Origin of the sequence: Limosilactobacillus mucosae (assembly GCF_046939755.1) — a bacterium.
Classification (GTDB): domain Bacteria; phylum Bacillota; class Bacilli; order Lactobacillales; family Lactobacillaceae; genus Limosilactobacillus; species Limosilactobacillus mucosae_A.
In genome coordinates this window covers 1-57,671 of sequence record NZ_JBKZAY010000007.1, presented here as the reverse complement: position 1 = coordinate 57,671, position 57,671 = coordinate 1, and the positions used below count along the sequence as shown (strand labels likewise).

Genomic DNA, 57,671 nt, shown 5'->3' with positions numbered 1-57,671 from the left:
CAAGACCAATGGCATTAAGCAGACGCAGGACTCCAAAAAACTCAACGTGGTCAAAGAAATTCTGGAGTTGCAGAGCGAATCGCAGGGGACCGATGAGTTTTTGCAGGGCATTCAAAGCGACGTTTTTGCCGACAAGGTCTACGCGTTTACCCCGAAAGGCGACGTTATTGAAATGCCAAAGGGCGCCGGTCCATTGGATATGGCCTATCAGATTCATACGGAAGTCGGTAATCATACGACTGGTGCCAAGGTTAATGGCCGCATCGTACCTTTGAACTATGAGATTAAAAACGGCGATATCGTCGACATTTTAACCTCATCCAGTTCGGCGGGGCCTAGTCGCGACTGGCTGGATCTGGTCTTTACGCGGCGGGCCCGCAACAAGATTCGCCAGTTCTTCAGAGCCCATGATCACGACAAGAACGTGGAAAGTGGTCGTCAGATTATTGCCAGTCAATTGCGCGATGCTGGTTATGATCCTAATGAGCTGATGACTACGGAAAAGAATAGCCAAATTGCCGATCAGATGCACTACAAGACGGCTGATGACATGTTTGCCGCGGTTGGTTTTGGCGACGTGCCGCCGATTGGAGTCCGCAATCGTTTTACAGCCGATATTCGCAAAAAAGAGGCTGACGACAAACAGCGGGCCGCGCAAAAAGCCGTTTTGGAAGACCATCAGACTTTTGAAAACAAGAACGTTAATAATCAACGCAAGCTTGCCAAGAGTTCAGAAGGCGTGGTCGTTGAAGGCGTTGATAACCTTCTGACCCGGCTCAGTCATTGCTGCAGCCCTGTGCCTGGTGATGAGATCGTTGGCTATATTACCAAGGGTCGTGGGGTTTCCGTCCACCGTGCCGACTGTCCTAACGTCAAGGCAGCCGAAAAGAACGGCGAGCGGCTGGTCTCGGTCTTTTGGGCTAATCCAGCCGGCGATAAGACCAACTACAATGCCGATATTGAAGTTGAGGGCTACAATCGTAATGGCCTATTGAATGACGTTCTGCGCTCGATCAACAACAACACGCGCTTTTTAACGTCGGTCAATGGTAAGGTCGACCACAACAAGATGGCCACGATTTCAGCCACGATTGGCGTGCGCAACAGTCAGCATCTGCAGCTGATCTTGGACAGTCTGAAAAACATTCCAGATGTCTATGTAGTTAAGCGCGTAATTCGTTAAGAGGTGATTAAATGCGTGTCGTATTGCAACGAGTCAATCATGCTGCCGTTAGCATCGATGGTGAAACGGTAGGCCAGATTCAAAAAGGCTACCTGCTGTTGGTCGGCCTGGCACCGGAAGATACTGATGAGCAGTTGGACTGGATGGTACACAAAATCGTCAACCTGCGTGTTTTTGAAGATGAAAACGGCAAGCTGAACCGAGCCCTGGCTGATGTGGATGGGGCGATTTTGTCGATTTCACAGTTTACCCTGTATGCTGACGTCAAACATGGCAATCGGCCTGGTTTTTCAAAAGCTGCCAAGCCCGAAATTGCCGAACCATTGTATGATCGCTTCAATGAAAAGCTGCGCGCGGCCGGCGTGCATGTTGAAACCGGTCGTTTTGGCGCTGATATGAAAGTTGAGTTGGAAAACGACGGTCCGGTTACGATTCTTTATGAAAAATAATTTTTAAAAAGCGAGCAGCGGTTAGACCGTTACTCGCTTTTCATTTGCAATCAAATTCTTTAACGGCAGGTCAACGGCAACTAGAACTAAAGCGGCCTGTCAAAAGACAATGCTGCTTGAATCGATGATTAATAGCGCTCCAAAATGCCGTCAACTGCTGGGCCATAAGTTTCGCCAAACAAGATCAGATGCATGCACAGATAGTAGAACTGATACCATGGCAGTCGCTCATTGACCCCTTTTGCCAATGGATATTCCTGCTGATAGGCTTGATAAAACGCAGGTTCAAAGCCGCCAAAAATCGTAGTCATGGCCAGATCAAACTCACGATCGCCATAGACGGCATCCGGATCAATCAGGACTGGCTGTCCGGTACCATCAAACATATAGTTGCCTGCCCAGAGATCGCCATGTAAAAGACTGGGGATGATCTGGTGGTGAGCATAATAGTCACTAAAGGCCTGGCGCATCTTTTGGTAATGGGTCTCGCGCCAGTCGTTCCAACGGCCGTTTTTCTTTGCAACGGCAATTTCGGGATCCAGTCGCTGCTTGAGATAAAAATCGCGCCAGCTGTCATTCCACGCGTTGTTTTTAACCAGCGCTTTGGTGGTATGATTTTCATAAAAGCCGAACTGTTTGGCGTGCTGGGCGTGCATTTTGGCAACTGCTCGCCCTAGATCAGCCTGCGAGCCGCTGCCGCTTTCCAGCCATTCAAGCACCAGATAGGCATCGCCTTGAATCTGTCCTTGAGCAAGCGGCGCCGGTGTTTTAACGAGCGCGCCAATTTCTTCCAGACCACGTTTTTCGTGATCAAAATAGTTGGCCGGATGATGCGGCTGGACCTTTAAAAAATAGGTTTTTTGATCAGCCTTGATCTGGTAGGCAGCATTGATGTCACCGCCAGCAACCGGCTGACAATCTTCAACCTGGCGAAACGGTAATTGACTAAGCCATTTTTGATTAAGCTGATATGTAGACATGAAACCAACATCCTTTCTGTCTAGTTTTTAAAGTAGTCATTTAATCCCTTGGCGATGTCGCGGGCCACCTTTTGCTGATAATCGGCGTTTTTGATCTGATTAAAGTCTTTGGTTGAATTGATGTAGCCCATTTCACAAAGGACGGCCGGCCGAGTATTGTCACGAATGACCAGAAAGTCGCCAAACTCAATTCCGCGATTGGTCAATGGCAGGTTGTTCATCTGCTGATTCAGTGCCTTGGCCAGTTTTTTGGACGCGCCTTTATGATAGTAGTAGGTCGTAAATCCCGAGGCCTCGTTGCGAGCCGGTGAAGAATCGAAATGGAAACTGATGAAGGCGTCGGCATGCATGCTTTCGGCAAGGGCAGGCCGCGGCTTGAGGCCAACGTAACGATCTGAGTCGCGCGTCATGATGACATGCGCGCCCCGCAGCCGCAATTCTTGAGCAACGCGATTGGCCAGCTGCAGCGTATAGGTTTTTTCCATATAGCGCTTGCTGGTGCTGTTTTTGTATTCGGCACCGGAGTCAGAACCGCCGTGGCCAGGGTCAATTACGATTGTTGCCTCGGAAAGGTTTGAGACGTGTTTGAGATTGCTTTTGGGATGAACCAGCCAGCTGGCGACCCAGCCAAACCGCTGATCGCTTAGCCGAATCTTGTACCACGAGTTGCGCGTTTTGAGAATCGTCACGCGCTGGCCTTTTTTAACGGTACCGATCGTGGCATAATCCAACCCTGGGCCAGTCCGGACGTTGAGGCCGCTGGTTTGAATGGTGGTCGTCCGCGAAAACGTCAGCGCGACCACCATGACAATTGCAATTAATGCCATGCTGATCGCAATCAGGACAGCTTTGGCAGGACGGTGAAACTTCAAAATTTTTTGCTCCTTTATCATGAATCATTAAGATAAGTTTAGAAAGCATCAATTGGAAAATCAAGACTAATTCGGGGCTGGCCTATTGACTAAACAGCTCAAGCCTAGTAGGCTAAGTAGGTAATTAAATTTAGAGATGCCGATGAAAAAGAATGTTCGGTCTGCCATAGCTTTTAGCGAGCGGGGAATTGGTGCAAGCCCTGTCGATTGGCTGCCGAGTGACGCTTTGGAGGCAGGGTCATGACCCCGTCGAAGCTACGTTACCCAAGAGTAAACCCAAGGTGGTACCGTGCATTCAAGCACCCTTGCAGCAGCAGGGGTGCTTTTTTAAATCGACTGACTGATCAATTGGAGGAGAGATACAATGCGCTATCAACGCCCAAAAGGCACGGCTGATATCTTGCCGGGCGAATCCGCTCAGTGGGAAGCCGTTGAGAAACTGGCTCGGGAAATTTTCGCGCGCTACGGTTACCGTGGCATTCGCACGCCGATTTTTGAAAACTACAATATTTTTGCCCGTTCGGCTGGTGAGACTTCTGATGTCGTTACTAAAGAAATGTATGACTTTAAGGACAAGGGCGATCGTCACGTAGCCCTGCGCCCAGAAGGTACGGCTGGCGTGGTTCGAGCCTATGTTGAAAACAAGCTGTACGGTCCTGAATACAACAAGCCTTACAAGGTTTACTACATGGGACCGATGTTTCGTTATGAACGGCCGCAGTCTGGTCGGCAGCGTGAGTTCCACCAGATTGGGGTCGAAGCATTCGGCAGCGATAATCCAGCCGTTGACGTGGAAGTAATAACTATGGCGCTGCGCCTGTTCAAGCAGCTGGGCTTAACGGGTCTGCGCGTGGCCATCAATACGCTGGGTGATCAAGAAACGCGTGATACCTATCGTCAGGCATTGATCGACTACTTAAAGCCGCATTACGATGAACTGAGCGAGGATTCTCAAGAACGTCTGGAAAAGAATCCATTGCGGGTTTTGGACAGCAAGGATCCGCGCGACAAGCAGTTTGTTGACGATGCGCCGTCGATTTTGGACTACCTGACTGATGATGCGCAAAAGCACTTTGATCTAGTTAAGGAAATGCTAAACGAGTTGGACATTGACTACACGGTTGACCCAACCATGGTGCGGGGGTTGGACTACTATAATCACACGATTTTTGAAGTCATGGTTCAGGCCAAGTCGCTTGGTCAGGGCTACACGACGATCTGTGGCGGGGGCCGCTACAGTGGATTAGTTGAAGAGCTTGGCGGTCCGGATACGCCAGGGGTTGGCTTTGGGATCGGTTTAGAACGGCTGATGCTTTTGCTCAACGAGGAAGGCCTGCTTAAAAAAGCGGATCCTGACTTAGATGTTTATGTTGTGGGTATTGGCGAGGCAACCAACACGACCAGCTTTAAACTGGTTGAAGCGGCGCGGGATGCCGGTTTTGTTGCCGAACGCGACTACCTGAACCGTAAGCCAAAAGCGCAGTTTAAGACGGCTGCCAAGGAAAATGCCAAAGTTGTTTTGACGATTGGTCAAAAAGAACTGGAAAGCGGCACGGTTCACTTTAAGGTAATGGCCACCGGTGAAGAGACTACTTTACCGTTGGACCGCGTTTTTGCCGATTTTAAAGCCGTTTATCAAGAACAGACAAAGGGGTAATACAAAATGAAGCGTACCAACTATGCTGGCGAGACCAGCGAACAGCAGATTGGCCAAACAGTCGTCGTTAAAGGCTGGGTTGCCAAGCGACGCAATCTGGGTGGCCTGATCTTTATCGACTTGTGGGATCGCTCTGGCATTGTGCAGCTGGTTTTTGATGAAAAAATCGATCCAGCCGCTTTTGAGATTGCCAACCAGGTGCGGAATCAATACGTTATTGAAGCACATGGTCTGGTGCGGGCACGTAAGGAAGTCAATCCCGACATGAAGACGGGTAAAATTGAAATTGAGGTTAAAGAAGCCAATATTCTGGCCAAGTCTAAGCCAATGCCATTTGAAATCGTGGATGACGTTGATGCTTCCGAAGAACTGCGCTTAAAATACCGCTACCTTGACCTGCGCCGGCCTGAAATGATGAAGCGTTTGATGCTGCGGAGCAAGGTTACGCATGTCGTTCACCGCTACTTTGAAAAGAACGGCTTCTTGGATGTCGAGACGCCAGAACTGACGCGCTCTACTCCAGAAGGGGCGCGTGACTACATTGTGCCTTCACGGGTCTACCCTGGCAGCTTCTACGCTTTGCCGCAATCGCCACAGTTGTTCAAGCAGCTGTTGATGGCGGCCGGGGTCGATAAGTACTATCAGATTGCCAAGTGTTTCCGTGATGAAGACTTGCGGGGCGACCGGCAGCCGGAATTTACGCAGATTGATACTGAAATGAGCTTTGCTACGCCAGAAGAGATTCAAGCGATGACGGAAGGGTTGATCAAAGACGTCATGAAAGAAGTCTTGAACATTGACGTTAAGACGCCTTTCCCACGCATGGAATGGCAAGAGGCAATGGACAAGTACGGTACCGACAAGCCTGACACTCGTTTTGACATGCTGATTCATGACATCAGTGATTTGGTTAAGGACAGCTCCTTTAAAGTGTTTAGCAGTACAGTAGCAGCTGGCAACTATGTCCGAGCCATTGTCGTCCCTGGCGGAGCTGACAAGTACTCCCGCAAAGACATCAGCAAGCAGGAAGACTACATCAAGCGCTACAATGCCAAGGGACTGGCTTGGGTCAAGGTTGGCGCGGACGGCTACAACGGTCCAGTTGCCAAGTTCTTAAACGACCAAGCTGCTGAATTAAATGCGGCGCTTGATGCCAAGGAAGGCGACTTGATCTTAATCGTTGCCGGTTCGTTCCATGTGGTCTGCGATTCACTAGGCTACCTGCGCAACCACTTTGCTGAAGAACTTGGCTTAAAAGACCCTAACCAGTGGAACTACGTCTGGATCGTGAACTGGCCAATGTTTGAATATGATGAAGGCTTTGGCAAGTGGATCGCGGCTCACCACCCATTCACGATGCTTAACCCTGAGGATCTGCACTATCTGGAAGATGGCGAAGACCCACACCAGGCGCACGCGCAAAGTTACGACATCGTTTTGAATGGTCAGGAAATCGGTGGGGGTTCCATCCGTATCCATGACCCTGAAATTCAAGAAAAAGTCTTTAAAGCACTGGGCTACAGCAAGGAAAAGGCTCAAGCACGCTTTGGCTTTTTGATTAAGGCTTTGGAACTGGGAATGCCGCCAGAGGGTGGTCTGGCAATTGGTCTGGATCGTTGGGTAATGTTCCTGTCGCAGGCTGACAGCATTCGTGACGTGATTGCCTTCCCTAAGAATTCGAAGGCCGTTGAACCACTGACGGCGGCACCGGCTCGCGTCAGTGATCAGCAGTTGGAAGAGCTGCGTTTGGAAGTCCCAGCTGAAGACGAGGATAAAGAAGACTAACTGAATAGGCTAATCAAAAAAGGATCCGCTGGCTTGGCGGATCCTTTTTTGAGCAAGTTTTGAGGATTTGACGATAATCAAAAGACTTGATGCATCATAGTTCACGAAATCAGCATTGATATTTTTAATGATGCCACCTTGGCTGATAATCATAATATCTTAATGGTGCTATTATACGAAAATTTCTGCATAAAACATATGACAAAATCATCATTACCTACTTTTCGCAAAAATCAATGTATAAGTAGGTAAAAATTAATGTATATGGACTTGGGCATCCTTAACATTACCTACGATTGATCAAAAATTCCTTAATAGTAGGTAGTTCACAAAGTTGGTTTAGCCCAATCATCCTTAAAATATGCATCTTTACCTACTATTTGGAGAAAAACCATTAAAAGTAGGTAAAGTTAGGTTGATCGAGTATGCAATTACCTACTTCTGGCTAAAAATCAGCGCGAAGTAGGTAAATTCAGAGCCGGTGATCGTTTAGGACCGGATTTTCTTCACTAAGTCAGTGATCTTGCAGCCGTCAAGATGCCGTTGAAAATATATTGACAGAACTGCGACCAGAACTTGGAATTTTGAACTGGTCTTAAAACGATCAGCCTTAATCAGACACGCCTGAAGTTGGCTGTGATCCAATAATTAACAAGAAAGCGGCAGTGGATGTAAGCTTATGAAGCTGGTGCGCGCCTTCCAATAGCGGATCCTAACTGCGGTTATTCAAGCTTGAAGTTTCTAACCACCTTATCGAGATCTTCTTGCTCAATTCCTAGATAATGGCGGGTATTGCGTTCAGAGGAGTGGTTGAACAGCTGCGAGATGATTTCGATATTGACGCCATCTTTATACAGCTGACGGCCAAATGTCTTACGAAACGAGTGCGTTCCCAGCTTGGCTACCAGCTTTTCGTTGCCGGTTTTACGTGCGATCCGCTGCAGCATTTGGTAAAAACCGTGCACGGAGAAGTGACCGTCTTGGCGGCCGGGAAACAGCCAATCATTGTCGTCTTTGAAATCCAGCTCGTTTAAGTAGTTGATGATTTCAGCCAGACAGTTATTCCAGTAAAGCGTCTTGGCCTTACCGGTTTTTTGCTCGATGATCCGCGTTTGGGTCTTGTTTTTAACGTGGCCAACTCGCAGTGTCACGACATCAGAGGCGCGCAGTCCGTTGTTGAGCGCAATCGAGATCAAAAGCAGATTGCGATTGACCAATTCGGGACGTGAATATTGGCGAATGGCTTCTTGCAGTTCGTGGTACTCGGCGGTCGTTAAGAACTTGACGTTTTCCACCCAGATCTTGCGGTCGCCTTTTTTTTCGCCATTGATCTTATTTTTGGGAACGTAGATGCGTTTTTTCGCCATAGAAATTCCTCCTTAACAGCGAACGAGTCAATAATTTTATTGTAGCGATAAAATACGCTAAAATAAAGAGACTCGCTTATAAAGAAAGGATGCGATCAAATGCTGATTGGTTCACACGTCAGCCTTAAAGCGCCCAAAATGCTGCTTGGTTCAGCTCAAGAAGCCGCCAGCTATGGGGCCAATACGTTTATGGTTTATACTGGCGCGCCGCAGAATACCAAGCGCAAGCCGCTCGATGAAATGAGAATTCCAGAAGGCCGAGAGTACATTGAAGAGCACGGCTTCAGTCATCTGGTGGTCCATGCGCCTTATATCGTTAATTTAGGCAATACGCTCAAACCGCAGAACTTTGCTTTTGGCGTTGAGTTTCTCCGCCAAGAAGTTGAACGGGCCACGGCCATTGGTGCCACGCAGATTACGCTGCATCCCGGTGCCCATGTCGGTGCAGGAGCCAAAGCAGCCTTACATCAGATTGCGCAAGGATTAAACGAGATCATCACGCCCGATCAAAAGCCGCAGATTGCGATTGAAACAATGGCCGGTAAGGGAACAGAGGTTGGCACCTCGTTTGAGCAGATTGCCGCGATCATGGATCAAGTTGCCTATAACGAAAAGCTCTCGGTAACGTTTGACACTTGTCATACCAATGATGCCGGTTATGATGTTAAAAACGACTTTGACGGCGTCTTGGAAGAATTTGATCATGTCTTGGGCCTTGAAAAGCTGCAGGTCATTCACTTAAACGATTCTAAAAATCCGCAGGGCAGCCATAAAGACCGCCACGAAAATCTGGGGATGGGAACGATTGGCTTTGAGGCGCTCAGTTATATTGCCCATCATCCGCAATTGGAACAGGTGCCCAAGATTATGGAGACGCCATGGGTTCCACTGGCCGATAATCCTAAAAAGAAAGTCGCTCCTTATGGCGAAGAGATCAAGATGATCACAAACAATCAGTTTGATCCAACGTTTGTGGACCGCCTAAGCCATTCTGAAAATTAGTTGAAATTTTTTCAAAAAAGCAGTTGACGCTCTTTTTTGGATTAAGTATAATATCATTCGTAGTGATAAGATTGAAGCAGTCAATTAGACGCTTTTGATCGCAACAGTACGGAATTCTAAGCTCGGAGGGAGGGAATCAACAATGTCAAAGACTATCGTTCGCAAGAATGAATCGTTAGACGACGCTCTTCGACGCTTTAAGCGTACGGTTTCACGGAACGGAACGCTGCAAGAATACCGCAAGCGTGAATTTTACGAAAAGCCAAGCGTAAAACGTAAGTTGAAATCTGAAGCAGCTCGGAAGCGCAAGAACAAGCGCCGTCACTAAAATGCTGCAGCTCCTGGGCGAATGTCTCATTCACCAGGAGCTTTTTTGTATAATTTAGAAAAACGGGAGGAACTTGAAATGAGTCTATTGGATAAGCTGACTAAAGACATGGTTGCCGCAATGAAGGCTAAGGACAAGGAAACTCTGAGCACGGTCCGGATGCTTAAGGCTTCGGTTCAAAACGAAAAGATCAAGCTGGGTCATGAACTGAGCGAAGAAGAAGAAAATTCGCTGTTGGCGCGTGAATACAAGCAGCGCAAGGAATCTTTGGAAGAATTTGTTGCTGCCAAGCGTCAGGATCTTATTGACAAGACCAAGGCTGAAATGAGCGTTGTTGAAAAGTACATGCCAAAGCAGCTTTCTGATGACGAAATCAAGCAGATCGTTGATGAGGCCGTTCAAGCTACGGGAGCTGACAGCATGAAGGACTTCGGTAAGGTAATGAAGTCGGTTATGCCAAAGGTTAAGGGCAAGGCTGATGGCAAGGTGGTCAACCAAACCGTTAAGGATGCCCTGCAAAAATAAGGTATTAATGCACCGGATTGCTGATCAATCAAGCTATTGATCAAGATGATAGGCACTGTCCGATTTGGGCAGTGCTTTTTTTTGCATGTTGCGGTTTATGCGCATTGCAGCCGGCTATGTTATAATTTTTGATGGTATTGATTAAATCAAAAGCAAAGGGGAAATCTTCGTTTGACAGAAATGACTTTTCGCATTGAAAGCCCTGAAGTTGAATTGGGACTTTTGGGTGCGCAGGACAAATTCGTGGTGCTTTTAGAAGAAGGCATGAACGTAACCATCAATCCGTTTGGTACCGATCTGAAAATCAGCGGTGAAGATGAGGACGTTCATCTGACCTATGACGTTTTAGCGCAGCTGGTAGATCTTTTGCATCATGGCATCAGCTTAAGCAGCACGGATATCGTCAGTGCGATGAAGATGGCTCATCGCGGCACGCTGCAGTACTTTGGCGATTTGTACAGTGAAACGATTATTAAGGATCGCAAAGGCCGGTCGATTCGCGTTAAAAACTTTGGTCAGCGCCAGTACGTGCATGCCATCAAGGATAATGACATTACGTTTGGGATTGGACCCGCCGGAACAGGGAAGACGTATCTGGCAGTTGCCATGGCCGTAGCTGCCTTAAAGCGCGGTGAAGTTGAGCGGATCATCTTAACACGGCCAGCTGTAGAAGCCGGTGAGAGCCTAGGCTTTTTGCCTGGTGACTTGAAGGAAAAGGTTGATCCATATCTGCGGCCAATCTATGACGCGTTAAATGAAATTTTTGGCGCCGACCACGTGGAACGCCTGATCGATCGCGGCACGATTGAAATCGCACCGTTAGCTTACATGCGGGGCCGGACGCTGGATAATGCCTTTGTAATCCTGGATGAGGCGCAAAATACCACCAATGCGCAGATGAAGATGTTTCTGACGCGGCTTGGCTTTGGTTCTAAAATGGTCGTCAATGGTGACGTTTCGCAGATTGACTTGCCAAGGGGGACTCGCAGTGGGCTGATCTCGGCACCACGAATTCTGCACAACGTACCCTCAATCGAATTCGTTCAATTCAGCGCGGCGGATGTGGTTCGGCATCCAGTTGTCGCCCGCATCATTACGGCCTACGAAAATGATGAGCAACAGACTTTGGAGAAAAAATAATGGATATTGAAATCTACGACCAAACCGGTGACCATGCCGTCAGCCAAGACCAATTGCAGCTGGCGCACGATATTTTGGAATATGCGGCCAAGTGCCTTGAATTAAAGGATAATACGGAGGTTTCCCTAACATTTGTTCACAATCCGCAAATCAGAGAACTGAATGCTCAATATCGCGGCGTTGATCGGGCGACTGACGTTTTAAGCTTTGCCTTGGAAGACGACAGTGACGACTCACCGATCTTACTGGATCCAGAACTGGCTGCCCAGATCCCAGAAAACCTCGGCGATCTGTTCATCTCGATTGATAAGGTTGGCGAGCAGGCTAAGTTTTTGGGTCATTCTAATGATCGTGAGCTGGGCTTTTTGATTGTCCATGGCTTTTTGCATTTGAATGGGTATGATCATGAAGAAAAAGCCGATGAAGAAAAAATGTTTAAGCTGCAAGAGGAGATTTTAAATGGCTATGGGCTCCCAAGATAAGCATCAGGTCGAAAAAAATCGTCATTTCATCCAGGCGCTGGGACATGCTTGGGATGGAGTCAAAGATGTGGTTAAAAAAGAACGCAACATGCGATTTCATATCGGCGCGGCTGTTTTGGTGATTATCATGGCCTTTGTGATGCAGGTCAGCGTTTTTGAGTGGCTGTGGCTGCTTTCGGCGATCTTTGTCGTGTTTGCGGCTGAGTTCGCCAATACGATCGTTGAGGAGCTGGTTGATCTGGTTGTACATCATCACTATGATCTTGATGCTAAATACGCTAAAGATATTGCCGCTGGGGTTGTCTTGCTAGCGGCTTTTTACGCGGTTTTGGTCGGGCTGCTGATTTTTTGGCCGCGCTTCAAGAATTTGTTAGGCATTTAGGAAGGAAAATAATATGGACAATCCAAATTTTAAATCCGGTTTCGTTGCTTTGATTGGTCGGCCCAACGTCGGCAAGTCAACGCTTTTAAACTATGTCGTCGGCCAAAAGGTTGCCATCATGAGCAACGTTGCCCAAACGACGCGTAATAAGATTCAAGGGATCTACACGACTGATGAGGCCCAGATCGTCTTCATCGATACGCCGGGGGTCCACAAACCGCAGACCAAGCTGGGCGACTTTATGGAGCGCTCAACGCTTTCGGCTTTGGATGAGGTCGACGCGGTTTTGTACGTGGTGGCTGCTGATGAAAAGCGCGGTCCTGGCGACAACTTCATTATGGAACGGCTCAAACAGGTGCAAAAGCCGATCTACCTGGTTGTCAATAAAATCGATAAGGTGCATCCAAACGAGCTGCCGGCAATCGTCAAGCAGTTTGAGGATGGCACGGTTAAGTTTGCCGATGTCGTTCCGGTTTCGGCATTGAACGGCAACAACGTCAATGCTTTGATCAACAAATTAGTCGATCAGCTGCCAAACGGTCCGCAATATTACCCCAGCGATCAGATCAGTGATCATCCTGAACGTTTCGTTATTGCCGAAATGATTCGTGAAAAGGTCTTTATGCTGACGCGTCAGGAAGTGCCGCATTCCGTTGCCGTCGATGTCATGTCAGTCAAGCGTCAAGATGATGAGACGGTACACATCAATGCCAATATCATCGTTGAGCGGCCGGGACAAAAGGGCATCATCATCGGTAAAAAAGGGCAGATGCTCAAGCAAATCGGGACCATGGCCAGAAAAGACATCGAGCATCTGCTGGGCGATCGGGTCTATCTGCAGCTGTGGGTCAAGGTGGTTCCCGGCTGGCGTGATAAGTCGGCAATGCTCAAAGACTACGGTTACCGCAACAACGACTACTAAAAGGAGCTGAGAGCATGGCGCGGGAAAATACTTCCTTTGCCGGCATCGTAATGTATCGGCGCCCATATAAAGAACGCGATCTGCTGGTCAAGTTTTTGACTGACAAGCGTGGTCCCATGATGTTTTTCGTCCGAGGCGGCAATCGTTCGCATGCCAAGATCACCAGCGATATTCTGCCCTTTACCCATGGACAGTATACCGGCTGGCTGGCTGATGATGGCTCGCTCAGCTATCTGAGTGCCGCGCGTGATACGCGTCAATACGTTCATCTGGGCGAAGATCCCCTGCGCAGTGCCTATGCTACCTATATTCTCGAGTTGGTGGACGCGACGTTTGAAGAGGGCCGATCGATTGGCGGTTGGTTTAAGCAAGTGGCGGCCGCACTCGAACTGATCGATAAAGGGCAGGACCCCCAGATCGTGGCTAACGTCTTAGAAGTGCAGTTTCTGCCTTTGCTAGGAGCCGCGCAGACTTGGGATTGCTGCACGATCTGTGGGTTGAACGATCGCCCGCTGGATTTTTCCGAAGCCAATGGGGGGATGCTGTGCAGTCGGCACTGGAACCTGGATGAGCGTCGGTTTCACTTGGATCGCCGGACGGTTGGCTATCTGCAGCTGTTTGCCTCTTTGAATCTGGCGCAGGTCAATCAGATTCAGGTTGATCAAAGCGTTAAAAATCGGTTGCGCTATACGCTGGATCGCATTTATGACGATGAGCTCGGGCTGCACTTAAAGAGCAAGCGGTTCATCGATCAAATGGCAACCTGGGAAAATCAATTGAAAAATCTTCGCTCTGAAAATTGACAAGTGTAAAGTAGTTGTCTATGATAAAAGAGCAACTAAATTTAAATCTAATCGACAATGACAAAGAATCGCTGCTTACAGTCGAACCAAAGCGATCATGGGATGGTGGAAGCCATGATAACGATCAAGCAGCGTGGCACTTTAACAGTCGCTTAATTAAGCTGTTCTGCATGTCTAAGATGCAGAAAAGCAGGGTGGAACCGCGAATTAACTTCGTCCCTGCAATGACCAGTCCAACTGGCCATTGTAGGGACTTTTTACGTTGAAAGGAGTCAGATTATGTCAAAGAAACTCACCGTTCAAGAGATTATTTTTACTCTTGAAAAGTATTGGGCCGATCAAGGCTGTATGCTGATGCAGGCCTATGACAACGAAAAAGGTGCCGGGACGATGAGCCCATACACTTTCCTGCGGGCGATCGGGCCTGAACCATGGAATGTTGCCTATGTTGAACCTTCTCGGCGGCCTGCTGATGGGCGCTATGGTGAAAACCCCAACCGTCTTTACCAGCACCACCAGTTCCAGGTTTTAATGAAGCCATCACCAGACAATATTCAAGAGCTTTATTTAGGCAGTTTGAAGCAGCTGGGCATTGAGCCATTGGAACATGATATTCGTTTTGTTGAAGACAACTGGGAAAACCCATCAATGGGCTGTGCTGGTGTTGGTTGGGAAATCTGGCTCGATGGGATGGAAGTTACGCAGTTTACCTATTTCCAAGTCGTTGGTGAGCTGCAGATGGATCCGGTAGCTGCCGAGGTTACCTATGGCCTGGAACGATTGGCTGAATACATTCAAAATGTTGACAGTGTCTATGATCTGGAATGGGCAGACGGCGTCAAGTACGGTGATATCTTTAAAGAACCTGAATACGAGCACTCCAAGTACAGTTTTGAAGAAAGCAACCAAGACATGCTGCTTCAAGAGTTCAATGACTACGAAGCCGAAGCCAAGCGCTTGATCAAACTGGGGCTGGTTCACCCGGCATATGACTATGTCTTGAAGTGCAGCCACACGTTCAACCTGCTGGATGCACGCGGGGCGGTTTCAGTAACGGAGCGGGCCGGTTACCTGCATCGGATTCGGATCATGGCCAAGTCAATTGCCAAGGCTTTTGTTGAAGAACGGCGCAAACGGGGCTTCCCACTGATTCACGATGAAAAAGAACGCCAAGCAACGGTCGAGAAATACACCAAGCTGGCTGAAAAAGCAGCAGCACGGGCGGCCAAGCAAGCTGCCAAGGCCAAGAAGGAGGACAAGTAAATGGCACATTCATATCTATTGGAAATTGGGCTGGAAGAAATGCCTGCGCATGTCGTAACGCCAAGCATCAAGCAGCTGCACGAACGCGTTGCTCAATATTTAAAGGAACAGCGCATTGATTTTGCCAAGATTCAAGAATTTGCTACGCCACGCCGCTTGGCTCTTTTGATTACTGGTTTGGCCGACAAACAGCCTGATGTCAATGAATCCGTTAAGGGTCCTGCCAAAAAGATTGCTCAGGATGCAGATGGCAACTGGACTAAGGCAGCAATGGGCTTTACGCGCGGTCAAGGCGTCAGTGTCGATGATATTGAATTCAAGGAGATCAAGGGCGTTGAATACGTCTACGTTGAAAAACACGTTGATGGCAAGCCGGTTGCTGAAGTTCTGCCAGGCTTAAAAGACGTTATTGAAGCCATGAACTTCCCAACGATGATGAAGTGGGGGCACCACTCATTGCAGTTCGTCCGGCCAATTCGCTGGCTGGTATCGCTTTTGGATGATGAGATCGTACCATTTTCCATCCTGGACGTAACGGCTGGGCGTGTGTCGCGTGGTCACCGTTTCTTGGGTCATGACGTGAAAATCAAAAATGCTGAAGACTACGAAGACGACCTGCATAATGAATTTGTGATTGTTAACCAAAAGCAGCGCAAAAACCTGATCAAGACTCAGATTAACCAGATTTTGGCCGAAAACGACTGGATTATCGACTGGGATGAAGACTTATTAGAAGAAGTCAACAACCTGGTTGAATGGCCAACCTCATTTGCCGGCTCATTTGATGAAAAATATCTGGTTCTGCCTGAAGAAGTCCTGATTACTTCTATGAAGGACAACCAGCGCTTCTTCTGCGTTCGCGATCATGAAGGCAAGCTTTTGCCGCACTTTATCGCAGTCCGTAATGGTAACAGCGACTACCTGGAAAACGTGATCAAGGGTAACGAACGGGTGCTGGTACCACGTTTGGAAGATGCTAAGTTCTTCTATGAAGAGGACCAAAAGATTTCAATTGACCAATACGTGGCCCGCTTAAAGAAGGTCAGCTTCCATGACAAGATCAGCTCCATGTACGACAAGATGGGACGGACAGCGGTCTTGGCCAAGCTGCTTGGTCAAAAGCTGAACCTTAGTGATGAAGAGATGGAAGACCTCGATCGAGCTGCTCATATCTACAAGTTTGACCTGACGACGCAGATGGTGGGCGAATTTGCTGAGCTGCAAGGGATCATGGGCGAGATCTATGCTAAGCTGTTTGGCGAAAAAGCTGACGTCGCTGCGGCCATTAAGGAACACTATATGCCAATCTCTGCAGAAGGCGAGCTGCCAGCCGGCAAGATCGGCGCGGTTCTGGCAATTGCCGACAAGCTGGACAGCATCATCAGCTTCTTTGCCGTTGATATGATTCCAAGCGGTTCCAATGACCCATATGCACTGCGGCGGCAGGCTTATGGGATCGTACGGATCATTGCTGCGCGTGGCTGGCATCTGCCGGTAATGGGGATGGCTGATGAGTTTGCAAAAGCATTGGCAGCTCAGGGCTTGACGCCTGAATTTGACGTTTCGCACAATGCTGATCAGGTACATGCCTTCTTCTTGGATCGGCTCAAACAGTTCTTCAATACGCAGGATCTGCGCTATGACGTAATTGATGCCGTTGTCGACACGAAATCTAACGACGTTGCTGATGTATTGGCAGCGGCCGAGACGATTGACGCGCACAAAGATGATGCCGGCTTTAAAGAAGATGTTGAAGCCCTGACGCGGGTACTGCGGATTGCCAAGAAGGCTGACTTTAAAGATGGCGTACCAGCAGTTGATCCGGCCAAGTTCCAAAACCCATCGGAACCCCAGCTGTTTGACCTGGTAGCTTCCTTAAACAAGAAGTGGGGTACGCAGACGCTGGCGCAAAACTTTGCTGATCTGCGGGCAATGGCACCGGTAATCACCAACTACTTTGAAGAAAACATGATCATGGACAAGGACGAAAGCATCCGTAACAACCGGTTGGCCCTTTTGCAACAGCTGGCTGATGATGTCTACGCACTGGGTAATCTTGACAAGCTGATCGTTAAATAGTTGCGGTTTATCAAGCAAATGAATTGTATTGTCCCAGACTTGTGGTATCATGTTAAATAGGTATATTAGGTAGTGTCTAAGAACAGATGTTGCCTGAAGTCGTTGAAGGTCGCATTCCATCTGGAGGCGACCTTTTGCTACTATTCGCGGGAAATGGGGTGAACGAATGGCGCGACTTTCGCAAGAACTGATCGATCAGGTGCGGCAGTCCGTTGATATTGCTGACGTCATTAGTCAAGACGTTCAGCTGCAGCGGCAAGGGAAGAACCTGGTTGGGCACTGTCCGTTTCACGAAGATAACACACCATCATTTTCAGTCAGTGAGCAAAAGCAGTTTTTTTATTGCTTTAGCTGTCATCGCTCAGGTTCGGTATTCGACTTTTTGATGGAGCTGCATCACCTGTCATTTCCGCAAGCCGTTGAGCAGGTTGCCAAGCTGGGCAGCGTGGCCTTGCCGAATGATTTTCAGGCCGGTGCCGAACCTAGAACGGAACCGGTACCGGATTCGCAGCAGGGTCGTCTGATTAAGCTGCATCAAACTACCATGCGGCTCTATCATCATATTTTGATGAACACGCCAGCTGGAGAGCCTGCCCGCCGCTATTTGCAAAAACGCGGTCTGACTCAGGAGCTGATCGATCAGTTTAACCTCGGCTATGCTCCTAAAGAAGAGGTTTTAAAAGCCGTTTTGGAAAAAGAAGGGCATGACTATCAGCTGTTGCGTCGATCGGGATTGTTTACCGAGGATCAAGCCGGCAGCCTGCATGATCGTTTCCATGATCGAGTCATGTTTCCGCTTAAGGATGGACAAGGACGACCGGTTGCGTTTTCGGGGCGATTGCTGCAAAAAAATGCCGACGCGCCGAAGTATCTCAATAGTCCCGAAACGCCGATTTTTAACAAGCGTCGTTTGATCTTTAATTTTGATCTAGCCAAAAAAGCAGCCAGAGAAAATGGGAAACTGCTGCTTTTTGAAGGTTATATGGATGTTATTTCGGCATATGGTGCCGGCGTTCATAATGGTATTGCCTCAATGGGGACCAGTCTGACTGATGAGCAGCTGGCGATGATCGTCAAGACGACCGCTCAGCTGAATATTTGCTATGATGGCGATGCACCGGGGCAAAATGCTATTGAACGGGCGCTTAAACTGATCGAGGCCAGTGCGGTTGCCAATCAGCTTAAGATTCGCGTCGTACAGCTGCCAACCGGACAAGATCCTGATGAATACATTCAGCAAAATGGCGGGGTCAAGTTTCGCGATTATCTGAAAAATACCGAAGAAACGCCGACTGCATTTCGACTGCGCTATCTACGGCAAGGACTGAATCTGAGCAATCAGGCTGAGCTTTTGAGCTATTTGAATGCTGCAATTGGCGTGATTGCCAAGGTCAGTGATCCGGTTGCCAGAGATCTGTACGTGCAGGAATTGGCCAGGGAGTTTCAGGTCAATCCGCAAAATCTGCAGCAGCAGCTGACGACTCAGCTTCAAAAACAGCCGGCGCCACTGCCAAGCACGGCACCGCCAACCTCACAATGGTCTGGTAATCCGCCAGCTGCCCCTAAGCGCCAGTCGTTTAATGGATCGTTTAAGCGAACGGCTTACAAGCAAAAGCGACAAGCCAAAGTACGGCCGGCACCACAGGCAGTCACGCTGACGGCAGCAGAGCAGCAGTCATTGGCGCTTGATCAGACTGAGCGGGCAGAGCGCTTGTTGCTGACGGCCGTGCTTCATGACTATGGCACCAGGGCGCAGCTAAAGTCGATGCCTGATTTTGCCTTTGTTCATGATCAATATCAAGAGCTTTATCAGCAGGCGTTGAATTATTTTACCGAGCATGATGAGTATGATTTAGCCAGCTTTTTAGACTACGTGGACGATTCGGCTTTAAAAACGACTTTAACGCAACTGGATGGCTTGCATGCGGAAGAAGCAGTCTCACCGGCTGCAATTGATGACTGTCTGCGCATCATCATGCAAAAGACACCTTTAACACAAAAGATCGCTCAAGTTAAATTGGCGCTGCAGGAAGCCAAGGCACGGAGCGATCACGAACTAATCACCCAGCTGACGATCGAGCTCATTCAGCTTTATCGCCAGCAGCAACGATTAAAAACGGAGGAGACTAGTTAATAATGGCAAACAGCAAAAAGAAAGACATGGTAATTTCCAACAAAGCCGACTTTGATCAGACTGAATACGACAAAGCCGTGGGTAAGCTGATCAGAAGCTATAAGAAAGCCAAGGAAATTCAATACGATGACTTGACTGACCAGATTGCGACTCCGTTTGGCTTAAATGCCCAAGGAATGGATAATCTGCTTCAAAACGTTGAAGATGCCGGGATCAGCGTCGTTGACGAAAAGGGTGATCCAGATCCGCGCGCATTGAAGGCGACAGAAAAACTGTCCAACAAGGCCTTAAAAGATACAGCTGCCCCAACCAACGTTAAGATCAATGACCCCGTACGGATGTATCTTAAAGAAATCGGGCGGGTCAACCTGCTGACGGCGGACGAGGAAATTGCGCTGGCGCAGCGGATCGAAAAAGGCGATGAACAGGCTAAACAGGAACTGGCTGAAGCCAACCTGCGTCTGGTGGTTTCCATTGCCAAGCGGTATGTTGGTCGCGGCATGCAGTTTTTGGATCTGATTCAAGAAGGTAACATGGGGCTGATGAAAGCCGTTGAAAAATTTGACTACCGAAAAGGATTCAAGTTCTCAACCTACGCGACCTGGTGGATTCGGCAGGCCATTACGCGGGCGATTGCCGATCAGGCGCGGACGATTCGGATTCCAGTGCACATGGTCGAAACCATCAACAAGCTGATCCGGATTCAGCGTCAACTGCTGCAGGATCTGGGCCGGGAACCGCTGCCTGAAGAAATCGGTGCTGAAATGGACATGCCAACCAAGAAGGTACGCGAAATCCTCAAGATTGCCCAAGAACCAGTCTCTTTGGAAACGCCGATTGGTGAAGAGGATGACTCGCATCTGGGCGACTTTATCGAAGACCAGGATGCTACCAGTCCTGCCGATCATGCTGCTTATGAAATGATGAAAAAGCAATTGGAAAACGTCTTAGATACGCTGACCGATCGTGAAGAAAACGTTTTGCGGCTGCGCTTTGGCCTTGATGACGGGCGGACGCGTACGCTGGAGGAAGTGGGCAAGGTCTTTGGCGTTACGCGGGAACGGATTCGTCAAATCGAAGCCAAGGCTCTGCGTAAGCTGCGCCACCCATCACGTTCCAAGCAATTGAAGGATTTCTTAGAGTAACTTGGCATATATTCATAATAACTACTAAAAGGTCTGCTCCTTGATTGAGGAGCAGACCTTTTGTCGTATTAATGATTCTTACTTCAGACTGTCAGGCAGGTTAAGTGTAGTCTCAGCTGGCGTGGTCTTGGCCAGCACCTTGCCGCGACGAATGTTATAGAGAACCTCAACGTGCTTGTTTAAAGCATTGTAGAAGTCTTCAGCGTTCAGCAGGATGCAGTTGGCTTCCAAACCTTCTTTAATGCCGTAGCGATCTGTAATGTGCAGCGTCTTGGCAGCATTATAGGTTACGAACTTGAATGAATCCTGCAGCTGGCTGTAGCCCATTAGATGAGCCGCATAGACTCCCATTGAGACGGAATCAAGCATATTGCCATTACCGAGTGGATTCCATGGATCCTGAATATCGTCTTCACCAAACGAAACGTTGATGTTGGCAGCATCCAGCTCCTTGATCCGAGTAAGTCCACGCCGTTTTGGATAGGTGTCGAAACGGCCGCCCAGGTGCATGTTGACCAGCGGATTGGAGACGAAATTGATGCCTGACATCCTCAGCAGCCGAAACAGTTTATAAGTGTAGGCATCGTTATATGATCCCATCGCCGTCGTGTGGCTGGCGGTAACCATGTCGGTAAGGCCGGTTTTGTAGGCCATCGTTGCTAATACTTCCAGATTGCGGGAGGCAGGATCGTCAATCTCATCACAATGAACGTCAACCAGCTTGTTGTATTTTTCGGCTAGCTTGACTAGGAACTTGACTGATTTCCAGCCATACTCAGTCGTAAACTCAAAGTGCGGAATGCCGCCCACGACATCGGCCCCTTCCTTAACGGCTTGCTTCATCAGCTTTTTGCCATGCGGGTAGGAGAGAATGCCTTCTTGCGGAAAGGCAACCAATTGCAGATCAACCACATCCTGCATCTCGTGCTTTAATTCCAAAAGCGCCTGCAGTGCAATCAGATGCGGATCAGTTACGTCAACATGGCTGCGCACGTGTTGAATCCCGTGACCAACCATATTGAGGAGCGTCTTTTTAGCCCGCTGCTTGACATCTTGAATGGTGAGATCTTTTTTACGTTCTGACCAGATACGAATCCCATCAAACAAGGTACCGGTTTCGTTCCATTCCGGCTGACCGGCCGTCAGCGTGGCATCCAGGTGAACGTGGGAGTCAATAAACGGTGGCAGCAGTACCTTGCCTTGACCATCGATGACTTCTTCACCAGGTTTAGCCGTCAAACCTGACTTGATGGCTTCAAATTTGCCGTCTTCAATCCGAACGTCAACGGCATCTTTTTGGTTATCTACATGAACGTTTTGAATCAGCATAGATTAAGCGACCTTTCGATTAAAAATTAGCATTAAGACATAGTAGATGGCACCGCTGATCAGCATGACCAAGAACGTTGCTCCGATCGTGTTCTTGAGTGCGGCAACGTTATGCAGTATCAAGAACAGGGCCGTACCGATGATCCAGGTAACTACGGCTGACCAGTTGATCCCATGCGAGTACCAGTAGCTGCCGTTTTTCTTGGCCAGCTGCGTGACATCGTATTTCTTGTGACAACGCAGGTAGAAGTCGGTACAGATGATGGCAATGATTGGTCCCAGCACCATACCTACATAATCCAAGAAAGCGGTAAAGGTGTCAAGAAAACTGCCGACAATCATTGGAATGAAGGTGACGATGGTGGCAACGATGGCAACGATCCAAAGCGAGTATTTTAGTTTGATGCTGGTGAAGATGTTGGATAGTGCCGAACCGGCTGCCAGCAGGTTAACGGCATTGGCGGTCATTGAAGTCAGGATGATAACCAGCAAGGCAACGATCCCCAGCCCTAGGCGACTGGCAATCGTACTTGGATCGGAGTTGTTGGCATTATAGGCACCAGAAGTAATGGCGATACTGATGGTTGAGATCAGACCGATAAAGGCAAACCAGATCACACCGACCATGGCACCAAAAAACGGCGTCAGCGTGGAGTTGTACTTTTTTGGCGTGAAACGGGTAAAGTCCGCCCCAGCGGTTACCCAAGCCAGGTTAAAGGCTGCTACATAGTCAATGGCCGCGCCAGTAGCCATTTTGGCGCTAGCTGGGACCTGCCAGCTGGTAATGTGTGAAAATGGCACGGTTTTTAAGACGACTGCCGATTCCCAGATGACAAAGATCAAAACCAAGATGATTCCCAAGCGCTCAATCATCTGAACGGAACGCGAGCCGCTGGCGATACTGATGATGTGTAAAATACTCATTACCACGATCCCGGCAACGATGCCTTTCCAACCGCCTGGCTTACCCCAGACTGGCCAGCCAAGCAGATCATTTAAAAGCAGACTGACGGATTGGGCTGCGATAAACGTATTGACGGCCGTCCAGCCAATAAACTGCGTCAGGTTGACCAAAGATGGCAGATAGCTGCCGCGAACCCCAAATGAGGCTCGGCTGACGGCCATGGTTGAAACGCCGGTCTGATAGCCAATGTAGCCAATTAGACTCAAAAAGACGTAGGAAAGTGCCGATGACAGAACCAGCACGTTCATGGCGACTGAAAAACCGCACGCTGCCAAAACCCCGCCGACAAACCACGTGCCGTTGTTGGCATTGGCGCCAACCCAGGTCGCGAACATATCCCAGGTTGAGGTCTTGCGTTGATGCATCGCGATGCTGGTAATCTGATCATTGTCGTTTTGCATGGTGTTACCCCCAAAGAAAAAAATCGTCACTGGCCAAGTGAGACCAGTGACGATGCAAATAATGTCCTCCCTAAAAAGGGCGAAGATTTTATTTTAACGAACATCCTTGGAGGCCTCACGGGACCAGATTAAAGGTTGAATAATAATTGATAAACTAAGTGTAAACAATATTAATGTTCGTTGTCAATGCTTATTTTCCAATTTGTAGATCGTTAACGTGCGGTAAATCCGCAACAAACTTTTCATACGCCGTTTCTTCACCAGTTGCGCTGGTTTGAGCATCCGCAAAGCTTGCTTGATGCAGCTCGGCTTCGGCAACCGTAACATGATGCGTGAAGGTGGCATTGCCGACCAGTTCAATCCAGTAGTGATCAGCTTGGTGGTGAACGATGGTCTTGACCATGCCGCCAGGGTTGTAGATGGTCATTGGCACGTCGAAATGCGCCAGTTCAGGATGCGTCAGCGCGAAGGCCAATGAGGTTGCTGACATCCCGGTCCCGCAGGCATTGGTAAAGCCGACGCCGCGTTCAAACGTCCGGACAAACAGCTCGTTTTCATTCAGAATCTGGGCAAAGTTTACGTTGACGCCATCAGGGAAATATGGGTTTTGACCATTCAGTCGTTCACCTAAGACGCCTAAAACGTTATCGGACAATTCAGCGGCTGAAACAAAACTGATCAGATGTGGATTAGGAACCGCGATGCTGGTAAAACGCAGTCCAGGAATAAACTCGGGAACCAGCGTATCAAGCAGCCGTTCATGGCCCAGATTGTCAAACGGCAGGGCTTCTTTGTTAAAGCGGACGGGTGAGATCTCAACGGCAAAAGCAGGTACACCCGGTGCAAAATCAGGCTGGCGCCGAACAAGCAGGTTGGCATCGCGCGTATCAACCTGGAACTCGTCTTGACCAAATTTTTCTGCCAGATAGCGGGCCACGGTACGCAGCCCATTACCGCACATCGATGCCTCGCTGCCATCGGCGTTGATGACACGCATTTGTGCCAGGGCTCCGGCTTTAGTTGGCTGATTGACAACTAGAATGCCATCCGCGCCGCCTAAAAGGCCAGTCTGGGGATTGGTGATTCTAGGAGCAAGTGTCTGTAGCTCAGCATCGGTAAGTGGTTGTTCCAGCGTGGTCTGATCCAGGATAAAGAACTGATTTTGCGATCCGTGAACCTTTAGTAGCTCTGTCATAAAAATACCTCTTTGTCTAATTAGTTTGCGAAGAATTGGTGATAGATGACCTGAACGGCTTTATCAGCATCGGCTCGCTTGGTCCCCAGCATGATTGAGATCTGAGAGGCCCCTTGGTTGATCATCTGCAGCGAGATGTGGGCATCGGCTAATGGCTGCAAAATGCCGGCAGCAGCGCCAACGCGATCACGCATTCCTTCACCGACGATCATGGTAATGGAGTAGTCGTCGATCCATTCCAGACGATCGGGATTGATCTTATTTTGAATCTCATCGCACAAAACGTCAATCAATTGATCATTCAAAAACTTTTTGTCAAAGATAATCGAAATATCATCGATCCCAGATGGCATGTGCTCATAAGGAACGTTGTGCTTTTCCAGAATATCCAGAATGCGCAGGGTGAAGCCGGCTTCTTTGTTTAAGAGATACTTGTGCAGATAAAGTGCCGAAAAATGCTTGCCCGAAGCGACCCCCGTGATGATGTTTTCCGGTTTGAATCCTTTTTCAGGAACGATCATGGTACCAGGCTTTTCTGGTGCATGCGTGTTTTTGACGTTAATGGGAATCTGCCCTTGAATGGCGGGAATCAAGGCCTCATCGTGGAAAACCGAAAAGCCGGCATAGGAAAGCTCACGCATCTCACGGTAGGTCATCGTACGGATTGGTTCAGGATTGTCGACTACGTTTGGATTAGCGGAGAAGATTGCATCCACGTCGGTAAAGTTTTCATACAGTCGCGCGTGAAAGCCCCGGGCCAGGATTGCGCCGGTAATGTCAGAGCCGCCCCGTGAGAACGTTGCGATATGACCGGAAGGCGTGATGCCAAAAAATCCTGGAAAGACCAGTCGATCATAGACCTCATACTTGAAGTTTGCCAGATTACGGTAGGTTTCAGGATTGACGATCGCATCGTTGGGAGCACCGGTAACCATAATGCCGGCTTCGGTTGGATCAACGAACCGTGCCTTGATGCCCAGATGATTCATAACCATCGCGATCAGCCGGGCGTTCAGCCGCTCGCCGTGGGCCTTAAAAGCAGCCAGCAGGTATTCATCGTTTGGGTAGTCTTTCTTGGGCAGATCGACTAACAATTCCTTGATGATCTTGATTTTTTCATCCGGCAGATCAAAAAAGTGACCGATCGTTTCGTAGCGCTCGAAAATTTCTTGAACGGTCTTGGCGGTATCTTCGCCATTGATCGTTTCATTGGCATAGCGGATCAGAAGGTCAGTCACCTTGATATCGCCATCGTGTCGTTTACCAGGAGCCGAAACCACAACGATTTGACGAGCTGGATCAGCCGTGATGATGTTCAATGCCTGTTTAACGGCGGCACCCGTAGCCAATGAAGTGCCACCGAACTTTACAACTTTCATATTACAGACTCCTTTGTGCGTTGAAAATAATAAAGAACGCAAATTAAATTTAATAGGATTCTAACATTTATTAGCGTCCTTGCAAGTCAGATTTTTTGAAATCAGATAGCATAAACGTTTTACAAATCATAGTAGAAAAAATAAATGAGAAAAATTATTAGAATTACCTTGACGATTATGAAACTTAATTATAGACTTACTAGTAAATCGAAGAGGCGCAATCAACATTAGTACCGTATGTTAGTCGCAGACCAGACAAGGACCGTACGGAAAAGGGACGATTGCCGAAGCTTTCAGACTGGGTCGCGGCCTGATTGCTGGGGCGTGGCTGAACAAGTCACGGACTGTCGCGGAGAAAAACTTCGCGGAGCGCTATCGACCAATCAGATTAAATTTGACAACAGCCGCAGTGGGTGGCTTTTTGAAAATGGAATCCGTTGTTTGTGCGCGCACGAACAATGGATTTTTTCTTAGCGTTTTCCCCGTCAAAACAACGGAGGTTTTAGATTATGAATTCTCAGATTGCACCGGATCAGATCAATGCCGCAGGTCATTTAACCATTGGCGGCGTTGACTCGCTCGAACTAGCCAAGGAATATGGCACGCCGCTGGTAGTTTACGACGTGGCCCAGATTCGTCGCCAGATTCGTGCTTTTAAAAAGGTGTTTGAGCAGCGCCAGGTTGACTACGCGGTCAGCTATGCCAGCAAGGCGTTTGCCGCGATTGCGATGTATCAGGTTATAGCTCATGAAGGCGGTCATGTCGATGTGGTTTCGGCCGGTGAGCTCTATACGGCAATCAAAGCCGACTTCCCAATGGAAAACGTTTCTTTTCATGGCAACAACAAATCGCGGGCCGAATTAGAGATGGCCGTTGATCACCATGTGGGCATGATCGTGATCGACAACTTCCATGAAATTGAGCTGCTTAATGAAGTACTGGCCAGTCGTGATCAGTCAATCGACGTTATGATGCGGATCACACCGGGGATTTCCGCACATACGAATAAGTATATTCAAACTGGTCAGGTTGACAGCAAATTTGGCTTTGATCTGCAGTCCGGTCAGGCTGATGAAGCCCTGCAAAAGATTCTGGCCAGTCCACGGATGAATATGAAGGGACTGCATGCTCACATCGGCTCGCAGATTTTTGAATTAAATGGCTTTCAGATGGCAGCTGCCAAACTGGTTGAGATTGCAGCTCACTGGCGTGACAAGTTTGGCTATGAGCCAGAAATCGTCAATGTTGGTGGTGGTTTCGGGATTCGCTATGTCAGTGCTGATCATCCATTGAAACCGGAAGATTTTGTAGCAGCAATCATCGAAACTATTAAGGAAGAAACCCAAAAGCTGAACTTAAAGATGCCCGCGGTTTGGATCGAACCAGGTCGCTCAATCGCTGGTCCGGCCGGCTATAATCTTTACACGGTCGGTTCGCGTAAAGACGTTCCTGGTTTGATGCCATATGTCATGATCGATGGCGGGATGGGTGACAACATTCGGCCAGCACTTTATCAGGCCGAATACGAGACGGTGCTGGCTGCTGATCCGCAGGCTGAAAATGCTGAAACGGTGCGGCTGGCCGGTAAATACTGTGAGTCAGGCGATATTCTCAGTCAGCATCAGCCATTGCCAAAAACCAAGCCAGGCGATGTTTTGGCAATGCTGGATACGGGAGCCTACGGATATGCGATGGCTTCTAATTATAACCGTAATCCGCGGCCGGCAGTGGTCTTTGCTGAAAATGGTCAGGCTCACCTGGTAATTGAACGCGAATCGCTTGATGATCTGGTTCATCTTGACCGTTCCTACCCACAAGCCTAAATCACTTTTAAAATAAGATATTAATAATATAGTAGAAAAAAGATTGGAGTTAATCTAAATGGCACAATTAGACGCACAAAGCATTATCAACTACATCGGCAACGCTCCTAAAAAGACGCCCGTAAAAGTATTCGTTAAGGGTAATCTGACAGCTTTAAACGTTCCTGAAACGATTCAAAGTTTCTTAGAAGCCCATACCGGCGTTTTGTTTGGCGACTGGGCCGACGTTAAGCCATTCTTGACTGCTAATGCTGCGCAGATTAAAGACTATCGCGTGGAAAACGATGCCCGCAACTCAGCCGTGCCACTGTTGGATCTGAAGGGAATCAACGCGCGGATCGAACCGGGCGCCTTGATTCGGGATCAGGTTTTGATTGGCGACAATGCCGTTATCATGATGGGCGCAATTATCAACATTGGTGCTGAAATCGGTGCCGATTCCATGATTGACATGGGTGCGGTGCTGGGCGGCCGAGCAATCGTCGGCAAGCATTGTCACGTTGGCGCGGGCGCGGTTTTAGCCGGCGTGATCGAACCAGCTTCAGCTGAACCGGTCCGAATCGATGACAACGTTTTGATTGGTGCCAATGCCGTTGTGATCGAAGGCGTGCATGTTGGGGAAGGGGCCGTCATTGCTGCCGGTGCCGTCGTAACCCAAGACGTTGCGCCACATACGGTTGTAGCCGGCGTGCCAGCCAAGTTCATCAAAAACGTTGATGACAAGACGGAATCAAAGACGGGCCTGGAAGAAGACTTGCGGAAGCTGTGATGATCGATGACAGAATTAAATGAAGCACAATTAATCAAGATTCGCCGCGATCTGCATCAGATTCCAGAACTGGCGCTACAGGAAAAACAGACGCATGCCTATTTGTTGGATACGATTAAAGGGTTTAACCAGGCTCATCTGGAAATTCGCCAACCGGAAAAACTGCCAACTGCATTGATGGTGTTGGTACACGGTAGTCAGCCAACTAGAACGATCGGCTATCGAACCGATATCGACGCGCTGCCGGTAGCAGAACAGACTGGCCTGCCGTTTGCTTCCAAGCATCCCGGCGTCATGCATGCCTGTGGCCACGATATCCACATGACGGTTGCTTTAGGCGTCTTAAGCTGGTTCAGTGAGCATCAGCCAAAAGACAATCTGCTGTTTTTCTTCCAACCAGCCGAAGAAAGCGAAAACGGCGGCAAGCTGGCTTATGAGCAGGGACTGTTTGCTGATAAATGGCGACCAGATGAGTTCTACGGTCTGCACGATAATCCGGACCTGCCGGCTGGCGCGATTGGCTGTCGCATGGGCACACTGTTTGCCGGCACGACTGAAGTCAACATCGATATTACCGGTAAAGGCGGTCACGCGGCCTTTCCGCAGGATGCCAATGATACGGTCGTGGCGATGGCGTCTTTGATCATGCAGGTTCAGACGATCATTTCACGCAGCATTGATCCGATTCAAAGCGGCGTGATCACGCTGGGGAAGGTTGAAGCCGGCACGATCCGCAACGTGATAGCCGGTCATGCCCATCTGGAAGGCACGATTCGCGGTCTGACACAGGAAATGATTTTGAAGATCGATCAGCGTTTAAAAGACGTCTGTGAAGGAATTGCCAAAAGTTTTAACGTTAAAGTTGACCTGCAGTTGAATCAAGGTGGCTACTGGCCCGTTGAAAACAATCCCGAACTGACCAAACGCTTTATTGAATATATGAAACAGGCCGCTGGCGTTGAATTTATCGAAACTGCGCCAGCCATGACCGGTGAAGACTTTGGCTATCTGCTGGCCAAGTTTCCCGGCACCATGTTTTGGCTGGGAGTTGAAGATGACTCACAGTTGCATTCGGCAACCTTAAAACCGGATGAACGCGCTATTAAACGGGGCGTGGATGCTATTACCGGATTTTTGAACTATCGTATGCAAAACTAGGGGGATTTAACTATGAATTTACAAGATGCTGATTTGTTAACTGCCATCGTAACACCATTTAATGAACAAAATGAATTGGACTTTGCCAGTTTGGCCAAGCTGACCAACCATTTGATCGAACAGGGCAGCAATGGTTTTGTTATTGGCGGTACGACTGGTGAGACGCCAACGCTCAGCCATGACGAAAAGCTGGCGCTGTATCGTGAGTTTGCTAAGATCATTGATGGCCGCGTTCCGGTAATTGCCGGCACTGGCAGCAACAATACTGCCGAAACGATTGCCTTCACCAATGAAGTAGCTGAGATCGAAGGCATTGACTATGCGCTGGTCGTGGTACCGCCATACAACAAGCCTAATCAGCGTGGCATGATTGCCCACTTTACGGCGGTAGCAGATCAGTCCAAGTTGCCAATCGTGATCTATAACATTCCTGGCCGAACCGGTGTTAAGATGGCTGCCGAAACGATCGTGGAGCTTTCACATCATGAAAACATCAAGGCCGTTAAGCAATGCGCCTCGTTAGAAGAAATGCAGTACGTGATCGATCACAAGGACGAGGATTTCCAAGTCTTTACCGGCGAAGACGCTCAAGCATTGACGGCGCGCGTCTTAGGAGCTAATGGCGTGATCTCGGTTGCTTCGCATAATTACTGTGCCCAGATGCGGGAAATGTATGATCAATTGTATAATGGTAATTGGCAGGCTGCTGGACGTCTGCAGCGCTGGCTGACGCCAAGGATGGCCGCGCTGTTCATGTACCCATCACCATCACCAGTCAAGGCGGTCTTAAACGCGCAAGGCTTTGGCGTGGGTGGTTGCCGTCTGCCGATTGCTACTCTGAACGACAACGAAAAGCAGCAGCTGGCACAGGCGCTGTCATTGCCTGCCGATGCGCTGGCTCATGAGTTGCCATTGAATCTTGGAAAGGGTGATGTTGATGACTAGTGTACTGATCGCCGGGTTTGCTGGTGCAATGGGACAAAAGGCCGTTGATCTGGTCAATGGCATGGCGGATTTTCAAATCGTTGCCGCTTTTTCACCACAAGCCGACCGTAACGATCCGGAACGCTATAACTTAAATGACGATGTACAGATCTTTAATGATTTAGCAGCGATTCCCGATCAAGCAGCTGATGTCTGGATTGACTTTACCGTTCCCAGCGCGGTTTACGAAAACGTCAAATTTGCGCTGAATCACGGGATGCGCCCCGTGGTTGGGACAACCGGGTTGACTGATGAACAGGAAGCCGAACTCAAGGCACTTGCCAAAGCCAATCATTTAGGCGGCCTGATCGCGCCTAACTTTGGCATGTCGGCGGTCTTACTGATGAAATTCGCCCAGGAAGCCGCCAAGTATTTCCCAGACGTCGAAGTTATTGAAATGCACCATGCCGATAAGAAAGATGCACCATCAGGAACGGCATTGAGTACGGCTAAGATGATGGCACAAAATCGTCAGCCACACGAAAGCAATCCAGATGAGGTCGAAACGCTGGCCAACGTCCGTGGTGGCGACTATCAAGGTATTCGCATTCACTCGGTTCGTCTGCCGGGCTACATTGCCCACGAGCAGGTGCTGTTTGGTGGCACTGGCGAGGCGTTGACCATTCGTCAGGATTCATTTGATCGGGGCTCGTTTATGAGCGGCGTTAAGGTAGCCTTGCAAAAGGTTGCGTCGCTGGATGAACTGGTTGTCGGTTTGGAAAATATTCTTTGATGTAAAGGGGAAATTTGTTTATGCCAACTCTAGCAAAAGATCTTAATGAAACGGTCAACCCACGCGTGGCCGCAATCTCGCCATCTGGAATCCGCTCTTTTGATGCGCACGTCTCTAAGATTCCAGGCATCGTTAAGCTGACGATTGGCGAACCTGATCTTAACGTTCCTGAACATGTTAAGCAGGCAGCCGTGCAAAGTATTGTTGAAAATGATTCGCACTATACCTCCAACCGCGGCAAGATTGAATTGCGAAAAGCCATCAGTGGCTATCTGGAACGGACGCGCGGCGTGCACTATGATCCAGAAACCGAAATCGTTGCTACGGTTGGTGCGACCGAGGCCCTGGCAGCAACGATCTTCTCTCTGATCAATGAAGGCGACAAGGTGATCATTCCAACGCCGGCCTTCTCGCTGTACTTCCCGCTGGTTTCTCTGGCAGGTGGGACGCCAGTGCAGGTTGACGTTTCTGAGGACGATTTTGTCTTGACGCCTGAGCTGCTGGAAAATGTTTTGAAAAAAGAAGGTCCAGCGGTTAAGGCCGTTCTGCTTAACTACCCAGTCAACCCAACTGGCCGTGAATATCCACGCGAAGTGCTGGAGGGTCTGGCTAAGGTCATTGCCGATCACCATCTCTACGTATTTGCCGATGAAATCTACAGTGATCTGGTTTACGGCGTGGAACACACGTCAATGGCTACGCTTTTGCCGGACCGGACCATCTTCATCTCTGGCCTGTCCAAGTCGCATGCTATGACTGGCTACCGGATGGGCTACTTTGCTGGTCCTAAAGAAGCGATCGACAACATCACCAAGCTGCACTCGTTCTTGGTAACCTCAATTACCGACTCAACGCAGGCAGCCGCTATTGAGGCCTACACCAATGGGGATGAGGATCCGGTTAAGGCCCGGGCCATCTACCAAAAACGGCGGGACTATGTTTTGAAGTCCTTAAACGACATGGGCATCGAAACGGTTCCACCACAAGGCGCGTTCTACATCTTCGCCAAGATTCCAGCCAGCTATGGTACGGACGACATGCAGTTTGCCTTGGATCTGGCCAAGGAGGCTCAAGTCGGCGTAACGCCAGGCAATGCTTTTGGTGCTGGTGGTGCCGGCTGGGTTCGGCTGTCATACGCGGCTTCTGATGAGGACCTGCACACGGCAATGGAACGCATGAAGCCATTTATTGAAAAGGTTAACGCAAAGAACTAAAGGAGCGATTCTAATATGAGTAAGCAATACAATGTCGCAATTCTGGGTGCCACGGGGGCGGTCGGCACGCGGATGATTGAACAATTAGCCCAGTCTACGATTCCCGTTAAGCATGTTAAGCTGCTGGCATCCAAAAAGTCAGCCGGCAAGACGCTGCAGTTTAAGGGGCAGCCGGTAACCGTTGAGGAAACGACTCCTGAATCCTTTGACGGCGTTGACATTGTATTGTCGTCTGCTGGCGGATCGGTTTCCAAGAAATTTCTGCCAGAAGCCGTTAAGCGCGGGGCGGTCTGTGTTGACAATACCAGTGCCTTTCGGATGGAGCCGGATGTGCCGCTGGTCGTACCAGAAGTCAACGAAGCAGCTTTGAAGGATCACCATGGCATCGTGGCCAATCCTAACTGTTCCACGATTCAAATGGTAATGGCTTTGGAACCAGTTCGCCGCAACTTCGGCTTAAAGCAGATCGTGGTTTCCACTTATCAGGCAGCTTCGGGTGCTGGTCAATCCGCTTTAAACGAAATGTATCAAGAAGCCCAAGACTTTTTGGATGGCAAGGACATGCAGGCAGATGCCCATATTCTGCCAACTAAAGGCGACAAGAAGCATTATCCACTGGCTTTCAACCTGCTGCCACAAATTGACGTTTTGGAGGAATCCGGCTACTCACACGAAGAATGGAAGATGATTCATGAAACCAAGAAGATCATGCTTGGCGACATGAACTCACAAGACATTAAGGTTACGGCTACTTGTGTCCGGGTACCGGTTCCGATCGCACACGGCGAAAGCGTCTACTTTACGGTTGAGGATGAATCGGCTACGGCTCAAGATATTATGCGGGTTGTGGCTGACTTCCCTGGCAACGTTTTGGAAGATGACATTGCTCATCAGATCTACCCACAGCCAATCAATGCGGTCGGCAAGCGGGAAACGTTTGTTGGTCGAATTCGTCCTGATTATGAAAACAAGGGTGCCTTCAACATGTGGGTTGTAGCTGACAATCTGTTGAAGGGAGCTGCCTGGAACACGGTTGAAAATGCCGAGCGCCTGGTAGCACTGGGTCTGGTCTAATTAAGATACGTTGAACTCAGAAACTGCCTTAAATTGAAAATCCGTCTTGCTGATTGCGGGACGGATTTTTTGTTATACTGGAAATATAATTTGGAATCAGGAAGGAAGATTTATTTATGGATGCCAACCATCTTTCATTACGATTGGCGCGTGTTGCCAGCTATGTGCCAAAGGGAGCTCGGATGGCCGATATCGGTTCGGACCATGCCTATCTGCCGGCACATCTGGCATTGAACGGACAGATTGAGTATGCCGTTGCTGGCGAGGTTGTCAAGGGACCTTTTGAAAATGCCGCTCATGAGATTAAACAGCTACAGCTTGATCGCATGATTCAGCCGCGGCTTGCCGATGGGCTGGCCGCGATTCAAGCTGGTGATCGCATTGATACGATTACGATTGCTGGGATGGGTGGAACCTTGATTGCCAAGATCCTGGCTGCTGACACGCAAAAACTTGCCGGGGTCAAGCGCTTGATCCTGCAGCCCAACGTTGGCGGTGAGCGCGTCCGAGAATGGCTCTTGGCTAATCGCTGGCAGATCATGGCTGAAGAAGTGCTCGAAGAAGATGACCATATCTATGAGATCATCGTGGCTGAGCCTTCGCTTGTTCCATTTGCCTACAACGATCGCGAGCTTAAGTTTGGTCCTTTCTTATTAGAACAGGACCAGCCCGCTTTTCGAAAAGAATGGCTGGCTGAGCTTGAGCGAGAGCAGACTGCCATTGAACAAATGAAAAAAGCCGCCCATCCGCCCGTTGCCAAGATCAAGGAGTTTGAACGCGAGATGCAGATGATTAAAGAGGTGATCAAATGACAACTGGAAACGACATTATTCGACGGTTTGAAATGTTTGCCAATCCGGCTTTGGCTGAATCATGGGATCATGTCGGCCTGCAGCTGGGCAATCCCGAACGGCAGGTCAAACGCGTCATGACGGCGTTAGACTGCCGCCCAGAAGTCGTCAAAGAAGCAATTGAAAAAGACGTTGACTTTATCTTCAATCACCATCCAGCCATGTTTCACGCCGCTAAGACGCTGGACGTGCGCGACCCGCAGATTGCCATGTATCAAACGCTTTTGGAGCATGGCATTACGGTTTACGCGGCACATACCAACCTTGACAATGCCAATGGCGGGATGAACGATTGGCTGGCGGCCCAATTAGAGCTGACCAACGTTGAGCCGCTGCAGATTACGGGGACTGATCCGATCTCGGGACGCGACTATGGAATGGGACGGATTGGTGACTTATTGCAGCCGATGACCCCAACTGAATTTGGCCAATGGTGTCTGGAAAAGTTTCAGCTTAACGGTGCCCGTATGATCGTTAATCCAGTCGATCAAGCACGGCTGATTAAACGAGTCGCAATTCTGGGCGGGGCCGGGCAGGATTTTTGGCAGCTGGCTAAAAAGCGCGGGGCTGATGCCTATGTAACAGGAGATGTCAGCTACCATTTTGCTCATGACATGATTGCCAACCATTTAACAGTGGTTGATGCCGGTCATCATATTGAAGCCGTTTGTCAAGATCAGCTGGCCAGTCTGCTAAAAAAATGGCGCCAAGAAAACGACTGGGATTTTGAGGTCATAGCCTCTGAGGTCAATACGGAGCCGTTCCAGTTTATTGTTAAATAGGCTTTTGACTGCTTGTTGATTGGAAAAGTGCTAAAGTTGACGTATTGGTAGTACTGACTAATTCATAAAGAAAAGGTGATCGATTTGACTGAAGAAAAATATCCTGAACTGTTGCCGCGGTTTTTAAAATACGTTCAAGTTGAAACGCGCTCGGATCCGCAATCAGCTACGGTGCCTTCCAGTCCTAAAGAAACGGCTTTTTTAAGGCAACTGGCTCAAGAGCTGCAAGACCTGGGACTGAGCAACGTTCGTATTCATCCGCAGAACTCATATTTGTTGGCAACGATCCCCAGCAATCTAGATCATGACGTGCCGGTCGTTGGTTTAATTGCACATATCGATACGGCGGACTTCAATGCCGACCATGTCCTGCCACAGGTGATTGACGATTATGATGGCCAATCTGACATTGCCTTGTCGGACAGCGGCTACCAGCTTTCTCCAGCTGAGTTTCCGTCATTGAAAAAATATGCACATCAGACGCTGATTACGACGGATGGCCGCACGCTTTTAGGCGCTGATGACAAATCGGGCGTGGCTGAGATCGTAACGATGGCATCGTATTTGCTGAAGCATCCTGAAATCAAGCACGGAACGATCCAAATCGGTCTGGGGCCGGATGAGGAGATTGGTACTGGTGCCGATCATTTTGACGTTAAGGATTTTGGTGCAGACTTTGCCTATACGGTTGATGGCGGGCCTCTGGGTGAGTTGGAATACGAAACTTTTAACGCTGCCCAAGCCGAGATTACGATTACTGGTAAGGATGTTCACACTGGGGTTGCCAAAGGGACGATGGTCAATGCTATTCAAGTCGGCATTGATCTGCACGACCGCCTGCCAGAACACGATCGCGCTGAGAAAACGTCCGGTCGCGAAGGCTTTTACCATCTTTATAAATTTAACGGCGGCGTTGATCATGCCGAAATGACCTATCTGATTCGGGATCATGATCGGCAAAAATTCGAAGAGCGCAAGCAGAATCTTACGCAGATCGTTTCACAGCTAAACGAAAAGCTGGGTGAAGAGCGGATTCAAATGAAGCTTTATGATCAATACTATAATTTAAAAGATGCGCTCAAAGACCACATGGAAGTTGTTGCGATTGCCAAGCAGGCGATGGAGAATCTAGACATTCAGCCAGTGATCTATCCAGTGCGGGGCGGTACGGATGGTTCCACGATTTCGTATCTGGGGCTGCCAACGCCCAACCTGTTTGCAGGCGGTGAGAACATGCACTCGCGCTTTGAGTACGTTTCTTTGCAGACCATGGAAAAAGCCCTGGACGTTTTGCTGGAGATCGTTAAGCTGACGGCCCAGTCGTCGATTAAATAGCTTTCGTTGTTTAAGGCATAAAATCCCTGTCGCAGCTGAGTGGCAGGGATTTTTAATTGGAATTGGTTGAAAGCGCTGTGATGATTGATTCGTTGGTGATATGCTTTAAGAAATAGCCTGAATTGGAAAGGATGATGAGTCATGCAAACTGTTACGATCAATCAGCGCGTATTACCGGCAGTCGGCCTGGGTACCTGGCACATGGGAGATGATCCTGTTAAGCACGCGACGGAGGTTGAAGCGCTGCAGGCAGGTATTAAAGCTGGCGCCCAAGTCATCGATACGGCCGAGATGTATGGTAATGGCAGGGCCGAGCGCCTGGTAGCCGAAGCCATTAAGCCATTTAACCGTAAAAATCTGTTTATCATTGACAAGGTCCTGCCACAAAATGCCAGCCGCGCGCAGTTAGAAAAAAGTCTGGACCGCAGCTTAAAAAACGTTGGTATTGACTATTTCGACTTGTATCTTTTACACTGGCGCGGACAGGTCCCATTGGCTGAAACCATAGCTGAGCTGGAACGGGTCAAACAGGCTGGCAAGATTCGAGCCTGGGGCGTCTCTAATTTTGACGTGGCCGATCTAAAAGAACTGTATGCCCTGCCAAACGGCGGCAACTGCGCGGCTAATGAAGATCTTTATAATCTTGATCGACGCGGGATCGAATATGATCTGCTGGCCTGGCAAAAAGATCAAGGACTGCCATTGATTGCCTATTCGCCAGTTGCGCAAGGCGATACTTTGAGTGGTCGGCTGACTGCTGATCCAACGCTGCAAAAACTGGCTGATCGGCATCACGCTACGGTTTATCAGATCATGTTAGCCTGGACCATTCGCTGTGGCAATACGCTGACGATTCCTCAGACCGGCAACCCTGAGCATGCTCGGCAGAACGTGGCGGCTGGTGAGCTGGAATTCAGTGATGCAGAGCTGTTGGAGTTAGAACGGGCCTTTCCGTCACCTCGTCAAAAACAGCCACTGGCCACGATCTAGTCATTGCAACCGGAAGCAGCTCAAGAACAATTTAGCTGACTTTATACTTTAAAAATGATTTAAAGGGCGTCGCATCACTTATTAAAACGTGTTACTATAGTTTTAAGGATGGAGCGGTTGAATAAGATCGCTCCTTTTATTATTGGGGGAGTAGTTAATGAAACGAAAAATGCTAAAGCTGCTGCTGATGCCGCTGCTGGCGCTAGGAATCGGCATACAGACGCCACAGATGCTGCCCGCACTTGATACGGCTCAGCCAACAGTTGTTAAGGCAGCCAAAAAACACAGATCGCAGCGCGTGAAAAAGCAGGCAGCCGCGTCTTCCAGCCAATCTGATGAACAGCTGGCTCAGCTTGACTATCAAGGAACGCAGACCATCAACGTCAACAATGGTCAGCCGGATTTCACCAGTGAGGATCTGGATACCAGTCATGGTGCCTGGCAGCAATATGGCAATCTGGATCGTTTGAATCGCGCCACGCAAGCCAACGCACTGCTGAATCGTTCTTTGATGCCTAAAGCCAAGCGCGAGCCACTCAACGTTACGCCCACCGGCTGGCACAATAAAAAAATCAAAGGTGGTTATTTATACAATCGCTCGCATCTGATCGGCTATCAGCTGACGGGGCAAAACAACAACTGGAAGAATCTGATTACCGGAACGCGCTCGCTCAATGATCCTGAGATGGTTCGCTATGAAGATGAGGTTGCCGACTATCTGCGGACGCATCCTAATGACTATGTCCGCTATCAAGTGACGCCGATTTTTCGAGGCGATGAGCTGCTGGCGCGGGGTGTGCATATGCAGGCTGAGTCAGTCAACACTCAGGCCATTAAGTTTAACGTCTATATTTTTAATGTACAGGATGGCGTAACGCTCAACTATGCTGATGGGACTAGCACGGTTGACAATAGTGCCCAGAACGTCAGCTCAACGGCGGCCGTTTCTAAAACCGCAAACAGTCAAACGGCCAGCCAAGGCAATAATGACCAGACTACCGTTTATGTCACGCCCAATGGCACCAAGTATCATCTGAATCGCAACTGCCGCGCCCTGGCTCGTTCCAAAACCGTTGATACGATGACGCAGGGACAGGCAATCACTGATGGCTATACGCTTTGTGGCTTTGAACGCTAAGAAAACAAAAAGAGCACTGAAGACTTTCAGTGCTCTTTTTATAATTGCTGAGTAAAATTATTTAGCAGCCTTTTCTGGGTTAGCCTGCTTTGAAATCAGGGAAATGCAGTTGGTTGCCAATAATGCTACAACAACGGCAACAATACCGGTAGTTACGTAATTAACCGTGCAGCTTTCCAGTTGACCGGCAATGTAGCCCAAAACGTCACCCAGAATAAAGCTCCAGATAATGATCATAATTTCTTTGCCAATTGTACGCATTTTAGTTCACCCCTTAGTTGGATACAAAACTATTCTAACATAAAAAATCTGACTTGAGTATTGATAATCTAAGGCATTATTAACCAACTGACTCAGGGGCCAAGGTGCCTTATAAGAAAAGAAAAGCGTTCCAAGGTCGGTTCGTTGACTGAAGACGGTGCTTAGGTTTTATAGAGCCTGGATCAGATTGGGCTGCATATTTTTAAGTTAGATAAATTCGTAAAATAAAGCTTTAAAAATGAAAAAATGTTATAATTCTAATAATTTTCTAATTAAGGGAGGAAGAAATTATGTCCGCATCGCTCGGTGATTCGCAGCTGTTGTTAAAGGCTATCGATGGCCAGCAGCTGTTCGTTCGCCAAAATTTACCCGTGGCGCCGGCTGCCGTATTGGTTATCGTTCATGGTCTGGGGGGGCATCAAGGTCGTTATGACTATATGACCAATTATTTTGTTCGCCATCAGGTTGCCGTCTATCGCTATGATCATCGTGGTCATGGCCAGACACCAGGACCGCATGGCGTTTATGGCGATTTTAATCATTTTCCTGATGATCTTAAAACCGTCGTTGACTGGGCCAAGAAAAATACGCCGCACCTGCCGATTTTTGTGGTTGGACACAGTCTGGGCGGCGGTACGGCAATGGCATTTGGCGCTAAGTATCCGAAGACGGTCAACGGCATTATTTCAGTAGGAGCTTTGACACGTTATCATCATCAGATTTTTGGACCAGTTCGTCATTTTGAAGATGATGAAACGATCAGCGGCAGCTTTGGCGATCGCAGTAACAGCAGTGCCTGGATGCGTCAAGACTATCAAGACGACCCATTGAACCTGACTGAGATTAAAGGCTCGCTGCTGAATGCGGCCATGGATCTGGTAGCTTTTAATCGAACGCATGCGGCTGATTTTGTTGATCCGGTCTTGATTCTGCATGGTGCCGAAGATGGCGTTGTCAGCGTCACGGATTCAATGGACAGCTATCGTGAGATCTCGTCGCGCGACAAAGAGCTCCATGTCTATCCATTTTTAAGACATCAGGTATTAAACGAACCATCGCGTCGACTGGCGGTCTATCAAGAAATTTTGGACTGGATAAAAAAACATGGTTAAATCAATGAAAAGTCAGCTGATCTGGAATCGACTGGCTTTTTATTAATGTCGCAGCGCGCTTTTCGGCATTGGCTTCTGCTATAATTTTTAAGGAAAGGATGGATGCCAAATGGAAATTGTGCCGCTCAACGTGATCAGCACCTATAGTCTCCTGCAGAGTCCGCTGCGCCCGACTGAATTGGTTCAAGGAGCCAAAAACAGGGGCTATCAAGCGGTTGCTTTGGCGGACTGGAACGTGATGTATGGAGCGATTGATTTTTATAATGCTGCCAAAGCATCAGGCATTAAGCCTTTGCTAGGGTTGCGGCTGTATTTGAAGACCACGGCAATGACCACGCAGGGCTTGGAAGTTTTGTTTTTGGCTCGTACGCAGGCTGGCTACGCTAATCTGATGCAGCTGTCGACTTTAAAGCAGACGCAGGCACAGGCACGTTTTTTAACGCAGCAGGAGATCGAGCCGTTTTTAACGGATCTGGATCTGATTTTACCTGCGCAGCCGCTGACGCTTGATCAAACGATGATTGACCAATGGCTGCCGGCACTGATTGAAAAAACGGCGCGGCATTGCTGGCTGGGGGTTGATCTGGAGCTTGACGCCATCCAGCGCGAACAGATCAGGCAGACGGCGCAGCACTATGCCATTTCATTGGCGGCGACGCCTAAAATTGAGTATCTGGAAAATGATGATGCTTTTGCGACCGATGTTTTAAGACATATCGAAAAGGGTGCCAAAATGGCCAACCCGTTTTTCCAAGCTCAGAATAAGATCAGTCACGCGCTGCCAACCAAAGAACAACTGCAGCAGGCCTTTTTAGACTCTGAATTTGAAGATGCGGCTGCTCAGACAGCGATAATCGCACGGGAATGCAATGTTGAAATCAAGTTTCAGAATCCCATCCTGCCTAAGTTTCCTACGCCACACCATCAAAGCGCGGCCGATTATCTAAAGCAGCTCTGTCTGGCTGGACTTAAAAAGCGTCCCTTGGCATCCGGATATTCGTCCGCTGATTATGAGCGGCGCTTGCAGCGTGAATTGACCACGATTCACGAAATGGGCTTTGATGATTATTTTCTGATTGTTTGGGATGTCATGCGCTTTGCTCACCAAAAAAAGATGGCGACAGATCCAGGACGTGGGTCGGCAGCCGGTTCACTGGTGGCCTATGTGTTAGAGATTACCGAAGTCGATCCCTTAAAGTATCAGCTGCTTTTTGAAAGGTTCTTAAATCCGGAACGAGCTCAGATGCCGGATATCGATTTGGATCTGCCTGATAATCGGCGTGACGAGGTTTTGCAATACGTTCATCAAAAATATGGTCATACCAGAGTTGCTCAGATCATTACTTTTGGGACGTTTGGCGCTAAGCAGGCCATCAGAGACGTGGGTCGTGTTTTTGGTATGCCGGTCTATGCTATCGATGAACTGGCCAGAGCGATTCCTAGTCTGCCTAAAATTACTCTGCAGCAGGCATTAAACGAATCGCGGACCCTTAATAATCTGCTTAGTGATTCTTCGCAGAACGCACTTTTGATGAAAACGGCACTCCGGATTGAAGGACTGCCCAGACACTACTCAACGCACGCGGCTGGGGTCGTTTTGTCACAAGCGCCGCTCAATCAGCTGGTTCCCTTACAAAACGGCAGCGATGGGCTCTTAATGACACAGTTTCCCAAAGATACGGTTGAGGCATTGGGGCTTTTGAAGATGGATTTCTTGGGTCTGCGCAACCTGTCAATCATGGATTCAGCTCTGCGTTTGATTGAAAAAAGCCAGCCCGATTTTGACCTGCATCAGATCAATCTCAATGATCCGCTGACTTTAAAGCTGTTTCAAACAGGAGCAACGGGAGGAATCTTTCAGTTTGAATCGAGCGGGATTCGTCAGGTCTTGATTCGTCTGCATCCAGAAAACTTTGAGATGATCGTAGCTGTTAATGCCCTGTATCGTCCTGGCCCCATGGATAACATTGCCCACTTTATTGCTCGTAAGGAAGGGCGCGAAAAGGTGGTTTTGCCGGATCCTTCATTGGCACCGATTCTGGCACCGACTTATGGCATTTTGGTATATCAAGAACAAGTAATGCAGCTAGCCGCTAAAATGGCAGGGTTTACTTTAGGACAGGCCGATCTGCTACGCCGTGCCATGAGTAAGAAAAAAGCCGACGTGATGGAACAGATGCGGGGACGCTTTATTAAAGGAGCAGTTGCCAATGGCTATTCCAAACCGATTGCCGAACAGGTTTTTGAATATATTGATCGGTTTGCTAATTACGGCTTCAACCGCTCGCATGCCGTAGCCTACTCAATGATGGCTTTTGAAATGGCCTATCTTAAATGCCACTTTGCACCGGCCTTTTTTGCCGCGCTCTTGAATGCTCACGCAGGATCAGAAAAGATGCGCACCTATTTTGAGGATGCCAAATCATTTGGCGTTACCATTGTCGGCCCCAGCATCAACTTTAGTCAGGCTGATTTTAGTCTGCATGGGGGGCGGGTCTTGTTTGGCTTGTCTATGATCAAAGGCGTGCGCCGCGATCTGATCAGCGAGATTCTCCGGAAAAGAGAGAATGGCCAGTTTGCCAGCTTGGCAGATTTTATTGGCCGCCTTGACGTCAGATTTAGAAAATCCGAGCTGATTGCGCCACTGATCTATGCTGGTGCATTTGATCATCTGGGCAGCAATCGTGCTGAAATGATTGACGCATTGGCGGATTTGATTGAAGGCGCCGAGTTCAACCAAGCGTTTTTGGGTAGCGATACTTTTCAAACGACGATTCCAGCTCGTCCTGAGTATCCATTGGCCCAGCGATTAGAAAAAGAGCATGAGTACCTGGGCGTCTATCTGTCAGGACACCCGGTCAGTCAATATCGATCATTGGCTGGTCAGCTGCACGCGGTTACGGTGGCGCGGCTAAAAGAGGGGATGAATGCGACATTAATCCTTTACGTTAGTCGCGTTAAAACGATCAATACTAAAAAAACGCATCAGCCAATGGCGTTCGTCAGTGCCTCAGATGAAACCGGCAGTATTGAGGTAACGGTTTTTCCAAAACAGTTCCAGCGCTACCAAGAACTGATTGCTGCGCGCAATGTCTTGATTATCAGCGGCCGAGTGGAAAATCGTAATGGCAGTCTGCAGCTGCTGGCCAGTCGAATTCAGCTGGCTTCGGCTGCTGGTGAGCGTGGATCGGCGCCAGCTAAGACGCGTTGGTTTCTGCAGCTGAGAAAGAATGCGCTGACGCCACGGTTAACCGCTCAGCTGCAGGAATTTATCAGCAGTCATCATGGCAACGTGCCAGTGATGATCTACTATCCTGAAAAGCGGCAGACGCGTCTGTTGCCACGTAGTCAGTGGCTCAGTGGAGATGAAGCGACTAAAAAAGGACTGATTGATCTTTTGGGGGTTAGCAACGTGGTCTATCAATCCGTGCCATGAAATGGTTTGTTTCCAGTGTCAAAAATAATTGAAGTGTTAGCGCTTTCCTGGTGTAATTAGTAAAGACAACGAATTTAAAAAGTGCTATGATAAGTGTTGTGCAAATGAGGTGCGCAATGGCGCAGTTTATGCATTAATGCAAAGGAGAGATGTCACTTATGAAGAAAACCAAGATTGTAAGTACCCTTGGTCCTGCAAGTACTGATGTTGACACGATTGTAAAGCTGATCAATGCTGGTGCCAACATTTTCCGTTTCAACTTCTCACACGGTGATCACCCAGAACACCTGGGCCGGATGAACAATGTTAAGAAGGCTCAAGAAATCACCGGTAAGCACGTTGGTCTGATGTTGGACACTAAGGGTGCTGAAATTCGTACTACTGTTGAAAAAGACGGTAAGATCGAATTCAATGCTGGTGACAAGGTTCGGATCTCAATGGATGACTCCATTGAAGGTACGCACGAAAAGATTGCTGTTACCTACCCAGGTCTGTACGACGACGTTCACGTTGGCGGCCACGTTCTGTTTGATGATGGTCTGATCGACATGATCATCGATGAAAAGGACGAAGCTAACCATGAACTGGTCTGCACGGTTCAAAACCATGGTATGCTGGGTTCACGCAAGGGTGTTAACGCACCTGGCGTTTCCATCAACCTGCCAGGTATCACGGAAAAGGACTCTAGCGACATTCGTTTTGGTCTGGAACAAGGTATCAACTACATTGCCGCTTCCTTCGTTCGTAAGCCAGAAGATATCGAAGACATTCGTGCACTGCTGAAGGAAAAGAACATGGAAGACGTTCAAATCTTCCCTAAGATCGAATCTCAAGAAGGTATCGACAACTTCGAAGCAATTATGCAAGTTGCTGATGGTCTGATGGTTCCACGTGGTGACATGGGTGTTGAAATCCCAGCTGAAAACGTGCCATTGGTACAAAAGAAGATGATTCGCCGCTGCAACGAAATGGGCAAGCCAGTTATCACGGCTACCCAAATGCTGGACTCCATGGAAGAAAACCCACGCCCAACGCGTGCCGAAGTTTCTGACGTTGCCAACGCTGTCTTTGATGGTACTGATGCAACGATGCTGTCTGGTGAAAGTGCCAACGGTGACTGGCCAGTAGAAGCCGTTTCTACGATGGCTCGCATCGACGCTAAGGCTGAAAACAACCTGGACCTGTTCGGTACGGAAACGTTCAACTTTGACAAGAGCGACGTTACGGAAACGATCGGTTCTGCAGTTGCCCAAGCCGCTAAGGACCTTGACATCAAGGTTATCGTAGCCGCTACTTCTTCAGGCTACACGGCTCGTATGATCTCCAAGTACCGTCCAAACGCCGACATTCTGGCTTTGACGTTTGATGAACGGACTGAACGCGGTCTGATGGTTAACTGGGGTGTTCAACCATACGTTGTTGACAAGCCAGCTGACACTGATGAAATGTTTGCTCTGGCTGCTAAGAAGGCAGTTGAACTTGGCTTTGCCAAGTCGGGCGACAAGATCATCGTGGTTGCCGGTGTTCCTATGGGCACGCCAGGTGCAACCAACCTGATGCGGGTTGAAACGATCAAGTAGTCTTGATTATTTCATCCGCAAAAACCGTCTGTCATTAGACAGGCGGTTTTTTTACTCCTTTGCTTTTATTTTGTTCTAATATTATGTAAAATAGGCTAGATACTCAACTGAGAAAATTAAGGATGATAAAATGATAAATTCAGTACTTGGCAAAGTCGTCGATGCCGTAATGATTGACGAAAACGACCATGATTATTTCGTACAGCCTGCGCGTAACGGTCAAACCTATCGCTTGCCTAAGGATGAAAGTCCCCAGGTCTTGCATATTGGCGGTTCCGTTCGTGGTTTTGTCTATGAAAATGAAAATCACCAGCTGCAAATGACCTGCCAACATATTCCAACAATTCAAGTCGACCATTATGATTTTGGGACGGTTGTTGGTGTACGCCGCGACTTAGGCGTCTTTGTCGATATTGGTCTGCCCAATAAAGATATTGTCGTTTCGCTGGATGATCTGCCAAGTCTCAAGCATCTATGGCCGCAAAAAGGCGATCGCTTAATGATGGCGCTTAAGGTTGACGAAAAAAATCGAATCTGGGGCCAGCTGGCAGATGAGGGCGTTTTTGAAGCCATCGCTAATCGTCCCAATCCCCGGATGAAAAACAAGGACGTTAAGGCAACGGTCTACCGCTTGAAGATGGCGGGAACGTTTGTGATTACAGATGACTACTGCCTAGGCTTCATTCACCCAAGCGAGCGCGATCAAGAGCCTAGATTAGGTCAGCAGGTCTCGGCACGAGTAATCGGTCTATCAAGCCATGGCAGCCTTAACCTTTCATTAAAGCCGCGTGCTTACCAGGCAATCGGTGAAGATGCCCAGATGCTTTTGGAAATGCTGCGCCGAACACCAGACCACATGCTGCCATTTACAGACAAGAGTGATCCCGAGGCAATTCGGCAAGAGTTTGGCATCAGCAAGGGCCAGTTTAAGCGTGCCGTCGGTCACCTTTTAAAAGCACGGCTGGTCAGCATGGTTAACGGCAAGCTGATATTAATTAAGGATCCAGATGATGAATAATGAATAAAGCACCGCTGCAGCAGGCTGCTGCTGACTATATTGAACAGCTGCGAGTTGAACGGCGGCTGGCCGAAAACACCATTGCCAGCTATCAGCGTGACCTCCAGGATGCTATCCGCTACCTGCAAGCTGAGCATGCAGATTGGCAAGAAGTTGATCAAACTGCAATTCTGGCTTTTTTAGATCACCTAAAAAAACAAGGCGTGGCTCAAGAAACCATTAATCGCCACATCGTTAGTCTGCGCCAGCTTTATAAGTTTCTGCGTCAAATGGGTCGAGTCGAAGGCGATCCGTTGGCACAGCTGACGACTACGGCCGCTCCGGCTAAGCCGATGCCGGTTTTATCTGCCGATCAAGCTGCCAGTCTTTTAAGCATCCCCAATGTCAAGAATCGGACTGGGTTGCGTGATCGAGCAATCTTTGAGCTGCTGTATGCGACCGGGATGCGAGTCAACGAGCTGCTGAGCTTAAAAATGGCTGACGTTGATCTTAATGCTCAGCTGGTCATGCCTCATGATCGGGCTGGGCGCAAGCGAGTCGTGCCCATCAGCGATGTCTGCAGCAACTGGCTGAAGCGTTATGTAAGCGAGGCACGGCTGGAATTAATGCATGATGATACTGATGTCTTCTTTTTGAATAATCGTGGACAAGCATTAACGCGGCAGGCAATCTGGCAAAAGCTGCGGGCGGCTGGCAGTCAGGCTGGGCTTGACCTAGACGTAACGCCAGATGTCTTGCGAGCTACGTTTGCTCATGAGATGCTGGCTAATGGTGCGGACCTAAGAGCCGTACGGGTGATGCTTGGTCATCAGTCGCTAAGTACAACGGAACGCTATGCACCGGCTGCTGATGTTCATTTAGCTGCCCAGTATCGTCAGTATCATCCGCAATCAGCTAACGGGAGGAATCAATGATGCTAGTACCATATCGTAAAGACTATCGTAAAATTATTCTGGGTATTTTGTCATTTATTCCTGGACTGCGTGACTATGACCGCGTGGCTGAAGAGGTCGACTGGTCATTGGGTGTCGGCAATCCGATCTACCTGTGGCAAAATGATGCGGATGGCGATTTTAGCGGAGCGGCGATTGTTGAATTAGGTCCAGAGTACGTCTTGATTCGTCGGATTTCTTTTCTGCCCAGTGAGCGTTCTGGTAAAAACGTCTATGCTTTTTTAACGGCCTTGCATCAGAAATATGCTAATCGTCGCTTGATGGGAACCATGGCAACACAGCCATTGATTACGAACTGGGAGAAGATGCATGAAAAACAATGAAAACCAGCTGCTGCAGCATCCTTATCAGCCCAATATCAAGCTGGCTGACTTTGAAGGCCCGCTTGATCTGTTGCTGCATTTGATTCGGCAGTCGGAGATGGATATTTATGATATTCAGATTGCTGAGATCACTGGCCAATACATGCAGTATCTGCGCCAGATGCAGCGTCATCAGCTGGAGGTTGCCGGTGAGTATTTTGTCATGGCGGCAACTTTAATGGCGATCAAGAGTCAGATGCTTTTGCCTAAGCCACCCGTGCCAGAAGATGAAGAAGCGGTTGAAGAGGATCCGCGTGAGGAACTGGTGGAGCAGCTGCTGGAATATCAGCGCTATAAGCAGGCGGCAGAAAAGCTTAAGGATAAAGAAGCCTTTCGTCAAAAAGAGTTTACGCGTACGGCAATGGCGGTTCCGCCAGAATTCATCCATCCGCAAACGGCGCCGGGAACTACGATTGAACAGCTTAAGGAAGCCTTTGAACAGGTTTTAAAAAAACATCAGTCGCTCGAACCAGAAACGGCTACCGTTGCACCAGAAAAAACCACCGTTGAGCAACGAATTCGATTTGTCATGCAGCGTGTCAGCCAAGGAGCGGTTGCGTTTGAGGAGCTGTTTGAAGATTTAAAGACACGGGATAATCTGGTGACGACGTTTTTAGCCGTTTTGGAACTGGCTAAACATCGCCGAATCATCTTGCACCAAGCCGCGCGTTTTGCTCCATTGATTCTGACACCTGGAAAATTAAGTGAGGAAGATTAAGCTTGAACCCATTAGCTGAAATTGAAGGACTGCTGTTTATCAGCGGCGATGAAGGAATTTCACTGGGCGATCTGTCTAAAGTGACGGGATATCTAAAACCCGCGATTTTGGAAATGGTTGCTCAACTGAAAGAAAAATATCAACAAGACGAAAACTGTGCTCTAACGCTTTTGGACAGCGACTCGGTTTATCGTTTGGCAACCAAGGCTCAGCTTGCAGACGTCATGCAGCATTATTTCGAGGAACCGCTGACGACGCCATTGACGCAGACGCTGTTAGAGGTCTTGGCCATCGTTGCTTATAAACAGCCATTGACGCGGCTTGAGATTGATGAAATCCGAGGCGTGCAGAGTTCTGGCTCGCTGCAGAAACTGACGGCTCGCGGCTTGGTTGAGACGCACGGTCGATTGGCAGTTCCGGGACGGCCGTTTTTATACGTTACGACGCCAGCCTTTTTGGACTACTTTGGGCTGACGACTTTAGACGAGCTGCCAGACCTTGACAAGAATCTGCAGCCAGAGGACCTGGATGGCGATATCTTTTTAAGAGCTCTGCAGTCACGACAAATGAGAAAGGAATCATTAGAAAATGAAGATGGAAAGACTCCAAAAAGCAATGGCTGAGGCAGGGGTAGCCAGTCGGCGCGCTTCGGAAAAACTGATCGTAGAAGGTCACGTCAAAGTCAACGGCAAGCTGGTCACCGAACTAGGCACCAAGGTCAGCTCAAGCGATCAGGTAACGGTTGACGGGGTACCGTTGGAGCGCGAACAGCCGGAATACTATCTGCTTAATAAGCCCCGCGGCGTAATCACGTCAGCCCATGATGAGCATGGCCGCAAGACGGTGGTCGATATCCTAAAAGAAGGTGGGGTAACCGCGCGCATCTATCCGGTTGGCCGCTTGGATTATGATACGACCGGCGTTTTGCTTTTAACTAATGATGGCGCCTTGGCAAATAAGTTGATGCATCCCAGCTTCGAGATTGAAAAAACGTACGTTGCCAAGGTCAAGGGCTTGATTTCCAACCATGATCTGGAACGGTTGCGTCATGGTGTTGTGATTGACGGTAAAAAGACCAAGGAAGCCAAGCCCAAGCTTTTGAGTACTGACAAGCAGCATCGCGTGTCAATCGTGCGCCTGACGATTCATGAAGGCCGTTATCATCAAGTCAAAAAGATGTTCAAGGCAGTTGGCCATCCAGTTGAAAAACTTACGCGAGAAAGCGATGGAATTTTAAATCTTAAGGGACTGCCTGGTGGACAATGGCGTGAGCTGAAGATGGATGAGATCAATGCTTTAAAAAAACTATAAGCTTTTGATTGAAGACGCAGAATGATTATGCTATAGTTTAAGCGATCATGAAATTAATTTAATCATAGGTTTATCTTCAAGGCAGGGTGTGATTCCCGACCGGCGGTAAAAGCCCGCAACCCGATGACGTTCCTCGTTATCGGTGGAACCTGGCGCAATTCCAGGTGCCGACAGTATAGTCTGGTATATAGAAGATTTTCGCTCAAACGAAATTAGTGTTTGCCGCAGATGAACCGTTTTCATCTGCGGATTTTTTTGTTGGGCGATCAGCCCCGGAGATGACCTTCATTTATTAGGAGGTTTTAATCATGACAGTTTCTAGCATTCGTATTCAACGCCTGGCTGGGATTGCCTGCTTGAGTGCATTGGCATTTGTTTTAATGATGCTGGAGTTTCCGATTGTTCCAGTTGCCGCATATCTAAAGCTGGACTTTTCTGACGTGCCGGTATTATTGGGAACGCTGATCTATGGACCGGTTAGCGGAATCATCATTGCAGCCGTCAAGTGTCTGATCCATGCCTTGGTCTATGGCTTTTCAATTGGCGAGCTTTTAGGCGTGGGCAGCGACTTTATTTCATCTTTGGCGCTGCTGCTGCCATTTGCGTGGGCGGCTAAAAAAACGGCGCTTAAGCCGGCACAGCGCTATTTAGTGGGAACCGGCGCGGGAATGCTGGTCTTAACGGTGGTCATGTCGCTTTTGAACTTGTGGGTCTTGACGCCGCTTTACATGAAAATCTGGGGCTGGAAGCCAACGATGCCGGTTGCTTCTTTAGTGGCAATCGGAGTCGTTCCATTCAATATTATCAAGGGACTGCTGGTTGGTGGAGTCTCCTCGCTGTTGGCAATGCGTCTTTCCAACTGGTTGGCTAAGCATCAAATGTAAGATTAATCAATAAAACGACTGTTGACGATAATCCGCGGACTCAATTCAATTGGCTTGCGGGGATGGTTTAGCTGCAGTCGTTTTTTTTTGGTGAAATTTCGTATAATTTGCATATAGTATTTCAAGGGGGGTGAAAAATTGAAGAGCTATTTTATTGAAATGTTGACCGATCAGCCTAGAAGAACGGCGGTTTTACGCAATACCGTCAAAAACAAGCGAACCGTTGCAACTTTATTTTGGGCCCGCGAATATGGTGTCTTAAAGTGGCTGGGGTCTAATCCAAGACTCACGGTTAACGAATTTGAGCAATGGCTCGTTCAAATGAGACAGGCCGGCTTGATCAAAATGAATGATCAGACGGCATGGCTTACACCCAGTGGGATTGCCGAAAAAGAAAAATTTATAAAAACGCATTATCAGCCGCAGTTTGGAAAATGGTCTTGGCTGGCGAGACCCGATCAATTGGCCCCACGCGTCTTGTTGGCAACGCAGGCGGTCAGTCAGTATGCTCACCGGCAAAAGCATTATGTTCCCTTGAATCTGGCTCCGGCCGAGCTATATTTTGTCCATCGGTGGTTTTATGAAAATCGAAATCAAATCGTTGACGACTGGGCATCAGAACTGCAGCAGGCGGCTACTGATCTAGCCAGACTGGATGAGCGACTGGCAAAGCTGCTGGTGTTTTCTTTGCCTGGCTATCAAACGACAGGCTGGACGATTGATCAGGCAGCGCAGGCTTTAAAGGTCTCAGTCGATGAGGCCATGATCATGGAGCGGGATGTCTGGCTGGGCATTGCCTATTTGGCAGCCAGACAGTCAGCAAGTCTGTTAAGGAGTCTGCTGTCTGATCATCTGCATGAAACACCGCTGAGTCGCAGTGCTGCGTTTACTCTGCGAATGTTTGAACAGGGCTTTTCACTGGAGCAGATCAGTCAAAGAAGGCATTTGAAACTCGGAACCATTCGCGAGCATATCCTGGAAACAGCAATCTTTATGCCCAGATCGCTGATGCTAGATCGCTTGCTGACTCCAACACGAATCGACCAGCTGGCGGCACAGTATCATGGCAAACCAGCTACCTGGGAATTTCGGCCGCCAATCCTTGAGCCGCAATCACCAGCCGATAAGCTGCAAAACGAGCAGAGCTTCTTTGAGTATCGGCTTTTTCAGATCATTAAGGGAGGTGAGCGTAATGGATGAACAGTTGCTATATCAAACGCTGAGGCAGCAGTTTGGCTTTGATGAATTTCGGCCAGGTCAAAAAGAAACGATTCAAGCCGTCTTGAATCAAAATGACGTCTTGGCGGTTTTGCCAACGGGGGCTGGCAAGACGCTTTTGTATCAGTTGCCAGCTTATCTGATGCCAGGCAGCGTTTTGATTGTTTCGCCACTGATCTCTTTAATGCAGGATCAAGTCGATCGTCTGCGTCAGCATGGTGAGCGTCAGGTCGTGATGCTGAATGCCACTTTAACGGGTCGCTCGCGTCAACAGGTCTTAAAACGGTTAGCGTCCTATCGCTTTATTTTTGCCTCACCAGAAATCCTGGCTCAGCCTCCAATCAAGCAAGCATTGAGAAAATGTCGAATCAGTCTGTTGGTAATTGATGAAGCGCATTGTATCTCACAGTGGGGTCCTGATTTTCGGCCTGAGTATCTGCTGCTAAAAGAAGTCAAAAACGATTTGAAACGGCCGCCGATTCTGTTGTTGACGGCTACTGCCACGCCGCGGGTTCAAAATGATATTCTCCAAAAAATGGGGCTTGATGAAAAAAACGTCAGGCGAGTGATTCGCTCAGTCAATCGTCCTAACATCTTTTTGGCAGTCGATCAGGTTGAAGATGATCAGCAAAAGCGTCAGCGGCTGGCTAAATGGCTACATGAGCTGGGCGGCGGCGGGATTATATATTTTTCCAGCCGTAAGCTGGCCAATGAGCTCGCAGACTGGCTAGGTGAAATGACTGGACTTGAGGTGGCGGCATATCACGCTGGGATTTCGGCAATTGATCGTTTCCGCATTCAGCAGCAGTTCATGCAGGGACAATTACAGGTTGTTTGTGCTACCAGTGCTTTTGGCATGGGAATTGATAAAGATGATATTCGCTATGTGATTCACTATCATCTGCCAGGCAGTCTGGAAAGCTACGTACAGGAGATTGGGCGGGCGGGTCGCAATCAAAAGCCGGCCCTCGCGCTGTTGATGTATTCACCAGGTGACGAACAGATTCAAAGACAGCTCAGTCAGATTGAACTGCCTGGTCAAGCGGTGGTGGAAAAAGTCCAGCAAAAAAAGCTGCCGGAAAATGTGCTGGGGCCGCAAGCTGAATTGATCGAGTTTTATCTCAGCCATGGCTGGAACTATGCAAAATTAACCGCGATGCTCAAAAATAGAGGTCGCCTGGTCAATCAGCAGCTGGCAGCTATGCTGAGCTACGTTAATGAAAAAGAGTGCCGTCGCGCTAATATCATGCGTTATTTTGGCGAATTGCCAACTGATTGTCCCAACTGCTGTGATTGCCACCAAAACGAATGGCGGCTGAGTGATCTTAAGCTGCCGGCCGCGTTGAATCCGGTCGTCAGCGATCAGCTGGATTGGCAAAAACGGCTGCAGTTTCTGTTTGCCAAGGAATCGAAAACTGGCTAGACAGGCATGGCTTTTTTGCGCTACAATCGATTCAATCACTGAAATATAAAGGAGCGTTCGTTAATGAGTGAACGACGTGAAGACCATCGCCAAGAGGCGGGCAAACTTTGGGACAAGACCTTTGAAGACAATCAGGATCTTGATGATTCCGGCCATCTGTCGCGAACGGCCCATCGCAAACAAAGCTCGCATAATTCACGCATCACAACGATACTGATCGTTTTGATCGTGATTTTAGCAGCAACCCCAATTATTTATTGGGTTCATCATGAGCAGTCATTCAATCATCCGCAGCAGACGGAAAAGGTTGCTCAGTCCGTATCGAGCAAGGCAAAAAAAGCATCCAGCCACGCGAAGTCTAAAGCCAAGTCCAAGTCAAGCGCTGCTGAGACTGCCAAGTCCAAGACAGCGAAAGCTAAGCGCAGCAGTCAAGCGGATTCAACCAGCATTACCAGTGCCCAGAGCAGTTCATCTTCAAGTATGGCTGCCAGTACCTCATCAACCAGTGAGAGTGGGGCAAAGTATACGACGGTTGGCTCAGGACAAGGCATCTATCGCGTGGCAACCAATAATGGACTGACAGTTGCGGAGCTGGCCAGTCTCAACAACATATCGCCCAATACGCCGTTGCATCCAGGGCAGCAGCTGCGGGTCAAATAAGGGGAGAATTTGAAAACTTATGGAAAAAGGATTGCAAGTGGCCATTGATGGTCCAGCTTCATCAGGGAAAAGCACGGTCGCAAAAATCATTGCCAAGCGGTTTGGCTACGTTTACTGCGATACTGGTGCCATGTATCGTTCGGTAACGTGGGCAGCGTTGGAAAATGGGGTTAACGTCAGTGATACCAAGCAGGTAATTGAGCTGGCCCGCCGAATCAAGATTACGTTTGAGCCGGGGCAGCCTGATCAGCGTGTTTTCGTTGATGGTCATGAGGTCACCAAGGATATTCGAACAGAAAAGATCGCGGCCAACGTTTCAGCAGTTGCTGCCATTCCAGAAGTTCGGACTCAAATGGTTGAACAGCAGCGGCAGATTGCCCAGGCTGGCGGGATCGTAATGGACGGCCGCGATATTGGTACGACGGTTTTGCCAAATGCCCAGGTTAAGGTGTTTTTGGTTGCCAGTGCCCATGAGCGCGCTCGGCGTCGTTATGAAGAAAATCTGCAAAAAGGCCTGGCAACGCAATCACTGGCGGAACTGGAAGCAGCCATCAAACTGCGTGATCAAAAAGATTCGACGCGCAAGGTTTCGCCGCTGACCCAGGCTAAAGACGCGACTCTAATTGATACGACGAGCTTAACGATTGATCAGGTAGTTGATGAAATCAGCGCACTGATTAAAAAAAACCAGGACAATTAATTCTAAACACTGGTAAACTTGGTTCAACTCTAGTAAAATAGTGGCTAGAGTTGATTGTTGCAAGGAGGATTTTTTTTAATGGCTGAAAACGAAAACAAAGACGCGATGTTAGAAGCGCTCGACAGCATCAAAGAAGTTAAGGTTGGCGATGTTGTTAAGGGCAAGGTACTGCAAATTGATGATCGTCAAGCGATCGTTGGTATTGAAGACTCAGGTGTTGAAGGGGTTGTCCCGGCTAACCAACTGTCTTCCAAGCCCGTTGAAGACATCAACACGGTTGTGAAGGTCGGCGACGAACTGGACCTGGTTGTCATCTCCAAGATTGGCAGCGACAAGGAAAACGGCAGTTACCTGCTTTCACACCGGCGCTTGGAAGCCATGAAGGTATGGGACGATCTGGAAAAGAAATTCGAAGCTGGTGAAACGATCACGGCTAAGGTTACCCAAGCTGTTAAGGGTGGCCTGGTTGTAGATGCTGGCGTTCGTGGTTTCGTACCTGCCTCAATGATTACTGACCACTACGTTGAAGACTTGAACCAATTCAAGGGTCAAGAACTTGAATTCAAGATTGTTGAAATTGAACCAAGCGACAACCGCCTGATTCTTTCTCACAAGGAAATCGTTCAAGCTCAACACGAAGAAGCTGCCAAGAAGGTCTTCTCCGAACTGCAACCTGGCGACGTTGTCGAAGGTAAGGTAGCTCGGATGACTAACTTTGGTGCCTTCATCGACCTTGGCGGTGTAGACGGTCTGGTTCACGTTTCCGAAATTTCTTACGACCACGTTGACAAGCCATCTGACGTACTGGAAGCTGGCCAAGACGTTAAAGTTAAGGTTCTGAGCGTTGACCCAGAACGCGAACGTATTTCTCTGTCCATCAAGCAAACGCTGCCTGGACCATGGGATGACATCCAAGACAAGGCTCCAGTTGGTGCTGTCTTGACTGGTACTGTTAAGCGCCTGACCAGCTTTGGTGCTTTTGTTGAAGTATTCCCTGGCGTTGAAGGTTTGGTACACATTTCCCAAATCTCCCACAAGCACATTGCTACGCCAGCTGATGTTCTGAAGCCAGGTGAAGAAGTCAAGGTTAAGGTTCTGAACGTTGACCCTGAACACCAACGTCTGGGCTTGTCCATCAAGGCATTGGAAGAAAAGCCAGCTGGTTCTGACAACAACGAAGGCCACCGTGGCGGCAACCGTCGTCCTCGTCGTCGTAACAACGACTACAAGGCTAACATGCCAGAAGAAGAAAACGGCTTTACGCTGGGCGATCTGATCGGTGACGAACTGAAGAACGCTCGCAAGTAATTTAACATTGCGTTAAGAGCAAAGCTGGGATTTTTCCCAGCTTTGTTTTTTCATTAAGACTTTTTAGGCTCGAGCCTGAAAGTTTTATTTAGGAATAGATTAAATCTAATTAGAAAGAAGGTGCCGATTTATGGCAAATCCAATCGTAGCTATCGTTGGTCGCCCCAATGTTGGCAAATCCACGCTGTTTAACCGGGTTGCCGGCGAACGAATCTCAATCGTGGAAGATACGCCAGGCGTTACGCGTGATCGTATCTATGCCCATGGCGAGTGGTTGAGCAAGCATTTTAGCTTGATTGATACTGGTGGGATTGAAATGTCTGACCAGCCGCTGTCAACTCAGATTCGCGAACAAGCTGAAGTGGCGATTGACGAGGCTGACGTTATCGTAATGGTGGTCGACGTGCGCAGCGGTGTTACCGATGCCGATGAGCAGGTTGCTCAGATTCTGTACCGGTCTGATAAGCCGGTTGTTTTAGCGGTCAATAAAGTTGATAATCCAGAACGACGCTCCGATGTCTATGACTTCTACTCGTTGGGCCTGGGCGAACCATATCCAGTTTCCAGTGTTCATGGCGTCGGCGTTGGGGATTTGTTGGATGCCGTCATCAAAAACTTCCCTGAAAATGCCGCCAACGATGAAGACGACACGATTCACTTTAGTTTGATTGGCCGGCCCAACGTTGGCAAGTCTTCGATCGTCAATGCCATGCTGGGTGAGGATCGGGTGATCGTATCCAATATTGCTGGGACAACGCGCGATGCGATTGATACGCATTTTAAGGCGGATGGTCGCGAGTTTACGATGGTTGATACGGCTGGGATCAAGAAAAAAGGTAAGCTTTATGAAAATACCGAACGCTATGCCCTCATGCGCTCGATGCGGGCGATTGATGGCAGCGACGTGGTATTGGTCGTTTTAAACGCTGAAGAAGGCATTCGGGAGCTGGATAAGCATATTGCCGGCTACGCGCATGAAGCTGGTAAGGGGATCATTATCGTAGTCAACAAGTGGGATACGATTCCAGATCGTGACCAACGCACGATGACTGACTTTACCAATCTGATTCGCCAGGAGTTCCAGTATCTTAGCTATGCTCCGATTATTTTTGTTTCGGCTAAGACGCGGCAACGGCTGCTCAAATTGCCAAAGATGATTGAAGAGGTCTATGATCATTGTCGCCGGCGGATTCAATCATCAGTGCTCAATGACGTTATCATGGATGCAATTGCGGCTAATCCAACGCCAAGTACGAATGGTCGGCGGCTGCGCGTCTACTATGCAACTCAGGTGGCGATTGAGCCGCCAACGTTTGTTATTTTTGTCAACGATCCGGACCTGATGCACTTCTCATATGCGCGTTATCTGGAAAACCAGATTCGACAGGCGTTTGATTTTTCAGGAACGCCGATTCATCTGATCAAACGGAAGCGGAAATAGGCTGTGCCATGGGATAGCTAGTGGCTTTTATTCCCAAAATCAAACCGGACTTATCTTAGATGAGCGTGACTTTTATCAGCATTTGGCGATAGGAAACGGTTAAATCAGCTAAATTTTCATGATAACGTTCGCAAATCGGCGTTTAATTGAAATTTCATTTAAAAAGTCCGTTAAACCGCTTGTCAGCGCGGTTTCACTATGCTAATCTAGTTTTTGAAATGATGCGTGAGCACGTTATTGTTTCGTTAATTTTGGACCACTCAAAATTAACTGATCCTATGGCGAGGAAGTTTCCATCGTCAATGGTGGGAGGTGAAACACATGGCAAACAAAGCACAACTGGTTAGCGACGTTGCTACGGCAACTGGTCTGACGAAGAAGGATGCTACGGCTGCTGTAGACGCTGTCTTCAGTTCCATCCAAGCATCTCTGGCCAAGGGTGAAAAGGTTCAATTAATCGGTTTTGGTAACTTTGAAGTACGGCAACGTGCCGCACGTAAAGGTCGCAACCCACAAACTGGACAAGAAATTGAAATCCCTGCAAGCAAGGTTCCAGCATTCAAGCCGGGCAAAGCTTTGAAGGACGCCGTTAAGTAATTAACGACGATAAAAAAATTAAGCGACGATCGTTTTTTCGATCGTCGTTTTTTATTGGCTTGATAATCTTTG

General features: G+C 48.7%; 53 protein-coding genes and 2 riboswitches (1 of these 55 running past the window's edge). Of the genes, 45 read left to right on the top strand and 8 right to left on the bottom strand.

Going from position 1 to position 57,671, the window contains the following annotated elements; all coding sequences use genetic code 11:
• Window positions 1-1,183 carry the 3' portion of a RelA/SpoT family protein gene (locus ACLUWI_RS04030; RefSeq protein ID WP_412146243.1) on the top strand. It extends 1,052 nt beyond the left edge of the window, so 1,183 of the gene's 2,235 nt are visible here — the last part of the coding sequence; its start codon lies off the left edge, out of view; it ends in the stop codon at window positions 1,181-1,183.
• Between the two features lie 11 nt (window positions 1,184-1,194).
• Window positions 1,195-1,632, top strand: coding sequence for a D-aminoacyl-tRNA deacylase (gene dtd / locus ACLUWI_RS04025; RefSeq protein ID WP_412146242.1), 438 nt, complete (start codon window positions 1,195-1,197; stop codon window positions 1,630-1,632).
• Window positions 1,633-1,760: 128 nt separating this feature from the next.
• Here the strand turns inward: dtd and ACLUWI_RS04020 are convergent, their stop codons facing one another.
• Both ACLUWI_RS04020 and ACLUWI_RS04015 read right to left on the bottom strand, forming a co-directional pair.
• Window positions 1,761-2,612 (bottom strand): fructosamine kinase family protein, encoded by an 852-nt coding sequence (locus ACLUWI_RS04020; RefSeq protein ID WP_412146241.1) that lies wholly within the window; start codon window positions 2,610-2,612, stop codon window positions 1,761-1,763.
• A gap of 20 nt (window positions 2,613-2,632) precedes the next feature.
• Complete coding sequence (locus tag ACLUWI_RS04015; RefSeq protein ID WP_412146240.1) at window positions 2,633-3,505, bottom strand: N-acetylmuramoyl-L-alanine amidase; 873 nt, start codon at window positions 3,503-3,505, stop codon at window positions 2,633-2,635.
• 343 nt (window positions 3,506-3,848) lie between these two features.
• Here ACLUWI_RS04015 and hisS point away from each other — a divergent pair, with 343 nt between their 5' ends.
• Window positions 3,849-5,141 carry a histidine--tRNA ligase gene (gene hisS / locus ACLUWI_RS04010; protein WP_412146239.1) on the top strand — a complete coding sequence of 431 codons (1,293 nt, stop codon included), beginning with the start codon at window positions 3,849-3,851 and terminating at the stop codon, window positions 5,139-5,141.
• A gap of 6 nt (window positions 5,142-5,147) precedes the next feature.
• Window positions 5,148-6,926, top strand: coding sequence for an aspartate--tRNA ligase (gene aspS / locus ACLUWI_RS04005; RefSeq protein ID WP_412146238.1), 1,779 nt, complete (start codon window positions 5,148-5,150; stop codon window positions 6,924-6,926).
• Between the two features lie 722 nt (window positions 6,927-7,648).
• Here the strand turns inward: aspS and ACLUWI_RS04000 are convergent.
• The gene (locus ACLUWI_RS04000) at window positions 7,649-8,293 is read right to left on the bottom strand and encodes a site-specific integrase (protein WP_412146237.1); all 645 of its coding nucleotides are present in this window, start codon (window positions 8,291-8,293) and stop codon (window positions 7,649-7,651) included.
• Between the two features lie 99 nt (window positions 8,294-8,392).
• Here ACLUWI_RS04000 and ACLUWI_RS03995 point away from each other — a divergent pair, with 99 nt between their 5' ends.
• From ACLUWI_RS03995 to rpoD, 12 genes are all read left to right on the top strand, one after another.
• Window positions 8,393-9,295 carry a deoxyribonuclease IV gene (locus tag ACLUWI_RS03995; RefSeq protein ID WP_412146236.1) on the top strand — a complete coding sequence of 301 codons (903 nt, stop codon included), beginning with the start codon at window positions 8,393-8,395 and terminating at the stop codon, window positions 9,293-9,295.
• A 142-nt stretch (window positions 9,296-9,437) separates the two neighbouring features.
• Entirely contained in the window at window positions 9,438-9,623 is a 186-nt protein-coding gene (gene rpsU / locus ACLUWI_RS03990; protein WP_033935611.1) for a 30S ribosomal protein S21, read from the top strand.
• Window positions 9,624-9,701: 78 nt separating this feature from the next.
• A complete protein-coding gene (locus tag ACLUWI_RS03985; protein ID WP_347953078.1) occupies window positions 9,702-10,148 on the top strand; it encodes a GatB/YqeY domain-containing protein in 447 nt (148 codons plus the stop codon).
• Between the two features lie 180 nt (window positions 10,149-10,328).
• Window positions 10,329-11,288, top strand: coding sequence for a PhoH family protein (locus tag ACLUWI_RS03980; protein ID WP_412146262.1), 960 nt, complete (start codon window positions 10,329-10,331; stop codon window positions 11,286-11,288).
• A complete protein-coding gene (gene ybeY, locus ACLUWI_RS03975; RefSeq protein WP_270359281.1) occupies window positions 11,288-11,770 on the top strand; it encodes an rRNA maturation RNase YbeY in 483 nt (160 codons plus the stop codon). The genes ACLUWI_RS03980 and ybeY overlap by 1 nt, the downstream gene beginning before the upstream one ends.
• Window positions 11,748-12,152: a diacylglycerol kinase family protein gene (locus ACLUWI_RS03970; RefSeq protein WP_412146235.1), complete on the top strand. Its 405-nt coding sequence runs from the start codon at window positions 11,748-11,750 to the stop codon at window positions 12,150-12,152. Before ybeY ends, ACLUWI_RS03970 begins: the two co-directional genes overlap by 23 nt.
• 13 nt (window positions 12,153-12,165) lie before the next feature.
• Entirely contained in the window at window positions 12,166-13,074 is a 909-nt protein-coding gene (era, locus tag ACLUWI_RS03965) for a GTPase Era (RefSeq protein ID WP_347963470.1), read from the top strand.
• 14 nt (window positions 13,075-13,088) lie between these two features.
• On the top strand, window positions 13,089-13,877 hold the full coding sequence (recO, locus tag ACLUWI_RS03960; protein ID WP_412146234.1) for a DNA repair protein RecO: 789 nt from the start codon (window positions 13,089-13,091) through the stop codon (window positions 13,875-13,877).
• Between the two features lie 279 nt (window positions 13,878-14,156).
• On the top strand, window positions 14,157-15,140 hold the full coding sequence (gene glyQ, locus ACLUWI_RS03955) for a glycine--tRNA ligase subunit alpha (protein WP_033935605.1): 984 nt from the start codon (window positions 14,157-14,159) through the stop codon (window positions 15,138-15,140).
• A complete protein-coding gene (gene glyS / locus ACLUWI_RS03950) occupies window positions 15,141-17,219 on the top strand; it encodes a glycine--tRNA ligase subunit beta (protein ID WP_412146233.1) in 2,079 nt (692 codons plus the stop codon).
• 166 nt (window positions 17,220-17,385) lie between these two features.
• On the top strand, window positions 17,386-19,353 hold the full coding sequence (gene dnaG / locus ACLUWI_RS03945; protein WP_412146232.1) for a DNA primase: 1,968 nt from the start codon (window positions 17,386-17,388) through the stop codon (window positions 19,351-19,353).
• Window positions 19,354-19,355: 2 nt separating this feature from the next.
• Window positions 19,356-20,498 (top strand): RNA polymerase sigma factor RpoD, encoded by a 1,143-nt coding sequence (gene rpoD / locus ACLUWI_RS03940; RefSeq protein ID WP_033935602.1) that lies wholly within the window; start codon window positions 19,356-19,358, stop codon window positions 20,496-20,498.
• A gap of 78 nt (window positions 20,499-20,576) precedes the next feature.
• Here the strand turns inward: rpoD and codA are convergent, their stop codons facing one another.
• The 4 genes from codA to ACLUWI_RS03920 all read right to left on the bottom strand — a co-directional run bounded on the left by codA (window position 20,577) and on the right by ACLUWI_RS03920 (window position 25,766).
• Window positions 20,577-21,827 carry a cytosine deaminase gene (codA, locus tag ACLUWI_RS03935; protein WP_412146231.1) on the bottom strand — a complete coding sequence of 417 codons (1,251 nt, stop codon included), beginning with the start codon at window positions 21,825-21,827 and terminating at the stop codon, window positions 20,577-20,579.
• A gap of 3 nt (window positions 21,828-21,830) precedes the next feature.
• Window positions 21,831-23,192 carry a cytosine permease gene (locus ACLUWI_RS03930; protein WP_412146230.1) on the bottom strand — a complete coding sequence of 454 codons (1,362 nt, stop codon included), beginning with the start codon at window positions 23,190-23,192 and terminating at the stop codon, window positions 21,831-21,833.
• 190 nt (window positions 23,193-23,382) lie between these two features.
• On the bottom strand, window positions 23,383-24,387 hold the full coding sequence (gene dapF / locus ACLUWI_RS03925; protein ID WP_412146229.1) for a diaminopimelate epimerase: 1,005 nt from the start codon (window positions 24,385-24,387) through the stop codon (window positions 23,383-23,385).
• Window positions 24,388-24,407: 20 nt separating this feature from the next.
• Complete coding sequence (locus ACLUWI_RS03920; protein WP_412146228.1) at window positions 24,408-25,766, bottom strand: aspartate kinase; 1,359 nt, start codon at window positions 25,764-25,766, stop codon at window positions 24,408-24,410.
• Window positions 25,767-25,969: 203 nt separating this feature from the next.
• Window positions 25,970-26,149: riboswitch (Lysine riboswitch) on the top strand.
• A 126-nt stretch (window positions 26,150-26,275) separates the two neighbouring features.
• On the opposite strand from ACLUWI_RS03920, the gene lysA reads away from it, so the two are divergent.
• The 12 genes from lysA (at window position 26,276) to ACLUWI_RS03860 (ending at window position 38,617) form a co-directional block, all read left to right on the top strand.
• Entirely contained in the window at window positions 26,276-27,589 is a 1,314-nt protein-coding gene (gene lysA, locus ACLUWI_RS03915; protein WP_412146227.1) for a diaminopimelate decarboxylase, read from the top strand.
• Between the two features lie 58 nt (window positions 27,590-27,647).
• The gene (gene dapD, locus ACLUWI_RS03910) at window positions 27,648-28,358 is read left to right on the top strand and encodes a 2,3,4,5-tetrahydropyridine-2,6-dicarboxylate N-acetyltransferase (protein ID WP_412146226.1); all 711 of its coding nucleotides are present in this window, start codon (window positions 27,648-27,650) and stop codon (window positions 28,356-28,358) included.
• A gap of 6 nt (window positions 28,359-28,364) precedes the next feature.
• Window positions 28,365-29,516: an N-acetyldiaminopimelate deacetylase gene (locus ACLUWI_RS03905; protein WP_412146225.1), complete on the top strand. Its 1,152-nt coding sequence runs from the start codon at window positions 28,365-28,367 to the stop codon at window positions 29,514-29,516.
• A 12-nt stretch (window positions 29,517-29,528) separates the two neighbouring features.
• Window positions 29,529-30,461 (top strand): 4-hydroxy-tetrahydrodipicolinate synthase, encoded by a 933-nt coding sequence (gene dapA, locus ACLUWI_RS03900; RefSeq protein WP_412146224.1) that lies wholly within the window; start codon window positions 29,529-29,531, stop codon window positions 30,459-30,461.
• On the top strand, window positions 30,451-31,233 hold the full coding sequence (gene dapB / locus ACLUWI_RS03895; protein ID WP_270648602.1) for a 4-hydroxy-tetrahydrodipicolinate reductase: 783 nt from the start codon (window positions 30,451-30,453) through the stop codon (window positions 31,231-31,233). Before dapA ends, dapB begins: the two co-directional genes overlap by 11 nt.
• A gap of 20 nt (window positions 31,234-31,253) precedes the next feature.
• Entirely contained in the window at window positions 31,254-32,447 is a 1,194-nt protein-coding gene (locus ACLUWI_RS03890) for an aminotransferase class I/II-fold pyridoxal phosphate-dependent enzyme (protein ID WP_033935593.1), read from the top strand.
• 15 nt (window positions 32,448-32,462) lie between these two features.
• Complete coding sequence (locus tag ACLUWI_RS03885) at window positions 32,463-33,521, top strand: aspartate-semialdehyde dehydrogenase (protein ID WP_033934767.1); 1,059 nt, start codon at window positions 32,463-32,465, stop codon at window positions 33,519-33,521.
• A gap of 116 nt (window positions 33,522-33,637) precedes the next feature.
• Entirely contained in the window at window positions 33,638-34,333 is a 696-nt protein-coding gene (locus ACLUWI_RS03880) for a tRNA (adenine(22)-N(1))-methyltransferase (RefSeq protein WP_412146223.1), read from the top strand.
• Window positions 34,330-35,154 (top strand): Nif3-like dinuclear metal center hexameric protein, encoded by an 825-nt coding sequence (locus ACLUWI_RS03875; protein WP_412146222.1) that lies wholly within the window; start codon window positions 34,330-34,332, stop codon window positions 35,152-35,154. Before ACLUWI_RS03880 ends, ACLUWI_RS03875 begins: the two co-directional genes overlap by 4 nt.
• Before the next feature lie 84 nt (window positions 35,155-35,238).
• Window positions 35,239-36,489: a peptidase T gene (pepT, locus tag ACLUWI_RS03870; RefSeq protein ID WP_412146221.1), complete on the top strand. Its 1,251-nt coding sequence runs from the start codon at window positions 35,239-35,241 to the stop codon at window positions 36,487-36,489.
• A 141-nt stretch (window positions 36,490-36,630) separates the two neighbouring features.
• A complete protein-coding gene (locus tag ACLUWI_RS03865; RefSeq protein WP_412146220.1) occupies window positions 36,631-37,479 on the top strand; it encodes an aldo/keto reductase in 849 nt (282 codons plus the stop codon).
• A gap of 187 nt (window positions 37,480-37,666) precedes the next feature.
• Complete coding sequence (locus tag ACLUWI_RS03860; protein ID WP_412146261.1) at window positions 37,667-38,617, top strand: DNA/RNA non-specific endonuclease; 951 nt, start codon at window positions 37,667-37,669, stop codon at window positions 38,615-38,617.
• A gap of 57 nt (window positions 38,618-38,674) precedes the next feature.
• On the opposite strand, the gene ACLUWI_RS03855 is transcribed toward ACLUWI_RS03860, so the two are convergent.
• Window positions 38,675-38,878, bottom strand: a complete 204-nt coding sequence (locus ACLUWI_RS03855; RefSeq protein WP_033934762.1) for a YjzD family protein — start codon at window positions 38,876-38,878, stop codon at window positions 38,675-38,677.
• 290 nt (window positions 38,879-39,168) lie between these two features.
• On the opposite strand from ACLUWI_RS03855, the gene ACLUWI_RS03850 reads away from it, so the two are divergent.
• From ACLUWI_RS03850 to ACLUWI_RS03770, 17 genes are all read left to right on the top strand, one after another.
• Window positions 39,169-39,990: an alpha/beta hydrolase gene (locus ACLUWI_RS03850; RefSeq protein WP_412146219.1), complete on the top strand. Its 822-nt coding sequence runs from the start codon at window positions 39,169-39,171 to the stop codon at window positions 39,988-39,990.
• A 109-nt stretch (window positions 39,991-40,099) separates the two neighbouring features.
• Complete coding sequence (locus ACLUWI_RS03845; RefSeq protein WP_412146218.1) at window positions 40,100-43,426, top strand: DNA polymerase III subunit alpha; 3,327 nt, start codon at window positions 40,100-40,102, stop codon at window positions 43,424-43,426.
• A 158-nt stretch (window positions 43,427-43,584) separates the two neighbouring features.
• Window positions 43,585-45,006, top strand: a complete 1,422-nt coding sequence (pyk, locus tag ACLUWI_RS03840; protein WP_412146217.1) for a pyruvate kinase — start codon at window positions 43,585-43,587, stop codon at window positions 45,004-45,006.
• Between the two features lie 133 nt (window positions 45,007-45,139).
• Window positions 45,140-46,024 carry a S1 RNA-binding domain-containing protein gene (locus ACLUWI_RS03835; protein WP_412146260.1) on the top strand — a complete coding sequence of 295 codons (885 nt, stop codon included), beginning with the start codon at window positions 45,140-45,142 and terminating at the stop codon, window positions 46,022-46,024.
• A complete protein-coding gene (locus ACLUWI_RS03830) occupies window positions 46,024-46,938 on the top strand; it encodes a tyrosine-type recombinase/integrase (protein WP_412146216.1) in 915 nt (304 codons plus the stop codon). The genes ACLUWI_RS03835 and ACLUWI_RS03830 overlap by 1 nt, the downstream gene beginning before the upstream one ends.
• Window positions 46,938-47,300 (top strand): reductase, encoded by a 363-nt coding sequence (locus ACLUWI_RS03825; RefSeq protein WP_412146215.1) that lies wholly within the window; start codon window positions 46,938-46,940, stop codon window positions 47,298-47,300. The genes ACLUWI_RS03830 and ACLUWI_RS03825 overlap by 1 nt, the downstream gene beginning before the upstream one ends.
• Window positions 47,287-48,057, top strand: a complete 771-nt coding sequence (locus ACLUWI_RS03820) for a segregation and condensation protein A (RefSeq protein WP_412146214.1) — start codon at window positions 47,287-47,289, stop codon at window positions 48,055-48,057. Before ACLUWI_RS03825 ends, ACLUWI_RS03820 begins: the two co-directional genes overlap by 14 nt.
• A 2-nt stretch (window positions 48,058-48,059) precedes the next feature.
• Window positions 48,060-48,680: an SMC-Scp complex subunit ScpB gene (gene scpB / locus ACLUWI_RS03815; protein WP_412146213.1), complete on the top strand. Its 621-nt coding sequence runs from the start codon at window positions 48,060-48,062 to the stop codon at window positions 48,678-48,680.
• Window positions 48,652-49,368 carry a pseudouridine synthase gene (locus ACLUWI_RS03810; protein ID WP_412146259.1) on the top strand — a complete coding sequence of 239 codons (717 nt, stop codon included), beginning with the start codon at window positions 48,652-48,654 and terminating at the stop codon, window positions 49,366-49,368. Before scpB ends, ACLUWI_RS03810 begins: the two co-directional genes overlap by 29 nt.
• Window positions 49,369-49,436: 68 nt before the next feature.
• Window positions 49,437-49,568, top strand: a riboswitch (FMN riboswitch).
• Between the two features lie 108 nt (window positions 49,569-49,676).
• A complete protein-coding gene (locus tag ACLUWI_RS03805) occupies window positions 49,677-50,252 on the top strand; it encodes an ECF transporter S component (protein WP_412146212.1) in 576 nt (191 codons plus the stop codon).
• A gap of 138 nt (window positions 50,253-50,390) precedes the next feature.
• Window positions 50,391-51,452, top strand: coding sequence for a helix-turn-helix domain-containing protein (locus ACLUWI_RS03800; RefSeq protein ID WP_412146211.1), 1,062 nt, complete (start codon window positions 50,391-50,393; stop codon window positions 51,450-51,452).
• Window positions 51,445-52,893 carry a RecQ family ATP-dependent DNA helicase gene (locus ACLUWI_RS03795; RefSeq protein WP_412146210.1) on the top strand — a complete coding sequence of 483 codons (1,449 nt, stop codon included), beginning with the start codon at window positions 51,445-51,447 and terminating at the stop codon, window positions 52,891-52,893. The genes ACLUWI_RS03800 and ACLUWI_RS03795 overlap by 8 nt, the downstream gene beginning before the upstream one ends.
• Before the next feature lie 63 nt (window positions 52,894-52,956).
• The gene (locus tag ACLUWI_RS03790) at window positions 52,957-53,553 is read left to right on the top strand and encodes an SAG1386/EF1546 family surface-associated protein (protein WP_412146209.1); all 597 of its coding nucleotides are present in this window, start codon (window positions 52,957-52,959) and stop codon (window positions 53,551-53,553) included.
• A gap of 19 nt (window positions 53,554-53,572) precedes the next feature.
• Entirely contained in the window at window positions 53,573-54,253 is a 681-nt protein-coding gene (cmk, locus tag ACLUWI_RS03785; RefSeq protein ID WP_412146208.1) for a (d)CMP kinase, read from the top strand.
• A 78-nt stretch (window positions 54,254-54,331) separates the two neighbouring features.
• Entirely contained in the window at window positions 54,332-55,561 is a 1,230-nt protein-coding gene (gene rpsA, locus ACLUWI_RS03780; protein WP_412146207.1) for a 30S ribosomal protein S1, read from the top strand.
• 130 nt (window positions 55,562-55,691) lie between these two features.
• Entirely contained in the window at window positions 55,692-57,002 is a 1,311-nt protein-coding gene (der, locus tag ACLUWI_RS03775; protein ID WP_412146206.1) for a ribosome biogenesis GTPase Der, read from the top strand.
• 321 nt (window positions 57,003-57,323) lie between these two features.
• Entirely contained in the window at window positions 57,324-57,599 is a 276-nt protein-coding gene (locus ACLUWI_RS03770; protein ID WP_033934753.1) for an HU family DNA-binding protein, read from the top strand.
• Window positions 57,600-57,671 lie beyond the last annotated feature (72 nt).

Coding starts and splice junctions, on each gene's coding strand:
- dtd (WP_412146242.1), top strand. CDS start 1,195: ATGCGTGTCGTATTGCAACGAGTCAATCATGCTGCCGTTAGCATCGAT.
- ACLUWI_RS04020 (WP_412146241.1), bottom strand. CDS start 2,612: ATGTCTACATATCAGCTTAATCAAAAATGGCTTAGTCAATTACCGTTT.
- ACLUWI_RS04015 (WP_412146240.1), bottom strand. CDS start 3,505: ATGATAAAGGAGCAAAAAATTTTGAAGTTTCACCGTCCTGCCAAAGCT.
- hisS (WP_412146239.1), top strand. CDS start 3,849: ATGCGCTATCAACGCCCAAAAGGCACGGCTGATATCTTGCCGGGCGAA.
- aspS (WP_412146238.1), top strand. CDS start 5,148: ATGAAGCGTACCAACTATGCTGGCGAGACCAGCGAACAGCAGATTGGC.
- ACLUWI_RS04000 (WP_412146237.1), bottom strand. CDS start 8,293: ATGGCGAAAAAACGCATCTACGTTCCCAAAAATAAGATCAATGGCGAA.
- ACLUWI_RS03995 (WP_412146236.1), top strand. CDS start 8,393: ATGCTGATTGGTTCACACGTCAGCCTTAAAGCGCCCAAAATGCTGCTT.
- rpsU (WP_033935611.1), top strand. CDS start 9,438: ATGTCAAAGACTATCGTTCGCAAGAATGAATCGTTAGACGACGCTCTT.
- ACLUWI_RS03985 (WP_347953078.1), top strand. CDS start 9,702: ATGAGTCTATTGGATAAGCTGACTAAAGACATGGTTGCCGCAATGAAG.
- ACLUWI_RS03980 (WP_412146262.1), top strand. CDS start 10,329: ATGACTTTTCGCATTGAAAGCCCTGAAGTTGAATTGGGACTTTTGGGT.
- ybeY (WP_270359281.1), top strand. CDS start 11,288: ATGGATATTGAAATCTACGACCAAACCGGTGACCATGCCGTCAGCCAA.
- ACLUWI_RS03970 (WP_412146235.1), top strand. CDS start 11,748: ATGGCTATGGGCTCCCAAGATAAGCATCAGGTCGAAAAAAATCGTCAT.
- era (WP_347963470.1), top strand. CDS start 12,166: ATGGACAATCCAAATTTTAAATCCGGTTTCGTTGCTTTGATTGGTCGG.
- recO (WP_412146234.1), top strand. CDS start 13,089: ATGGCGCGGGAAAATACTTCCTTTGCCGGCATCGTAATGTATCGGCGC.
- glyQ (WP_033935605.1), top strand. CDS start 14,157: ATGTCAAAGAAACTCACCGTTCAAGAGATTATTTTTACTCTTGAAAAG.
- glyS (WP_412146233.1), top strand. CDS start 15,141: ATGGCACATTCATATCTATTGGAAATTGGGCTGGAAGAAATGCCTGCG.
- dnaG (WP_412146232.1), top strand. CDS start 17,386: ATGGCGCGACTTTCGCAAGAACTGATCGATCAGGTGCGGCAGTCCGTT.
- rpoD (WP_033935602.1), top strand. CDS start 19,356: ATGGCAAACAGCAAAAAGAAAGACATGGTAATTTCCAACAAAGCCGAC.
- codA (WP_412146231.1), bottom strand. CDS start 21,827: ATGCTGATTCAAAACGTTCATGTAGATAACCAAAAAGATGCCGTTGAC.
- ACLUWI_RS03930 (WP_412146230.1), bottom strand. CDS start 23,192: ATGCAAAACGACAATGATCAGATTACCAGCATCGCGATGCATCAACGC.
- dapF (WP_412146229.1), bottom strand. CDS start 24,387: ATGACAGAGCTACTAAAGGTTCACGGATCGCAAAATCAGTTCTTTATC.
- ACLUWI_RS03920 (WP_412146228.1), bottom strand. CDS start 25,766: ATGAAAGTTGTAAAGTTCGGTGGCACTTCATTGGCTACGGGTGCCGCC.
- lysA (WP_412146227.1), top strand. CDS start 26,276: ATGAATTCTCAGATTGCACCGGATCAGATCAATGCCGCAGGTCATTTA.
- dapD (WP_412146226.1), top strand. CDS start 27,648: ATGGCACAATTAGACGCACAAAGCATTATCAACTACATCGGCAACGCT.
- ACLUWI_RS03905 (WP_412146225.1), top strand. CDS start 28,365: ATGACAGAATTAAATGAAGCACAATTAATCAAGATTCGCCGCGATCTG.
- dapA (WP_412146224.1), top strand. CDS start 29,529: ATGAATTTACAAGATGCTGATTTGTTAACTGCCATCGTAACACCATTT.
- ACLUWI_RS03890 (WP_033935593.1), top strand. CDS start 31,254: ATGCCAACTCTAGCAAAAGATCTTAATGAAACGGTCAACCCACGCGTG.
- ACLUWI_RS03885 (WP_033934767.1), top strand. CDS start 32,463: ATGAGTAAGCAATACAATGTCGCAATTCTGGGTGCCACGGGGGCGGTC.
- ACLUWI_RS03880 (WP_412146223.1), top strand. CDS start 33,638: ATGGATGCCAACCATCTTTCATTACGATTGGCGCGTGTTGCCAGCTAT.
- ACLUWI_RS03875 (WP_412146222.1), top strand. CDS start 34,330: ATGACAACTGGAAACGACATTATTCGACGGTTTGAAATGTTTGCCAAT.
- ACLUWI_RS03865 (WP_412146220.1), top strand. CDS start 36,631: ATGCAAACTGTTACGATCAATCAGCGCGTATTACCGGCAGTCGGCCTG.
- ACLUWI_RS03860 (WP_412146261.1), top strand. CDS start 37,667: ATGCCGCTGCTGGCGCTAGGAATCGGCATACAGACGCCACAGATGCTG.
- ACLUWI_RS03855 (WP_033934762.1), bottom strand. CDS start 38,878: ATGCGTACAATTGGCAAAGAAATTATGATCATTATCTGGAGCTTTATT.
- ACLUWI_RS03850 (WP_412146219.1), top strand. CDS start 39,169: ATGTCCGCATCGCTCGGTGATTCGCAGCTGTTGTTAAAGGCTATCGAT.
- ACLUWI_RS03845 (WP_412146218.1), top strand. CDS start 40,100: ATGGAAATTGTGCCGCTCAACGTGATCAGCACCTATAGTCTCCTGCAG.
- pyk (WP_412146217.1), top strand. CDS start 43,585: ATGAAGAAAACCAAGATTGTAAGTACCCTTGGTCCTGCAAGTACTGAT.
- ACLUWI_RS03830 (WP_412146216.1), top strand. CDS start 46,024: ATGAATAAAGCACCGCTGCAGCAGGCTGCTGCTGACTATATTGAACAG.
- ACLUWI_RS03825 (WP_412146215.1), top strand. CDS start 46,938: ATGCTAGTACCATATCGTAAAGACTATCGTAAAATTATTCTGGGTATT.
- ACLUWI_RS03820 (WP_412146214.1), top strand. CDS start 47,287: ATGAAAAACAATGAAAACCAGCTGCTGCAGCATCCTTATCAGCCCAAT.
- ACLUWI_RS03810 (WP_412146259.1), top strand. CDS start 48,652: ATGGAAAGACTCCAAAAAGCAATGGCTGAGGCAGGGGTAGCCAGTCGG.
- ACLUWI_RS03805 (WP_412146212.1), top strand. CDS start 49,677: ATGACAGTTTCTAGCATTCGTATTCAACGCCTGGCTGGGATTGCCTGC.
- ACLUWI_RS03795 (WP_412146210.1), top strand. CDS start 51,445: ATGGATGAACAGTTGCTATATCAAACGCTGAGGCAGCAGTTTGGCTTT.
- ACLUWI_RS03790 (WP_412146209.1), top strand. CDS start 52,957: ATGAGTGAACGACGTGAAGACCATCGCCAAGAGGCGGGCAAACTTTGG.
- cmk (WP_412146208.1), top strand. CDS start 53,573: ATGGAAAAAGGATTGCAAGTGGCCATTGATGGTCCAGCTTCATCAGGG.
- rpsA (WP_412146207.1), top strand. CDS start 54,332: ATGGCTGAAAACGAAAACAAAGACGCGATGTTAGAAGCGCTCGACAGC.
- der (WP_412146206.1), top strand. CDS start 55,692: ATGGCAAATCCAATCGTAGCTATCGTTGGTCGCCCCAATGTTGGCAAA.
- ACLUWI_RS03770 (WP_033934753.1), top strand. CDS start 57,324: ATGGCAAACAAAGCACAACTGGTTAGCGACGTTGCTACGGCAACTGGT.